Raw genomic sequence first — 57,671 nt, 5'->3', positions numbered from 1 at the left:
TGCAACTCGAAGGTCTCGACGGCACGGCCCGTCAGCAACGCTTGCAGGTGTTGCTGCAACGCAATGCCGGCGCCGCGCAATGGCTGACGATCATCGGCATGCATCTGGAGACCGCACTGTGGATCGGCCTGATGGTGCTGTTCTACATGCTGCTGCCACAGCAGATCGAAACCGACTGGGACTGGCAATCGCTGATCCTCGACGCCGATCACCACTGGCGTTGGCTGGAGCACCTGACCAACGCTTTCTACGCGCTGGTGCTGGTGGTCTGGGAACCGATTTATGTCGCCTGCGGTTTCAGCCTGTATTTGAACCGGCGCACCGCACTGGAGGCGTGGGACATCGAGCTGGTGTTCCGTCGTTTGCGCCAGCGTTTGAACAGCAGCGCTCTGGGCCTGCTGCTGGTTATCTGTCTGTTGCTGCCAGCGGTGCCACCGGCGTGGGCGGATGCGCCGGCAAACGCTCCGGAAGCACCCCGCCTGCTGAATCAGCCGCTGACCAGTCAGGCTGCGCACGACAGCATCAAGGCGCTGCTCGAACAACCACCGTTCAAGAACAAGGAAAGCGTGACCCGTTATCGCTTTAGCGACGATCCGGCAGCCCCGTCCGAAGCCAAACCCGGTGAGGCGCCGCAATGGCTGAAAACCCTGCTCGGCTGGCTGGACAGTCAGCGCTTCAATGCGCTGGCCGGCCTGATTGAAGTGTTGTTGTGGGGAGCGTTGATCGCCGCTGTGGGCTGGCTGATCTGGCGCTATCGCGAGTTCCTGCGCACCTTCGTCAGTCGCCGGGCGAAGTTGCGCGCCCGCGTCAGGCCACCTGCGCCGCAACAAGCATTTGGCCTGGACCTGAGCCCGCTAACCCTGCCTGACGACATCGCCGCCAGTGCCGAACAACTCTGGCAGACCCAGCCGCGCGCGGCGCTGGGCTTGCTCTATCGCGGGTTGCTCAGCCGTCTGCTGCACGATTTCGCCCTGACCTTGAAACCCGCCGACACCGAGCATCAAGTGCTATTGCGGATCGAGCAACTGCAGCGCCCTGAACTGCTGGCGTTCAGTCGCAGCCTGACGCTGCACTGGCAGAACATGGCATACGGGCACCGCGTGCCGGCGGCACACCTGCAACAGGAACTGTGTGACGGCTGGCGTGCCCTGTTCGGCTCGGGAGCGCGCGCTTGAACCGGCGCAACGCGTGGCTGCTCGGCGGGCTGATGGTCGCCCTGCTCGCGGCGTTGAGCGTTTATCTGTACCTCAAGGCGCGGCCCTATCAGGAAGTGATCGATCACGGCCCCTCGCCTCAGGCGCAGGCCAATCCTTATCTGGCGGCAGAACTGTTTTTGCGCGAGCGCGGCCTCAACGTCGGCCAGGCCGAAACGCTGGCGGTGCTGCCGGAAATTGATCCGCGTCGGCACACCCTGCTGTTGTTCGGCGAACGTTCGCGCATGACCCCGCGGCAGGTCGATCAGGTGTTGAACTGGGCCCGCGCCGGTGGGCGCCTGGTGTTCGTGGCCGAAGCGCTGTGGGACAAGCAGGCCAGACAAAGCGATGATCTGTTGCTGGATCGGGTGCAGTTGCACCAGTCCCTGAGCAAGGACCTCAAGGAGCCGCCGGCGGAGCTGGCGGATGATTCGTACCCGAATCTGACCAAGCTCTATCTGGAAGACGAGGACGCGCCGGCCTACGCCGGTTTCGACACCGCGTTTCATCTGGACGATCCGAACAATCTCGCCCAGGCCTGGGCCAACAGCGCCAAGGCCACGCACATGATGCAACTGCCGTACGGCCTCGGCTCGATCACCGTGGTCACCGATGCCGAACTGTGGAAAACCCCGGCCATCAGCAAGCACGACAACGCCTGGCTGCTCTGGTACCTGAGCGCCGACACCGACGTCACGCTGATTTTCAACACCGCACACGATGGTCTGCTGACCTTGCTCTGGCGTTACTTCCCGCAAGCCATCGTCGCCCTGCTGGCACTGATCGGCCTCGGCCTGTGGCACGTTGCTATGCGCCATGGACCACTGCAGGCACCCACCCCGAGTGGCCGCCGGCAGTTGCAGGAACACCTGCGCGCCAGTGCCGATTTCATCCTGCGCCACAACGGTCAGCACACGCTGTTGCAAGCCCTGCAACAGGACGTGCTGCGCCGCGCCCGCCGCCGCTATCCCGGCTTCGACCAATTGAACGTGGCCGAGCAATGGCTGGTGCTGTCGCGCCTGACCCGACAGCCGACCCGCGCCATCAGTCAGGCCCTCAGCCCGGTGCCGAAACAGCGCATGAGCAGCGCCGATTTCAGTCGCCAGGTGGCCCACCTGCAAACCTTGAGGAACACGCTATGAGTGAACAGATCGAGCCCGGTAGCGCCAGCCACGCCGCCCAGCAACGCCAGCGTGCCAGCCAGTTGGCGCAAGCGCTGCGCGGCGAATTGCAGAAGGCCCTGATCGGCCAGAACAGCGTGATCGACGATGTGCTGACCGCGCTGATCGCCGGCGGTCACGTGCTGCTTGAGGGCGTTCCGGGGCTGGGCAAGACCTTGCTGGTGCGGGCGCTGGCGCGCTGCTTCGGCGGCGAGTTCGCGCGCATCCAGTTCACCCCGGACTTGATGCCCAGCGACGTCACCGGCCACGCGGTGTACGACCTACACACCGAGCAGTTCAAGCTGCGCAAGGGGCCGCTGTTCACCAACCTGCTGCTGGCCGACGAGATCAACCGCGCACCGGCGAAAACCCAGGCGGCGTTGCTCGAAGCGATGCAGGAGCGCCAAGTCACCCTCGAAGGTCGGGCGCTGCCGATCGCCCAGCCGTTCATGGTGCTCGCCACCCAGAACCCGATCGAGCAGGAAGGCACTTATCCATTGCCGGAAGCCGAACTCGACCGCTTCATGCTCAAGGTCCGCATGGACTACCCGGAGGCCGAGCAAGAGCTGAACATGGTGCGTCAGGTCAGCCGCTCGACCCGCGCCGACATGCTCGATGTGCAGCCGTTGCGCACGGTCCTGCAGGCCAAGGACGTGCAGGCCTTGCAACGCATCGCCAGTGACCTGCCGATCGACGATCAGGTGCTCGATTACGCCGTGCGGCTGGCGCGCAGCACCCGCTCCTGGCCCGGCCTGACCCTCGGCGCCGGGCCGCGTGCCTCGATTGCGCTGGTGCGATGCGCCCGCGCCCGTGCGTTGCTGCGCGGCGGCGAGTTCGTGATTCCCGATGACATCAAGGGTTGCGCGCTCTCGGTGCTGCGCCATCGGGTGCGGGTGGCGCCGGAGCTGGACATCGAAGGTCTGCAGATCGATCAGGTGCTGCAACAATTGCTCGACCAAGTGCCGGCGCCGCGCCTGTGAAACCGTCACGCCTGCTGCTGATCTGGCTCGCGATTCTGCTGGCCGTCGGCACGCTGCTGGGCACGCTGCAAGCTCTCGACATCGACGTACCCGCCACGCTGTTGTCGATCAACTGGGGCTTGCTCCTGGCTCTGCTGGTGCTGGCGCTCATCGATGCGCTGCGCCTGAACAACCTGCCCTCGCCGCGCATCCAGCGGCAGATGCCCGGCAGCCTGGCACTCGGCCGTTGGAGCGAGGTGCGGCTGCAGCTCAGCCATGACTTCAATGAGCCGGTCGCGGTGGAAATTTTCGACCACGTGCCACAGGGCCTGAGCTTCGAAAACCTGCCGCTGGCGATTGAACTGCAACCCGGGCAATTCAGCGCGGTCGGCTATCGCCTGCGTCCACTCAAGCGCGGGCACTTCAGCTTCGAACAGTGCGAAATCAACCTGCCCAGCCCGTTCGGTCTGTGGACAGGCAAACGCCTGCTCGCCGTGAGCGGCGAGATCCGCGTCTACCCGGACTTCGCAAAGCTCTACGGTGGGCAGTTGTTGGCGGTGGACAACTGGCTCAGCCAGCTCGGTGTGCGCCAGCGCCAGCGTCGCGGGCAGGGTCAGGAATTTCATCAGTTGCGCGAATTTCGCGAGGGCGACAGCCTGCGCCAGATCGACTGGAAAGCCACCGCCCGCCAGCGCACGCCGATTGCCCGCGAGTATGAAGACGAGCGTGATCAACAGATCATGTTCATGCTCGATTGCGGGCGGCAAATGCGCAGCCAGGATGGCGAGCTGTCGCATTTCGACCATGCGCTGAATGCGTGTCTGCTGCTGAGCCATGTCGCGCTGCGTCAGGGCGATGCGGTGGGATTGAGTACATTTGCAGACGATCAACCGCGATATCTAGCTCCGGTAAAAGGCAGCGGGCAACTCAACGTCCTGCTCAACACGGTCTACGATCTGGCGAGTAGCCAACGTCCGGCGGACTATCAGGCAGCCATTCGGCAACTACTAACACGTCAGAAACGACGGGCACTGGTCATCCTTATGACCAACCTGCAGGATGAGGACCATGGCGAACTGACCAACGCAGTCCAACACCTGAGCCGCCAGCATCAAGTGTTAGTGGTCAGCCTGCGCGAAGAAACGCTCGACCAAATGCGCCAAGACTCGGTACAAACCCTTCCTGAAGCATTGGCCTATTGCGGCGCAGTGGATTACCTAAACGCTAGGGCCGAACTGAATGAGCGCCTGATGGCTCATGGCACACCTGTGCTGGATGTCCCTACCAGTAAGCTAAACACTGAACTAGTGTCAATTTACTTAAGCTGGAAGAAAGCTGGAGCCCTATAGACATTGTAGATTTCACGCCGGCGGGGTGTTTCAAATTGGCAAGCGGGTGTAGATTTCTTAATAAGAAATACCGCTGCTAAAAGGGCTTTTCCATTGATCGGTATCTCACTCCACTTATTTAAAGGAGTGCCAGTCCGCTCCTTGAGGCGGCCCATCCCGCGCTATCGGATTGCCCGCTAAATTTTCCCATGCAGCCATGCTCGAAGCCTCTCGAACGGAGTCGAAGAATGCCCACTAAATATTCATTATCTGATGTGTTGGAAAGGATTTATCAGAATCAGCTTGGGCTGGAGGCAGCCCTAATGGAGCTAACACTCCAGGTCGAAGAGAGGGGGTTTACCGAGATCGGAGAAAACGTCCGCTCTGCGCTTTTTGTCATTGGAGAAAATGCCGGCTATATCAAGCAGGGCTTGGCGAAACTCAGAGCAAAGGAAACGGACTAGGCCTCAAAAACTCAATGAATTTTGTCGACCGCTTTGGTGTTATCCACAGGGTGATTATCGAAGCGATTTGACGATTCAAAAACCTTCCAACACCCCACCTAAAATCCCCCCGTCTTATATCGAAATGAAACAGATTGATGCGTTCGGGTACACATATCCGTCATCCGAATGAAGTCTTTCCCCAAACCTAGGAATTTAGGCTACACGACGTGGCGCCTTTGCCTACGAACACACCAGAATGCTCTGTCTTGTACGCATTGGTGAGGCTCCGTAACTTGATCTTGGCCGCTGAATCAGCGGTCGAAATTAATTGTCCGGGGCAATGTCGAGGCAGTAGCTTCAGTCAGGCTAGTAACATTTTAGCTGTTAGCAGGACGTCTCTAGGTGAGCCGAACAGCTCACCTCCCCCCGGCCGAATAACCTCTTCATAGCAGTTTCCGTTCACGTTCACCCGAACTGGAAGCCAAGCAAAAAGGATATAAAGCCATGAACAGTGCAACATCAAATCCTCCAGAATCTGACGCGACTTCCAGCTGTCTCCCCCCTGATTCAGAGAGGTTTCAGGAAGCCGCAGAACGCGCCCTCGACCACTACCTCAAACCAAAATCGCCCTCACGCAATTCCGTGGATCGCGGCATGCAGATGTTCGTTGTCGCCCCCGACCTCAACCCCGAAGCCATCGCCATCCAGACCTACGAAACCTTCTCGTCGGTGAGCATTCTGCTGCTGGATCTGGCGGACAGCCTGGAAGACAAACCACGGCATCTGGCGATGGCGATCTATCAGTTGAGCGAGATGGGTTTGTTGCTGGCGGAGAAGACACTGGACAGTGAGCGGGCGATTGCCTTGAAGGCTTGAAGATCAAAAGATCGCCGCCTGCGGCAGCTCCTGCAGGAAAATTGCATTTCCACTGTAGGAGCTGCCGCAGGCGGCGATCTTTGGTTTTGGCTGTATCAGGCAGACGCCGGCAGGGGCTGAAAACTGAAGTACTGCTTCAACGCCTGCACCAGTTGCGCATATTCCGGCGGCGGGCGTTGCAGGCTGAAGCCGGCGTCGTAGTGCATCGGGGTCGCGTCTTCATGGCACCACAGGCAGCACGCCGTCAGGTCGATGACCTGCTGGCAGCCATCGCCGAGCGGAATTTTGAGACGCAGACTGAAATCGACACCGGTCATCATCGGTAACTGGCTGATGAGCATCAGCCCGTCTTCGGACACATTGCCCAGAAAACCGATGGGTTTGTCGGTGACGCTGTTGAACACCCTGAGGAAGTACGGCAACTGGTGCCGTTCGATTCGTCGGTCGGTAAACATGCGAGGTACGCCACGCAAGGCCCCATCACAGAGCCGCACCTTTGCTTCGGAACACGCCTGTGTCACAGACACGCTCTCCCCGCTTCCGGTGGCATGGTCGCCAATACGCCATCGCCTCAACATCGACCAGTCGCAGGTGTTGCCCCATGTTTAGAGGCCAGACTCTAAACCGGATCACTGGACTATAGCTCAACCTGTACAGTCAGCCAGCGTTTGTATGACATCCGGCATCAGAAGCGTTGCGCACTCGGCACCGCCGCCGCACTGCGAGTCGGGTAATGTCCCAGGCTCTGCAGGGTTTCCAGGCGGGCGCGGGCGCGGAAGGCGTATTCGCTGTTGGGGTACGAGGCGATGATGAACTGGTAGGTCTGCGCAGCGTCGATGTACATTTTTTGCCGTTCCAGGCACTGGCCGCGCATCATCGACACTTCCGGCCACACATACGGACGGGCCCGGCTGGCGCGTTCGACCTTGGACAGTTCGAGCATCACCTGCTCGCAATTGCCCCGGTCGTAGGCGCTGTAGGCGTTGTTCAAATGATGGTTCATCGACCAACGGGTGCAGCCCGTGACGGCGAGGACGCTGAGGGCAAGGGCGGCAATGGGCAACAATCGCATGGGGAGGTTCTCCTGTCTTGAGCTCTGTATCGACCCCTGGTCGTAAATCTTCAGGCGCGTTTGTCCCAAAGTTGCCACGTTCAATAAAGAAAACAATAAGTAGTGCAAACGAACAATGACTACACCCCAAGAGCATAGTAGCCTCTGCTAGCGCTTGAACTCAGGAGTCTTTGCATGTCCGTCCGTCGTACCAAAATCGTCGCTACCCTTGGCCCGGCCAGTAACTCGCCGGAAGTTCTCGAACAGCTGATTCTGGCTGGTCTGGACGTTGCCCGTCTGAACTTCTCCCACGGCACCCCCGACGAGCACAAGGCTCGCGCGAAGCTGGTGCGTGACCTGGCGGCCAAGCACGGCCGTTTCGTCGCCCTGCTGGGTGACCTGCAAGGCCCGAAAATCCGTATCGCCAAATTCGCCAACAAGCGCATCGAGCTGAAGATCGGTGACAAGTTCACCTTCTCCACCAGCCATCCGCTGACCGAAGGCAACCAGCAAGTGGTCGGCATCGACTACCCGGATCTGGTGAAAGACTGCGGCGTGGGCGACGAGCTGCTGCTCGACGACGGCCGCGTAGTGATGCGCGTCGAAACCGCCACTGCTACCGAGCTGCACTGCGTGGTGACCATCGGCGGCCCGCTGTCCGACCACAAAGGCATCAACCGTCGCGGTGGCGGCCTGACCGCACCAGCCCTGACCGAAAAAGACAAGGCCGACATCAAGCTCGCCGCCGAAATGGAAGTCGACTACCTCGCGGTGTCCTTCCCGCGTGACGCGGCTGACATGAACTACGCCCGTCAACTGCGCGACGAAGCCGGCGGCACTGCCTGGCTGGTGGCGAAAATCGAACGCGCCGAAGCCGTGGCCGACGACGAAACCCTCGACGGCCTGATCAAGGCGTCTGACGCAGTGATGGTTGCCCGTGGCGACCTCGGTGTGGAAATCGGCGACGCCGAGCTGGTGGGCATTCAGAAGAAGATCATTCTGCACGCACGCCGCCACAACAAAGCGGTGATCGTTGCGACCCAGATGATGGAGTCGATGATCCAGAACCCGATGCCGACCCGCGCCGAAGTGTCCGACGTGGCCAACGCCGTGCTCGACTACACCGACGCCGTGATGCTCTCGGCCGAATCCGCTGCCGGCCTGTACCCGCTGGAAGCCGTTCAGGCGATGGCGCGCATCTGCGTCGGCGCTGAAAAGCATCCGACCAGCAAGACTTCCAGCCACCGTATCGGCAAGGAATTCGAGCGCTGCGACGAAAGCATCGCCCTGGCAACCATGTACACCGCCAACCACTTCCCGGGCGTGAAAGCGATCATCGCTCTGACCGAGAGTGGCTACACCCCGCTGATCATGTCGCGCATCCGCTCCTCGGTGCCGATCTACGCGTTCACCCCGCACCGCGAAGCCCAGGCTCGCGCAGCGATGTTCCGCGGCGTGTACACCGTGCCGTTCGACCCGGCCTCGCTGGCCCCGAACGAAGTCAGCCAGAAAGCGATCGACGAGCTGGTCAAGCGCGGCGTTGTGGAAAAAGGCGACTGGGTCATCCTGACCAAGGGCGACAGCTACCACACCACCGGTGGCACCAACGGCATGAAGATCCTGCACGTGGGTGACCCGCAGGTCTGAGTGATTCGCTGAAAAAACAAAGCCCCGGCATGTGAGTGCCGGGGCTTTTTGTATTCTGATCCTGAAGATGTGTTGGCTGATCCAATGCTATCGCGAGCAGGCTCACTCCTACATTTGAAGTGCGTTCCCCTGTAGTAGTGAGCCTGCTCGCGATGAGGGCAGTACAGCCACCCGAAGACTCAATGCCGTTTGATAAACCCGGTCAACGCCGTCAACGCCTCCGGCGAGCGCAGTCGCTGAGTGAACAACGCGCCCTCCTCCTCGATTACTTTACGGATCAGCTCGCGATCCGGCGCCTTCATCAATTGCTTGCTGATGCGCACTGCATCTACTGGCAGTTCATCGAAACGCAACGCCATCTCCCGCGCCTTGTTCAGCGCCGCTTCGCCACTGCCCAACGCCTCAGTGGCAATGCCCCACTGCGCCGCCTGCTCACCGCTGAATCCTTCGCCGAGCAGCAACAGCTCCGCCGCTTTCGCGTGTCCGAGCAAACGCGGCAGGATCAGGCTGGAACCGAACTCCGGGCACAGCCCGAGGTTGACGAACGGCATGCGCAACCGGGCATCGCGGCTGACGTAGACCAGATCGCAATGCAGCAACAACGTGGTACCGATGCCCACCGCTGCGCCGGCCACAGCGGCGATCACCGGTTTGCGGCATTCGAGCAGGTTGAGCATGAAGTGGAACACCGGGCTGTCGAGGTCGCTCGGCGGTTGCTGGATGAAGTCGGCGATGTCGTTGCCGGCGGTGAAGCAATCGGCGCTACCGGTGATCAGCACGGCGTTGATGTCAGGATCGTTGTCGGCCAGCCTCAAGGCCTCGGCGAGGTGGCTGTACATCGCGCGGGTCAGGGCGTTTTTCTTGTCCGGGCGATTGAAGCGCAGGGTGAGCAAACCGCGTTCGCGTTCGAGCAGGATGGCTTCGGTCATCAGCGTTACTCAACATTTAAAAGGGCTGACAAAGTTCTTTTGGTGAGGCAAAACTTCTGTGGTGAGGGGATTTATCCCCGATTGAGTGCGCAGCACTCACAAAATCCCGGGGCCGCTGCGCAGCCCATCGGGGATATATCCCCTCGCCACAGGAGTTCACCTTCACACGAGATTCAGCGCTTAACTGCGGGACAGAAACACATCGGCCAGCAGTTGATTGCGCGGCAGTCCGGCCAGGTACAGACGCTTGGCAAACGCATCGACGCTGGCGGTTGAGCCGCAGACTAAGGCCAGGGTTTGCCGGGAAACAAGGCGCAGTTGCGCCAAAGCGGCGGCTGACTCGGCCGCCGTCCACAGCTCGATGCTGAGGTTTTCGCGCTGCGCAGCAAGCGCCGCCAGGGGTTTGGCCAGATAGTGCTCGCGCGCGTCATGGGCCAGGTGAATGACGCGGATGGCGCCCTGATGATCCTGGCGCAAGGCTTCGCGCAGCACGCCGAACAATGGGCCCAGCCCGGTGCCGGCCGCCAGCAGCCACAGCGGGCGCGAGTGCCAGTCCGGATCGTAATGCAGCGCGCCGCCACGCAGTTCGCCGAGGCGGATCGGGTCGCCGATCTGCAGGCGCCGCGCCGCATCGCTGAATTCGCCGGGCTGGCGACAGTCGAGGTGAAATTCGAGAAAACGGTCTTCCTGCGGCAGGCTCGCCAGCGAATACGGTCGGGCGATGTGGTTGATCCACAGCACCAGATGTTGCCCGGCGCTGTAGCGCAGCGGTCGCTGCGGGGTCAGGCGCAAACGCAGGACGTTATCGCTGAGCCAGTCCAGCGCCTCGACCACCGCCGGGCGCCCGTCGGTGACGGGGTCGAAGGTGTGTACCTGCAAATCTTCCGTGACCTGACACTGACAAGCCAGCCGCCAGCCTTGCTGGCGCTGTTCGGCGCTCAAGGCATCCGGGCGACTGTCGGCGGGCAAGCCGCTCACGCACTGCACCAGACAGGCATGGCAACTGCCGGCGCGGCAGCTGTAAGGCACCGCGACGCCGTGCTGATTCAGCGCGTCGAGCAAATTGCTGCCCGCCGCCACCGGCCATTGCCGGTCACCGACGCGAAGTTCAGGCATCCACATTCTCCCATGCCGCTGCACAGCGATTGCGCCCGTCGCGCTTGGCCCGGTACAGCGCCTGATCGGCACGCTGCAAGGCGTCGTCCAGATCATCGCCCAGCTCCAGCAGGGTCATGCCCGCCGACAGGCTAAGGCTGCGCACGTTCAGGCCCACCAGTTCGACGTCGGTGAAAGCAATGCGCAGGCGTTCACAACAGGCCGTCAGGCGTTCGGCATCGCAGTCGGGCAGCAACACCACGAATTCCTCGCCACCGTAACGCGCCAGCACGTCGCCATCACGCAGGCAGGCACCTGCCACGCCGGCGAACGCCTGCAACACCTGATCGCCCGCGGCATGGCCGTGCAGGTCGTTGATACGTTTGAAGTGGTCGAGGTCGATCAGCGCCAGACCATGCACCACGCCCGGTTCCATCTCCGCCAGCTCCCGTGAGGCCAGACGCAGAAAATGCCGGCGATTGAACAGTCCTGTCAGTTCATCGGTGGCCACCAGATCTTCGAGTTGGCGCATCATCCCGCGCAGGGTGTCCTGATGCGCCTGCAAGGCAAACCGGCGCTGGCGCATGCGCTGCCGTGAAACCTGGACGAAGCGTGCGTAAATCACCAGCCACGCCAGCACCATCGCCAGAATGCACACCTGCAACGCCGCCAGCGCCGGATCCGGCAGACGGAAGTGGTAGCCGTCCCAGAGGGTGATCGCACAGAAACTGAAGAACACCAGCAGCGCGCAACGAATGAACGCGCGCCGGGTTAAATGAAACAGGCCGAACAGCAGGATCAGTACGTAGAACACCAGAAACGCGCCGCGTGCTTCATCCAGATGGGCGATCAGCCAGGTCTGCCAGCCGAGCCCGAGCAGCACTTGCGCTTCGGTCAGGCTGGGGTCGGCAAAGCGCTGGTTGCGCCCGGACCAGAACAGCGTAAACAACGTGGCCTGGCAGATGACCACCAGCGCGCTGCCGATGGCCACGCTGTTCAATGATTGCGGGTAATGCCCGGTGAAAAACGCCAGCCACAGCAGCAGCAAAGCCAATCCATAGGTGGCTGCGGCGAGGGCAAAGCGCTTGAGCAAAAGACGTTGAATGGCGTTATGGGTCAATCGTTGACTCACCGTGCGATAGGAGGCTGACCGAGTGTCCTACTCTACAGACCGGATGCCACTTTAGAGGGGCGGTCGATAAATGACCACCGATTTTCGGGCTCGAAAATTGACGTCAAAAGTGTGGCCTCAAATGCCCCTCACCCTAGCCCTCTCCCCGAGGGAGAGGGAACTGACCGCATTGTTTATTTGAGATACGCCGACCTGATACCTCATGCCGAACTCAGGTTTTGAATTCGCCACAAATCGCCTCCCTTCCCCCCCTCGCCCCCTTGGGGGAGAGGGCTGGGGTGAGGGGGGTGGGTATTGAAGTGCAAACCCGATGTTCGATATTCGCCCAACCATGCGACCAACGAATGACTGCCGACGCGTGTATGCCCCGAAGAGGCGCGGTATACTGCCGCGCCTTTTTAGCGTCGCGCCAGCAGCCCCGGCGTGCCTTGAAAGGTGCTTGCGACCGACCGATGTACCCAAGCCGCAGGCACCTTATTGAATGTTCCCGTCTTTTAGAGGAGCGCGACTCATGACCGTGATCAAGCAAGACGACCTGATTCAGAGCGTTGCCGACGCCCTGCAGTTCATTTCCTATTACCACCCCGTGGATTTCATCCAGGCGATGCACGAAGCCTACCTGCGCGAAGAATCGCCAGCGGCCCGTGACTCGATCGCGCAGATCCTGATCAACTCGCGCATGTGCGCCACCGGCCACCGGCCGATCTGCCAGGACACCGGCATTGTCACCGTGTTCGTGCGTGTGGGCATGGACGTGCGCTGGGATGGCGCGACCATGAGCTTGGACGACATGATCAACGAAGGCGTGCGCCGCGCCTACAACCTGCCGGAAAACGTCCTGCGTGCCTCGATCCTTGCCGACCCGGCAGGCGCTCGCAAAAACACCAAGGACAACACCCCGGCGGTCATCCACTACTCCATCGTCCCGGGCAACACCGTGGAAGTGGACGTGGCGGCCAAGGGCGGCGGTTCCGAGAACAAGTCGAAAATGGCCATGCTCAATCCGTCCGACTCGATCGTTGACTGGGTGCTCAAGACCGTTCCGACCATGGGCGCCGGCTGGTGCCCACCGGGCATGCTGGGCATCGGTATCGGCGGTACCGCCGAGAAAGCCGCAGTGATGGCCAAGGAAGTGTTGATGGAATCCATCGACATTCACGAACTGAAAGCCCGTGGCCCGCAGAACCGTATCGAAGAGATCCGTCTGGAGCTGTTCGAGAAGGTCAACCAGCTGGGCATCGGCGCCCAGGGTCTCGGTGGCCTGACCACCGTGCTCGACGTGAAGATCATGGACTACCCGACCCACGCCGCTTCGCTGCCGGTGTGCATGATCCCGAACTGCGCCGCCACCCGTCACGCGCACTTCGTGCTCGACGGTTCTGGCCCGGCCTCGCTGGAAGCGCCATCGCTGGATGCCTACCCGGAAATCGTCTGGGAAGCCGGCCCGTCGGCCCGTCGCGTCAACCTCGACACCCTGACCCCGGAAGAAGTGCAGAGCTGGAAGCCGGGCGAAACCGTCCTGCTCAACGGCAAGATGCTCACCGGTCGCGACGCGGCGCACAAGCGCATGGTCGAGATGCTGAACAAGGGTGAAACCCTGCCGGTGGATCTGAAAGGTCGCTTTATCTACTACGTCGGCCCGGTTGATCCGGTCGGTGACGAAGTGGTTGGCCCGGCTGGCCCGACCACCGCGACGCGGATGGACAAGTTCACCCGTCAGATCCTTGAGCAGACCGGCCTGCTGGGCATGATCGGCAAATCCGAGCGTGGCCCGACCGCGATCGAAGCGATCAAGGACAACAAGGCCGTGTACCTGATGGCCGTGGGCGGCGCCGCTTATCTGGTGGCCCAGGCCATCAAGAAGTCCAAGGTGCTGGCCTTCGCCGAGCTGGGCATGGAAGCGATCTACGAGTTCGAGGTCAAGGACATGCCGGTCACCGTCGCGGTGGACAGCAACGGTGAGTCGGTACACATCACCGGCCCGGCGATCTGGCAACAGAAGATCGCCGAAAGCCTGGCGGTAGAAGTGCAGTAAGCGTTTCGCAGCTGTAAAAAGGCCGGCCCGTCATACGACAGGCCGGCCTTTTTTATGCCTGGGAGAACGACACATACCTTGGGCTTGAGCGCACCTGTCAGATCTGACAGGTGTGCGCTGCCATGATTGTTGTTAGCGTCAATCCATCTGCGTCTTCGCCTGTGCAATGTATGTGACTCATGGCTGATCAAGACCTCAGTATCACCCCGCCCTCCATCGCCAAGAGTTCGACGATTGCCACTTTCAGCAAGCGTTTGGTTTGTTCGAGTGACAGCGTCGAAAGCCTGACACAGGCCACGCAAGCCATCATTGGCGAGCTGGCTTATACCCGCACCATGCTGCTTTCACACTCACACCGGTTCACGGCGGTCTGATCAGGTAACGCGTCAGACGAGAAGGACGGGCAGGCCCATGCTATCGTGCCCGCCCGTCCCTCTATCCATTAGCCCAGCATGCTGCCGACTTCCCGTACCCTGCGTTTGTCGTTGTACACCCTGCTGATCATTGCCGGTGCGGCCATCGCCGCGACCCTTGCCATCCGCCACGCCGAACGCCAGGCGATGGAGGAAGACGCCACCCGCGCCAGCCAGCAATTGGCGCTGTATGCCAACTCGTTGCACACCCTGATCGACCGCTATCGCGCCCTGCCCGCCGTGCTGGCGCTGGACCCGCAATTGCGCAGCGCGCTGGCCGGGCCGGTGGGCGCGGAACAACAGAATGTGCTGAATCTGAAGCTGGAGCAGATCAACGGCGCGGCGCAGTCCTCGACCCTCGAACTGCTCGATCACAGCGGCCTCGCGGTGGCCGCCAGCAACTGGCGCCTGCCGAGCAGTTACGTCGGCCACAACTACGGTTTTCGTCCGTACTTCAGCCAGACCCGCACTCAGGGCAGCGGGCGCTTTTATGCGGTGGGGGTGACCAGCGGCATCCCCGGCTATTTTCTGTCCAGCGCGGTGCTCGGCGACAACGCCGAGTTCCTTGGCGCGATGGTAGTCAAACTGGAGTTCCCCGAGCTTGAGCGCGAATGGAGCCAGGGCAGCGACACGCTGCTGGTCAGCGATGCACGCGGGATCATCTTCATCGCCAACCAGCCCGGCTGGCGCTATCGCTCGTTGCGGCCGCTGGACAGCCGCGACATGGACGAGATCAAGCGCACGCGCCAGTACGACAAACAATCGCTGATCCCGCTGACGCATTTGTCGCTGCGTCACTTCGACGACAACAGCGACCTGCGCCGGGTCGAAGGCCCGGACGGAACGGCGGACTACTTGTGGGAATCGCTGCCGCTGGCCACCGAAGGCTGGACCCTGCACCTGTTGCGCCGCCCGCAAGTGGCTTTCGAAGACTTACGCAACGCCGGGCTGGCCGCCGCAGGTGTATGGCTGGCGCTGGTGTTTTTGCTGCTGTTCCTCAATCAGCGCTGGCGCCTGTCGAAAGTCCGTCAGCGCAACCGCGAAGAACTCGAACAACTGGTCGAAGAACGCACCCGCGATCTGCGCACCGCGCAGGACGGTCTGGTGCAATCGGCCAAGCTCGCGGCGCTGGGGCAGATGTCCGCCGCACTGGCCCACGAGATCAATCAACCGCTGACCGCGCAACGCATGCAGTTGGCGACGCTGCGCCTGCTGCTCGAACATGGCCGCGTCGATGATGCGTACAAGGCGCTCAAACCGGTGGACGACATGCTCACGCGCATGGCTTCGCTCACCGGCCATCTGAAAACCTTCGCCCGCAAGAGCCCCAGCGGCCTGCGCGAACGGCTGGATCTGGCGACCGTGGTCGATCAGTCGCTGCAACTGCTCGACGCGCGCCTGCGTGATGAACAGGTCAGTCTGGTGCTGCACCTGACGCGTCCGGCCTGGGTGCGTGGTGATGCAATACGCCTCGAACAGGTGCTGATCAATCTGCTGCGCAATGCCCTCGATGCAATGCAGGGCAAACCGTGCAAGCGCCTGGAAATTCGCCTGGAGGTGGACGAACAACTGTGGCGCCTGAGCGTGATCGACAATGGCGGCGGGATTGCCGAACAGCACCTGAATCAGGTGTTCGACCCGTTCTTCACCACCAAACCGGTGGGCGACGGTCTGGGCCTGGGGCTGGCAGTATCGTTCGCAATCGTGCATGAATCCGGCGGGCGTCTGAGCGTTGAAAATGGCGAGGCCGGCGCGGTGTTCAGCCTGACCCTGCCGATCGATCTGGAGGCACACATCTGATGCTCAACTCGGTGATGGTGGTCGATGACGAAAGCAGCATTCGCAGCGCTGTGGAGCAATGGCTGAGCCTGTCGGGGTTCGCGGTGCAGCTGTTCAGCCGCGCCGAGGATTGCCTCGCCGCACTGCCCAGCCACTTCCCCGGGGTGATCCTCAGCGATGTGCGCATGCCCGGGCTCAGTGGGCTGCAGTTGCTGGCCGAAGTGCAGCGCCGTGACAGCGATTTGCCGGTGATACTGCTGACCGGTCACGGCGATGTGCCGATGGCGGTCGAAGCCATGCGTGACGGCGCCTACGACTTTCTGGAAAAGCCGTTCAGCCCGGAAACCCTGCTCGGCAGCCTGCGCCGGGCACTCGACAAGCGGCGACTGGTATTGGAAAACCGCGCCCTGCACGAGCAGGCCGACCACCGCGCCAGACTCGATGCGACGCTGCTCGGCGTGTCCCGTGGCATGCAGACTTTGCGCCGGCAAGTGCTGGATCTGGCGGCGCTGCCGGTCAACGTGTTGATCCGCGGTGAAACCGGCAGCGGCAAGGAACTGATCGCCCGCTGCCTGCATGATTTCGGCCCGCGCGCCGACAAGCCCTTCGTGGCGCTGAACTGCGCGGCGATCCCCGAGCAGTTGTTCGAAGCCGAGCTGTTCGGTCATGAAAGTGGCGCGTTCACCGGCGCGTCCGGCAAGCGCATCGGCAAACTGGAATATGCCGATGGCGGCACGTTGTTCCTCGATGAAATCGAAAGCATGCCGCTGGCTCAGCAAGTGAAATTGCTGCGGGTGTTGCAGGAGCAGAAGCTGGAGCGCCTTGGCTCGAACCAGAGCATTCGTGTCGATCTGCGGATCGTCGCCGCGACCAAACCTGATCTGCTGGATGAGGCCCGCGCCGGACGTTTTCGCGAAGACCTGGCGTATCGCCTGAACGTCGCCGAGCTGCGCCTGCCGCCGTTGCGCGATCGTCGCGAAGACATTCCGCTGCTGTTCGAATCGTTCGCCTTCAGCGCCGCCCAGCGTCTGGGCCGCACTTTCCCACCGTTGAGCGGGGCGCAATTGAGTCACCTGCTCAGCCACGACTGGCCGGGCAACGTGCGGGAACTGGCGAATGTCGCCGAGCGCCAGGTGCTGGGGCTGGATGAGCCGGTGCAGGGCATCGATCCGGGCCAGTCTCTCGCCGCGCAGCAGGAAGCCTTTGAAGCGCAATGCCTGCGCGCGGCGCTGACCCGGCACAAGGGCGATGTGAAAGCGGTGCTGGAAGAGTTGCAACTGCCGCGCCGGACCTTCAATGAAAAGCTGCAGCGGCATGGGTTGAGTCGGGAGATGTTTGTTCCGGGCAGCTGATTTATTGATTGCCGCTAGTGGCCACTTCGCGAGCAGGCTCGCTCCCACATGGGATTTGTGCTCGCCGCGTCTTCCTCTGTGGGAGCGAGCCTGCTCGCGAAGGGGCCCGTTGAGCCGCAGCAAATATCCACTCTAATGAGCGATTTTCCGCTCAATCAAATCAGGCAATAAGCGGATTTCCGCTCATAAAATCCTGCCGCCCCCTCTAAACCGGCCCTTCCCCCGTTGGCACAGCTCCTGCTATAGCCCCAGCAGGCTGCGTTCCAACGCGCTCCACAAAAACAATTAAACGAAGGATCCTTCAATGGATAACTCCAACGCCCTGCCCCTTGGGTCGGCTGCCGCGCCCGCCAAAGAAAGAACCACCGCCAGCCGGATCAAATCGATCTTCAGCGGCTCGGTCGGCAACATGGTCGAGTGGTACGACTGGTACGTCTACGCCGCTTTCTCGCTGTACTTCGCCAAGACCTTCTTCCCCGCCGGTTCCACCACCGCGCAACTGATGAACACCGCCGCGATCTTCGCCGTGGGCTTCCTGATGCGTCCGATCGGTGGCTGGCTGATGGGTCTCTATGCCGACAAGGTCGGTCGCAAGAAAGCCTTGATGGCTTCGGTCTACCTGATGTGCTTCGGCTCGCTGCTGATCGCCCTCAGCCCCAACTATGAAACCATCGGCATCGGCGCGCCGATCCTGCTGGTCTTCGCCCGTTTGCTGCAGGGCCTGTCGGTCGGCGGTGAATACGGCACCTCCGCCACCTATCTGTCGGAGATGGCGACCAAGGAACGTCGCGGCTTCTTCTCCAGCTTCCAGTACGTGACCCTGATCTCTGGTCAGCTCATCGCCCTGGGCGTGCTGATCGTTTTGCAGAACATGCTGACCACCGAACAGCTGTACGCGTGGGGCTGGCGTATTCCGTTCGCCATCGGCGCGCTGTGCGCGGTCGTCGCGCTGTACCTGCGTCGCGGCATGGAAGAAACCGAGTCGTTCACCAAGAAAGAGAAGTCCAAGGAAAGCGCGATGCGCACCTTGCTGCGGCACCCGAAAGAACTGCTGACCGTGGTCGGCCTGACCATGGGCGGGACGCTGGCGTTCTACACCTACACCACCTACATGCAGAAATACCTGGTGAATACCGTCGGCATGAGCATCTCCGACTCGACCACCATTTCCGCCGCCACGCTGTTCCTGTTCATGTGCCTGCAACCGATCATCGGTGGCCTGTCGGACAAGATCGGTCGGCGTCCGATCCTGATCGCTTTCGGCGTACTCGGGACGATCTTCACCGTGCCGATCCTGATGACCCTGCACACCATCCAGACCTGGTGGGGCGCGTTCTTCCTGATCATGGCGGCACTGATCATCGTCAGCGGCTACACCTCGATCAACGCCGTGGTGAAAGCCGAACTGTTCCCGACCGAAATCCGCGCGCTGGGCGTCGGCCTGCCGTACGCACTGACCGTGTCGATCTTCGGCGGCACCGCCGAATACATCGCGCTGTGGTTCAAGAGCATCGGCATGGAAACCGGTTACTACTGGTACGTGACCGCGTGCATCGCGGTGTCGCTGCTGGTGTACATCACCATGAAAGACACGCAGAAACATTCGCGGATCGTGACTGACTGATCGGGTTTTCACAGCCACTGCAACGGTGGCTGTGATGGCCCCTTCGCGAGCAGGCTCGCTCCCACATTGGATCGTGATCGACACAAGTCCCCTGTGGGAGCGAGCCTGCTCGCGAATGAGGCGACTCGGTATCAAGTCAACTCGGCAACCGGCGGCTTGCCATAACGCTTCTGCGCATACGACGCGCCGACAATCATCACCAGCAGAATCCCCGCCAACACCGCCGACGAGCCGATGGTGCCGAAGTCCAGGCCGCCCTTTTCATGGGACTTGGTCATCAGGTCGCCCAGGGTCGCACCGAACGGCCGGGTCAGCACGAACGCCACCCAGAACAACAGCACCGACGAAATCTTCGTGAAGTATTTGAGTGCCACGACCACGGCAATGGTCGAGCCGATCAGCAGCGCGCCACCGGCAAAACCCAGGCCCGAATCATCGGCCAGGTAGTCACCGAGCGCCGTGCCCAGGGTGTTGGAAAACAGAATCGCCATCCAGTAGAACATCTCGCCGCGGAAAGTCTGCACCTTGCTGACGTTCAGCGAATCGCCGCTCAGGCGCCAGGCGGTAAAGATCGCCAACAGAATCGCAATCAGGATCATCGACCCGGTGGCGTAGCCCAGTTCAAGGGTGCGATCCATGAAGTCGGACATGGTGGTGCCGGCGGTGCTGGTCGACAGAATCACGATCCAGTACAGCAGCGGCTTGTAGGTCTTGGCCATCAGTTGGCTGATCAGGGTCAGCACGAACACGCTGATCAGGATCAGCGAGCTGAGGGCGTACCCGACGTTGAGCGTCATCGACAGCAAGTCCCCCGCGGTTTCCCCCAGGGTCGTCGCGCAGATTTTCATGACCCAGAACGCCAGGGTGATTTGAGGCAGTTTGTTCATCGCAAGCAAAGCTCCAGTGTGGGACGGCCGGTTCTTGGTTTTCTGGCCGTGGGCAGACTGGCGTCGCACCGGTGAAAAACCGGTCGGCAACAGATGAAAAATCCGTCATATCGCGAAAAACAGCGATTAATCCCCCATTAATGCTGCCCCGGCATCCTGCCACTACCTGATCGATGACCCGCGCGGCGTTCGCTCCCGACAGTGGAAGCCCATTCAATGCGCCGCCCTTAATATCAAGTTAATCGATTGTTTTTAGCATTTATTTGCGCTTTTTTATCAATTTAGTTGGCGTAGCATTAAACCCATGCAAGACACACCCGCCAACGAATCTGGAGTCACTCACATGAAAACCAAACTGATCCTCGCTTTCGCCTTGTCCGTAATGGCCGCCAACACCTTTGCTGCCGACGGTTTTGACCGCACTGGCTCGGCCGTCGCTGCCGATGGTTACGAACGCACTGGCTCGGCCGTCGCTGCCGATGGTTACGACCGCACTGGCTCGGCAACCGTCGCCGAGGATGGCTACGACCGCACCGGTTCGGCGACCTTTGCTGAAGACGGCTACGACCGCACCGGTTCGGCTGCCTTCGCCGCTGACGGCTACGACCGCACCCAATCCGCTTCGATCAGCTGATTGCAGTCGTAAAGCGCACAGCCCGGCTTCGGCCGGGCTTAGTCATTTCTGGGGCATGGCAAATATCCCCTGTGGGAGCGGGCTTGCTCGCGAAAGCGCCGGGTCAGTCAACCACTGTGGCAACTGAAAGATTGCATTCGCGAGCAACCCGCTGCCACAAAGGGGATTGCATCAACTGGAATATCTTTGTGTGACTGGAAAATGCTGTTTCAGACTTGCACTATTGCCTCCTACAAACGCCCTCCAGGAACCTCCAGCCATGTCCGATGACATCCACTTCTACGAACCCGCCAACGGCCACGGCCTGCCCCACGATCCGTTCAACGCCATCGTCGGCCCGCGTCCCATCGGCTGGATTTCTTCGCAGGATGCCGACGGCCAGCTGAATCTTGCGCCTTACAGTTTCTTCAACGCGTTCAACTACATTCCGCCGATCATTGGTTTCTCCAGCATCGGGCGCAAAGACAGCCTGAACAACATCGAGCAGACCGGCGAGTTCGCCTGGAACCTCGCCACCCGGCCGCTGGCCGAGCAGATGAACCAGAGCTGCGCGATGGTCGCGCCTGAGGTCAACGAGTTTGAATTGGCCGGGCTGACGTCAGTGGCGTCGAAGGTGATTGCGGTACCACGGGTAGCCGAAAGCCCGGTGTCCTTCGAGTGCAAGGTCACGCAGATCATCCAGTTGCAGCGCGCCGATGGCGAAACCGTGCCGAGCTGGCTGATTCTCGGCGAAGTGGTCGCCGTGCATATCGCCAAATGGCTGTTGAAGGACGGGATCTACGACACCGCCGCGGCAGAACCGATTCTGCGCGGCGGCGGGCCGGCGGATTATTTCCAGTTGGGGCCTGAAGCCCTGTTCAAGATGTGGCGCCCGGGGGCGGACAAGTAAGCGCAGTTACCAGATCAGCTCGGCGTCATCAGTGACGCCCTTGAGGCGGTCCAGCTCATTGATGGCAGCCTCATCGGCAGCGATGGCGCCGGGGAAAACCTGATCACCCAGCAGTTTGTGGAAGCGTGGCGCACCGCCATCGACCAGGGCCTTGACCGCGATTGCCGCGTGGTAACCCTTGTTGCCGCCCAACTCGACAGGGACGACTGCGGAGACTGCTTCGAAGTGTTCAAACTCTTTACGTGCCATGGCACACATCCTGGCTCAGATGAATAAGCCGGACATTAAACCCTCAACCGGCGAGTTTGTGTATCGGTGCCGGACATTGTCCGAGCGCCTGCGCTGCCGACACCTCTTTGAAGGTGTGGAAATCCAGGCTGTTGACCACCAGGTCCTGGACCAGTTCGGCAAAGATCTGCATCGACGGGCTGTTGAAATACGCGGTCATTGCCTGTTGATGGCTCCAGAAACCGGAGACCAGCCACAGCTCCGGATCGCATTGCGAATGCTGCAGGGCGAAGTTCAGGCAACCGGGGGCGTTGCGTGACGGTTCGATCAAGGCACTGAGGCGTACACCCAGTTCGGCGGAGCGTCCGGCGCGCGCTCGAACGAAGGCCATATGACTGACGGGAATCTGCTTGGACATGTTCAACCCTCCCAGGGAGTCGCGTGGCAGCCGGGGGACGGGCTGCGACAGGATCAAAGGTTAAGGGCCGGGCGCAAGGTGCCGTTAGTCGATTCCTGCCGCTGCGTTGCACAATCCTGCGAGACTGCACAAACGCCCCGCATCGATGGGTAGAAACCTGTCACACCGCTGTCACAACGCTTTTGTGTAGGAGCTGCCGAAGGCTGCGATCTTTTGACTTTTGTTTTTAAAATCAAAAGATCGCAGCCTTCGGCAGCTCCTACAGGGGTCTTCGACCCAAGGGGTAAGGTGGCGGTCGCGGGCTGATGGCCGGCACGCAAAAGCAGCCCATGCAGAATCAGGCAAGCATTTGACAGGATGTGTCTACCGCTGGCGCTTGCACAAACATATGCTCTGCCCCATTCCAGATTCCTTGCCGAGGATGCCGTGCATGACGTCATTCGATCGTTTCCAGTCTCCGCCCGATGCCGACATGGAAAAACAGCGTGCAGAACTCGCGGCGATCATCCGCCGCAACACCACGGACGACGGCAGTTATCAGACCGCCATCGGCTCGCTGTTCATGTCGCGCCATACCCAGTCCCATGACTTCGCCCCGGTGCTGGCGCAACCGGCGCTGTGCATCATGGCCCAGGGCCGCAAAGAGGTGCGCCTGGCCGATGAGTTCTTCAATTACGACCCGCTGAATTACCTGGTGGTCTCGGTCTCGATGCCGCTCAGCGGACGGGTAGTGAATGTCTCGCCGGAGGATCCGATTCTCGCCGTGCGCCTGGACATCGACCCGGCGGAAATCACCGCACTGATTGCCGACGCCGGCCCCATGGGCGTGCCGACCCGACCGACCGGGCGCGGCCTGTATGTGGAAAAGATCGACAGCGCGATGCTCGACGCGGTGTTGCGTCTGGCGCGACTGCTGGATGCGCCGAAAGACATCGCCATGCTCGCGCCGCTGATTCGCCGGGAGATTCTTTATCGCCTGCTGCGCAGTCCGCAGGGCCATCGCTTGTATGAAATCGCGATTGCCAACAGCCAGAGCCACCGCATCAGCCAGGCGATCAAATGGCTCAACGGCAACTTCGAACAGCCGCTGCGCATTGATGATCTGGCGAAAGAAGTCAACCTCAGCGTTTCAACCCTGCATCACCGCTTCAAGGCGATGACCGCGATGAGTCCGTTGCAGTACCAGAAGCAATTGCGCCTGCAGGAAGCGCGGCGCCTGATGCTGGCCGAAGGGCTGGAAGCGTCGGCGGCGGGCTATCGCGTGGGCTATGAAAGCCCGTCGCAGTTCAGCCGCGAGTACAGCCGCTTGTTTGGTGCGCCGCCGTTAAGGGATCTGGCGCGGTTGCGGCAGTCGGTCTGATCCGGACTTGGCGTTGCTGCATCTGGCGCTTTCGCGAGCAGGCTCGCTCCCACAGAGGAACGCATTTCCAAATGTGGGAGCGAGCCTGCTCGCGAAGAGGCCAGCGAGGCCAACATCAAATCCGGATCAAGCCCCCAACACTCGACACGCCTCGCTCGGCAACGTCACCGACACCGGATGCCCGACCCCCAAACCGATCCCCTGACACGGCGTACTCAACGCGGTGAACGTCACCCCGGAACACTCCACCGTGGTCTCGATGGTCGCGCCGATATCGCGCACGAACGTCACCTTGCCGAGCAAGCGATTGCCCGCCGTGGCTTGTGGCGCGGACAGTTGCAGATCCTCCGGACGAATCAGCATCTTCACCTTCTGCCCCGCTTCGATGCTGCTGCAGATCGGCACTTGCAGCGCATCACCGCCCGGCAAACTGACCTTGCCGTCACCCAGCGCCGTGGCCGGAAAAATGTTGCCCGAACCGATGAAGTCGGCGACGAACTCGTTGGCCGGGTGCCGGTAGATTTCGATCGGTGTGCCCACCTGCTGCACCTTGTGCTCGCCCAGCACCACGACGATGTCGGCCATGGTCATGGCTTCGCGCTGATCGTGGGTGACCATGATCGTGGTGATGTTCAAGCGCTGTTGCAGCTGACGTATTTCCACCTGCATCGACTCGCGCAGCTTGGCGTCCAGCGCCGACAGCGGTTCGTCGAGTAAAAGAATTTTCGGCCGCGAGGCGATGGCCCGGGCAATCGCCACCCGCTGCCGTTGCCCGCCTGAAAGCTTCGCCACCGGCCGATCGATCATTGCTTGCAGCTGAATCAACTCCAGCAACTCCACCACCCGCGCCTGCTGCTCGGCCTTGCTCACGCCGCGCAGTTTCAGCGGGTAGGCGATGTTCTCGCCGACGGTCATGTGCGGGAACAGCGCCAGCGACTGGAACACCATGCCGAAGTTGCGCAGGTGCGCCGGGGTGTGACCGATGTTCTCGCCATCGAGGCGAATCTCGCCGCCGGTAAGGGTCTCCAGCCCGGCGATCATCCGCAGCAAGGTGGTTTTGCCGCAGCCCGACGGGCCGAGAAAACACACCAGTTGGCCTTCCGGCAAATGCAGATTGACGTCCTGTACCGCGCAAGCCGAGCCGTAGAATTTCTCGACGTTTTCCAGAATCAGACCAGTCATGTTGCACCTCAAATCAAAAGGAAACGCCGCCCTCGCCCACCAGCTTCTCCAGCGCCCAGATCAGGACGAAGTCGATCAGCACGATCAGCACGGCAAACGAGAACACGGTAGGGTCGAGCGATGACACGGTGCGGCTGTACATCCAGATCGGCACGGTCATGACGTCGATGGTGTAGAGGAAATAGGTCACGGTGAATTCGTTGAACGAGACGATGAACGCCAGCAGCATCCCCGCCAGAATCCCCGACTTCATCAACGGCACCACCACGTCGACAATCGCCCGCAGCGGTGAAGCGCCGAGCATCCGCGCCGCCTCTTCGACTTCGCTGCCGATGGAGAGCATGGCGGCGGTGCAGTTTTTCACCACGAACGGCAGCGCCAGAATCACGTGGGCAATCACCAACCGCGAGGTGGTCAGGTGAAACGGCAGGCTGTCGAACACCAGCAGCAACGCCAGCCCCAACACCACCATCGGAAACACCAGCGGAAGCGACATCAGTTGCAGCGCCACGGCTTTACCACGGAACTCGCAACGGGTCAGCGCATAGGCGGCGGGCACCGCGATCAACGTGGCGAAAACCATGGTCAGACACGACACCAGCAGGCTGGTGGCCATGGCCTGACCGAGGCTCAGCACGTCGCTGGCGTCTGGCGAGACGAAGGTGTGCCAGGCCGCCTTGTACCACTGCAGGCTGTAGCTGCTCGGCGGGAAGTCGAGGTTCGACGCACCGCTGAACGACATGACGATCATGGTCAGGATCGGCAACACCGCCAGCAGCAGAATGAACCCGGAGAGGATTCCGGCGAGCTTGCCGGTGTCGCCGGGCAGCAGCGCCATGCGCTTGTTGGTCAGGGTACTCATTGCGAAGCCTCCAGCAGACGCCGACGACGGCCGGTGATGTATTCAGACAGGGTCATGATCGCCAGCGTGGTGACGATCAGCACCACCCCGGCAGCGGATGCCGCGGGCCAGTTCATCAGCGGCGCGATCTGGTCATGCACCATCACCGCGAGCATCGGCACACGGCGGCCACCGAGCAGCAACGGCACGACAAAACTGCTGGCGTTGTAGGCGAACACCAGCGTCGCCCCGGTGATGATCCCCGGCAGACTCATCGGCAACACCACCTGACGGAACACCTGAAAACGACTGGCGCCCAGTGTCGCCGCCGCCTCTTCGTAGGTACGCGCAACACCACGCATGGCGCTGGCAATCGGCAGCACGGCCAAAGGAAACGCGGTCTGCACCAGGCCCATCAGCACGCCGTTCTGGTTGTACAGCAGCATGATCGGACGCTTGATCAGGCCCAGGCCCATCAGCGTCTGGTTGAGCATCCCGCCCGGGCCGAGAATCACCAGCCAGCCGTAGCTTTGCAGCAGCAGGTTGACCAGCAGCGGCAGCAACACTGCGGCAAGGAAAATCCGCCGCACGAACGGCGAGGTCAGCCGTGACATGGTGTACGCCACCGGGATCGCCAGCAGCACCGCGATCACTGCGCTGATCAGCGCCAGACGCAGGGTCAGCAGCAGGGATTTGAGGTAATAGGGTTCGAGCAATTGCGCGTAGCTGGCGAGGCTGAACCCGCTCCATTCCGCGCCTTTAGTGCCGACGCTCATGCGCAGCACCAGCAGGCTGGCGGCGATCAGCACACCGAGAAACAGCATCGACGGCGTGAGGAAAAACCACGCCCGCGCCGTCGGCGAAATACCGCGCGCCGGGCGCAAATCAGCGGCGCCGACGGGTTGGGTCAGGGATTGATGTTCCATAGCAATGATCTCGTCAATGGAAAGCTAATCTCGCAAACACCTCAATCTCCTGTGGGAGTCATTTTTTGTGGTGAGGGGATTTATCCCCGACCGGCTGCGAAGCAGTCGCAAAACCATCGTGCGCGGTACATTTGATGCACCGTATTTGCTGATCTTGGGGCAGCTACGCTGCCCATCGGGGATAAATCCCCTCACCACAGGACTCGCTCCCACAGGGGGCCCGTGGTGTTCGGGAGGCCGGCGTCAGGAAGAAAAAATTTCCGTATAGCGACGAATCCATTGGTCATGCACGGTCGCCAGGAAGGCGTTGTCGTGCATGATCGCCTTCTCGGCAATCTGCTCCGGTGTGAGGATGTACGGGCTCTTGCGCGCTTCGGCGGAGATGATCGCCTTGGCGTTGACCGGGCCGTTGAAGATGTCTTCGGCCATCTTGCCCTGCACCAGCGGGTCGAGAGAGTGGTCGATGAAGGCGTAGGCCAGGTCGGTGTCGCCCGGACGGTTCTTCGGCATCACCGAGAGCATCAGGTCGGTGTAGAAACCTTCCTTCATGCCGAACGTGGCACCGAGGCCATAGTTCGGATCGCGGATCTGCTTGGGGAAAAATGCCGGGGCGTACAAGCCGCCCATGTCCAGGGAACCGGTGCGGAACAGCTCGGCGATCTGGTTCGGGTTCTCGCCGAGGGTGACCACGCGATCCTTCAGCTCGGCGAGTTTCTTGAAGCCCGGTTCGATGTTGTGTTCGTCACCGCCGGCCAGTTTCGCGGCGATGATGATCAGGTCCATGGCCTCGGTCCAGTTCGGCGGCGGCAGGAAAATGTTCGGCGCCAGATCGGCATCCCACAGCGCGGCATAACTGTCCGGTGCCTGTTTGAGGGTGCGGGTGCTGTAGACCAGACTGTTGCACCACAGCAGGTAACCGATGCCGTGCCCGTTGGCGCCTGTGCGGTATTTTTCCGGTACGTCGATCAGGTTTGGAATCCGGTTGAGGTCGGGTTTTTCCAGCAGCCCGGCGGCGGCCAGACCTTCGGCGCCAACCCCGGCCAGGGTGATGATGTCGTACTGCGGACGGTCACCGCCGGCCTTGAGTTTGGCGACCATTTCCGAGGTGCTGCCGGTGCGGTCGGCGATGACCTTGGCGCCGGTCTTGGCCTCGAAGGTGGCGGCAATGTTGCGCAGTGCGGCGAGGCCGGTGTCATCCGACCAGGTCAACAAGCGCAGGGTCTTGCCGGCGAACCGCGTGTCGCTGGCGCTGGCCCGGATGAAGGGCATGCTCAGGGCCGCCGCCGCTACCGAGGCGACGCCGACGGTTTTAATGAATTGACGCCTGTTCAGATCATGCTCGCCCATGAAGGACTCCCTTTGTTCTTTTAAGTATGAGGTTGGTCGCAACCGTTGCATCCGCGCGGCCGGAACCGCTGCAGGCCTTGTATTAAAAGGCCTGCAGCGCTGCCGACGGGTTCATCCTGAGGTCGTGCAATACACCTGACTATCGATAAAAACTCATCGAAGCCATGACACCGACGCATGCCTCGTTGCGAGGCATGCGCTCACCTTTTTCGGGCGCTCAGAGCGCGCGGATCACGTGTTTGATTTCCTGAAACGCAGCCAGGCCCCACGGCCCCAATTCACGGCCGATGCTGCTCTGCTTGTAGCCGCCCCACGCCGTCTGCGGGAAGATCACTTGCGGCGCGTTGAGCCATACAAGCCCCGCCTGCAGGGCGTTGGCGACGCGGTCGGCGGTCTCGGCGTTACGCGTCACCACACTGGCGACCAGCCCGAACTGGCTGTCGTTGGCCAAGGCAATCGCCTCGGCTTCGCTGCTGAAACTGCGCACGCAGAGCACCGGGCCGAAAATCTCTTCACACCACAACGCACTGTCGAGGGGCACATCGGTGAACACCGTCGGCTGCAAAAAATAGCCGCGCGGCAGATGCGCCGGACGATTGCCGCCGCACACCAGCTTCGCCCCGGCACTCAAACCGCGGTCGATGTGGCCGAGCACACGCTGGTATTGCGCCTGATTGACCAGCGCGCCCATCTCCACGTCCGGGTCGAACGGATCGGACACGCGAATCGCTTGCGCGCGCTTTTGCAGACGCTCAAGAAACTCATCGGCCAGCTCATCGGCGACCAGCACCCGGCTGGTGGCCGAGCACATCTGCCCGGCGTTGAAGAAACCGCCGCCGCAGGCCAGTTCCACCGCCAGTTCCAAATCGGCATCTTCAAGCACCAACAGCGAAGATTTGCCGCCCAGTTCCAGGCTCACGCCCTTCACCGTTTCGGCGGCGCGCTGCATCACCTGCACGCCGACGGCGTTGCTGCCTGTGAAAGAGATCTTGGCGATGCGCGGGTCCGCCGACAGCGGTGCACCGACCGCCAGACCGGTGCCGCAAACCAGGTTGAACACACCGTCGGGCAAGCCGGACTCGGCAATGATCGCCGCCAGTTCCAGCTCCGGCAGCGGCGTGACTTCCGACGGTTTGAGCACCACGCAGCAACCGGCGGCCAAGGCAGGCGCAAGTTTCCACGCGGTGGTGACCATCGGGAAATTCCACGGCACGATCAGCCCGACCACACCGCACGGTTCACGACGCAGACGCGCGCTGAAGTCATCGCTGGGCAGCGCCACGTTGCTGTCGAGTTGTGCGTCGAGGCCTTCGGCCAATTCGGCGTAATACTCGAAAGTGGCGATCACATCATCGACATCGATCGCCGCTTCGAATTGCGGTTTGCCGTTGTTGCTCGACTGCAACTTCATCAAGTGGTCACGACCGTTGCGCACGCCGTTGGCGATGTTGCGCAGAATCGCGCCACGCTCGGCGCCAGTGGTTTTCGACCAGCGCTTGAACGCTTCAGTGGCGGCGCTGACGGCCAGATCAACCGCGCGTTCATCGCCGCCATTGACCGTGGTCAGCAGCGCTTCGGTGGCCGGGTTGATCACCCGCAGATGCTCACGCCCGGCCGACCAATGACCGGTGATGTACAGGCCATCGAGGGTGGTTGGGAAATTGATCATTGGGCCACCGCCTGCATCCATTGGCTCTGGTCGATTTCGATCAGGGTCGGGCCCTGACGATCGATGGCAGCACGCAGCGCGCCGCGCAATTGTTCAACCGTGCTGATCGCTTCGGCGGCGCAGCCAAGGGCCTTGGCCACACCGATGAAATCCGGGGTGTAGATATCGACGCCGACCGGTTCGATGGCGCGGTTGACCATGTACTTCTTGATCTCTTCGTAGCCCTGGTTATTCCACAGCAGGACGATTACCGGCGTGTGCGCTTCAACCGCGCTGGCCAGTTCCGGCAAGGTGAACTGCAAGCCGCCGTCGCCGATCAGGCACACCACTGGCGGACGAGCGCCACCCTCAATGCCGCCACCGAGCCACGCGCCAATAGCCGCCGGCAGGGCATAACCGAGGGTGCCGTAACCAGTGGACGAGTTGAACCAGCGCCGTGGTCGCTCCGGGTTGAAGGTGAGGTTGCCGGTGTACACCGGTTGTGTGGAATCGCCAACGAACACTGCGTCCGGCAATTCGTGCAGCACGGTTTCCAGAAAACGGGTCTGGGCCAGGGTTGGCGCATCCCAGGTCGCGGCCAGTTCATCGCGCAGACGCGCTGCCCGCACCTGGCCCCAATCGTTACGCCGCTCGGCCAGCGCCTGCTGCGACAGTGCGCCGAGCAGTGCATGCGCAGCGTTGCGCGAGTCGGCGACCAAGGCCACGTGCGGCGGATAGTTGCGCACGGTCTGATCGGCGTCGATGTCGATGCGCAGCAACTTGCCGGGGATTTCAAAGCCGCCGGCGAAGGTCACGTCGTAATCGGTTTCGGCCAGTTCGGTACCGATCGCCAGCACCACGTCGGCATCGGCCACCAGTGCGCGAGTGGCGACCAGGCTTTGCGTCGAGCCGATCAGCAACGGATGGCTGGAGGGCAACATGCCTTTGGCGTTGATGGTCAGCGCCACCGGGGCGTCGAGCAGCTCGGCCAGTTCGGTGAGTTCGGCGGCGGCATCGATCGCGCCGCCACCGGCGAGGATCAACGGACGCTGAGCGCCGGCCAGCAAGTCAGTCATGCGCCGTACGGCAGCCGGTGCGGCCCCGGCGCGGTCGATGTGCACCGGAATGCTGGCGAGCAGTTCATCGGCTTCTTCCACCAGCACGTCCAGCGGAATCTCGATGTGCACCGGACGCGGACGCCCGGCCTGAAACAGTGCGAAAGCACGGGCCAGCACGCCGGGCAATTCCGCCGCCGACATCAGGGTGTGGGAGAACGCAGCGACGCCACCGACCAGCGCGCTCTGGTTCGGCAACTCATGGAGTTTGCCGCGACCGCCACCCAACTGGCTGCGGGTCTGCACGCTGGAGATCACCAGCATCGGGATCGAGTCGGCGTAGGCCTGGCCCATCGCGGTGGTGATGTTGGTCATGCCTGGGCCGGTAATAATGAAGCACACACCCGGTTTGCCGCTGGTGCGCGCATAGCCGTCAGCCATGAATCCGGCGCCCTGCTCGTGCCGTGGAGTGACGTGGTTGATGCTCGAACGGGCCAGCCCGCGATACAGTTCCACGGTGTGCACCCCGGGAATGCCGAACACCTGCTCGACCCCGTAATCCTCGAGTAACTTGACCAGTACTTCGCCACACGTCGCCATGTCGATTGCCCTTTTGTCAGCTGAAAACACAGATCCCGTGTAGGAGTGAGCCTGCTCGCGATGACTTCGGTGCATTCAACATCGCAGTGACTGACACATCGCAATCGCGAGCAGGCTCACTCCTACAAAGAGCCCTTGAATGGGCTCATTGAACGGGCGGCAGGTAGCGGCAACAATCGATTAAAAGTCATACTAGCCATGTCCTCACGTCATACCTTGGATCCACATGAAACGACTGCCTCCCCTGCCCGCCCTGCACACATTTCTGATTACTGCGCAGTGCTGCAACTTCACCCGGGCGGCCGAGCAGTTGCACATCACTCAGGGCGCGGTGAGCCGGCAGATTGCCGGGCTGGAAGCTCATCTGGGGTATGAGTTGTTCATCCGTCTGGCCCGAGGCCTGGAGCTGACCGCCGAAGGACGTGAATGGCTGCCCCGGGTGGAGAAGATCTTCGGCTTGATCAGCGAGGCCACCGAGCAGATCGGGCGCAAGCGGCAAACCCTGCAACTCAAGGCGCCAAGTTGCGTGATGCGCTGGCTGGTGCCGCGCCTGCTGCAATGGCAAAAGGAACGCCCGGACGTGCCGGTCAAACTGACCACTACACTGGCCCATGGCGTCGACTTTCAGCGTGAGCAATTCGATGCGGCGGTGATATACGGCACGCCGCCGGACAACTCCTCGACCGCGCTGCATCTGTTCGATGAGCAACTGACACCGGTCTGCTCGCCAGCATTATTGAAAGGCCCACCGGCGCTGAGCGAACCGGCCGACCTGCAACAGCATCTGCTGCTGCATCCGACCCGCGACACCCAAGACTGGACGGTGTGGCTGACCGCCGCCGAATTGCAGTTGAGCAACGTCAACATGGGGCAGCATTTCGAGACGCTGGATCAGGCGATGTCGATGGCGTCGCATGGGACGGGTGTGGCGATTGGCGACTGGTCGCTGATCGGCGATGACCTGCGCGCCGGACGGCTGGTGATGCCGTTTGATCTGAAGGTGAAGACGGGGCTGGGCTACTACGTGGTGATGCCACAAGGCGGCGAGGCGTCGCCGCAATTGGAGGAATTGATGATCTGGCTGGTGGAACAGGCGCATACCCGCTGAAGTATACAGATCCCCCTGTGGGAGCGGGCTTGCTCGCGAATGCAGTGTGTCAATCACTTCAAATGTCGCTGACACACCGCCTTCGCGAGCAAGCCCGCTCCCACATTGGGTCTGCGTCGTTGCTTAATACCCGACGGTAAACCGCTGACGCGAATGCTTCGGCGTTTCCACTTCGTCAATCAGCGCAATCGCGTAATCGGCGAAGGTGATCCAGCTGCGACCTTCAGCACTGAACAGCAAATGATCCTTGCCAACGCGGAAGGTACCGGTGCGCTCACCTTCGACGAACTCTGCCGATGGCGAGAGGAAAGTCCAGTCCAGATCCTTCTCCTGACGCAAGGCATCAAGAAACGCCGCGCCCGCGCTGGCCTCGGTTTTGTACTCAGCGGGGAAACCGGCGCTGTCGATCACTCGGGTGTCGTCCGGCAGCAACAGCGAACCGGCACCGCCAACCACCAGCAGACGCTTCACACCCGCCTGCTTCACCGGGCCGACCAAGGCACTGGCCGGTACCGTGGCGAAATGCGCGGCGCTGATCACCACGTCGTGACCGGCCACTGCCGCTTGCAGCGCCGTCGAATCCAGCACATCGACATTCTTGCTGACCACACCGCCACGCGCGCCGATCTTCGAGGTGTCGCGGGCGATGGCAGTGACGCTATGCCCGCGACGCAGGGCTTCTTCCAGCAGTTGGCTACCGGCACGGCCGGTGGCACCAATGATTGCGATCTTGCTCATGACATTCTCCAGTTGGCTTGAGAGTGCTGCGTTTTCAGAATCGGGTTACCACTTCATCTCGCCCTTGGCGACTTTGGCGCTCAGCTCCAGCGAGCTTTCTTCGCCGAGTTTCGGGTAGCGCTTGTGCATGGCCTTGATCAGTGCGGCGGAATCCTTGGCCTTGGCGGTTTCTTCGTCGAAAGCCTTAATGTAGTCGGCGGTGAATTTCACGCTGGCCAGCGAGCGGCTGCTCTCGCCCAGGTAGTGACCCGGCACCACGGTTTTCGGCTTCAGGGTTTCGATCGAGTGCAGGGTTTGCAGCCAGTCGGCGTGGGATTGCGCGGTCTGGGTATCAGCCATCCACACATGAATGTTCTCGGCGACCACGACGCCACCGACCACAGCCTTGAGCGACGGAATCCACACGAAGCTGCGATCCGGTTGTTTGCCTTCAAGACCGACCACCTGCAACTTCTGCCCTTCGAGCATCAGGCTGTCGCCCTTGAGCACGCCCGGCACGATGGTTTTGGCCGGTACGTCGGCGCCCATTTTCGGGCCCCAGAAGGCGAGTTTGCCGGCGACGGTTTTGTTGATGTGATCCACGGTCGGCTGCGAGGCCAGCACTTCAGCGTCGGGGAAGGCCTGGGTCAGGGTGTCGAGGCCGAAGTAGTAATCCGGGTCACCGTGGCTGATGTAAATGGTGGTCAGATGCTTGCCGCTGGCGCGGATCTTCTCCACCACCTGCTCGGCCTGGGCCTTGCCGAATTGTGCATCGACCAGAATCGCGTCTTTCTCGCCGCTGACCAGCACCGAAGTCACCGGGAAAATCGCGTTGGTGCCTGGGTTGTAGACATCCAGGGTCAGATTGGCGGCAGCGGCGTGGGCCGCGAAACCGAGGGTGGCGGTGGCCAGTAAAACGCGCTTGAGGGTAGTGAAGCCGATCATCTGTTGCTCCGTGGTCCGAATGCCGTGTTTGGCGATGGGACAGAGCTTAGTTGCCTGACTCGGTACAAAAAATGCGATGCTTGGACATAGTTTGTTTCTGAAAGCGGGCAAATCATGGATCGTCTTCAAGCAATGCGGGTGTTTGTCACAGTGGTCGATCTGGGCAGCCAGTCGGCGGCAGCCGATCATCTGGACCTGTCACGGCCAGTGGTGTCGCGCTATCTGGCGGAGCTGGAAGACTGGGTCGGTGCGCGCCTGATGCACCGCACCACGCGCAAATTGAGCCTGACTGCCGCTGGCAGCGAAATCCTGCCGCGCTGTCGGCAGATGCTCGAACTCTCGACCGACATGCAGGCGGCAGTCAGTGAACCACACGATGCACCGCGAGGATTGCTGCGTATCAGCGTCAGTACTTCGTTCGGCCAGGCGCAACTGGCCGATGCCATGGCGGCGTACGTCAAACGTTACCCCGGGGTCAGCATCGACCTGCAGATGCTCGACCGCACGGTGAATCTGGTGGATGAACGCATCGATCTGGCGATCCGCACCAGCAATGACCTCGATCCGAACCTGATCGCCCGGCGCCTGACCGTGTGCCGCTCGGTGGTCTGCGCCGCACCGACTTATTTGCGCGACAACCCGCCACCGCAACGGGTCGAGGACCTGAGCCGACACAACTGCCTGACCCACTCCTACTTCGGCAAGAGCCTGTGGCATTTCGAGGAGGACGGCGAGCCCGTGTCGGTCCCGGTGCAGGGCAACATCAGCGCCAATGAGGCCAGCACCCTGTTGCGCGCGACCCTGGCCGGCGCGGGGGTGGCGATGCTGCCGACCTATCAGGCCGGGGTGCATGTGCATGCCGGTGAACTGGTGCGCCTGCTGCCGAATGCCGAGCCGCGGCAGATGAACATCTACGCGGTGTACGCCTCGCGCAAGCACATGCCGGCGGCGCTGCGCAGCATGCTGGATTTTCTCGTCGAACGATTCCCGGAAAATCCCGAATGGGATATGGGCCTGTAAATCCGATGCCCCTGTGGGAGCGGGCTTGCTCGCGAAGGCGGTGTATCAGTCTGGATCGTCATCGACTGACACCACGCCTTCGCGAGCAAGCCCGCTCCCACAGGGGGGATGTCACATAGGCCGGGTTTGTGGCTGGCAACTCTATGCCGCTGACCTATGCTGAAAGTAATACCGCAGGGTATGCGTTCAGAGGTCTACGCCATGAACATCAGAACAAGAAGGTACTTCGCGATTTTCATCACCTGCGCCGCCACGCTGGCGCTGTACGGCACCGCGGCCTGGCGGGTCGAGCAACTGCGACAACTGCCGCGCGAATACGCCAGCTGCAATTTCGAGCGCTGTATTCCGCACAATGCGACGCTGAATGCATTGCGCTGATTGACCTGAGCTGGAATGCGATCCTGTGGGAGGGGGCTTGCTCCCGAATGCGGTGTGCCATTCAGCATTGATGCACACTGATACACCGCTTTCGGGAGCAAGCCCCCTCCCACAGGATATCGCCAGGTTTACAGGATCACTGCTCGGCCTTCAGCCGGTCGCGGAAGGCCTTTGGCGAAATGCCCACCCTGCGCCGGAACAGGCGCGTGAAGTTGGTCGGATCGGAAAACCCCAACAACTCCGACATCTCGTAAATGGTCATGCTGGTGTAGGTCAGCAAACGTTTGGCTTCCAGTAACTGGCGTTCGTGCATGATCTGCAGCGCTGGCTGCCCTGCCAGTTCGCGGCAGGTGCCGTTGAGGTGTGATACCGAAATCCCCAGACGATGGGCCAGGTCTTCGACCTTCACATGCTGGCGGTACGTCTCCTCCACCAATTGAATGAACCCGTTGAGGTATTCGCGCTGGCGTTGCGGCCGCTGGCTGGCGTTATGGCGCACGAGCGCCTGACGGCTGACCCAGACCATGATCACGCTGACCAGCGAATGCATGAGCATTTCCCGCGCGGGTTGATGGCCGTTGTACTCGGCCTGCAACGCTGAAAACAGACTGTTCAGGTACTCCGCGTCCTTGCCCGCCGGGTAGTGCTCGGCCTGGGCCAGTGCGTGCACCGAACTGCCCAGTTGCGCCTGCAGGTGATTGATCAGCGGATTGGCGAGGGTGACGACGAATCCTTCGACGTCCTCGGAAAAGCGAAAGCCATGCACCGACAACGGTGGCAGGACTTGAATCGCGGGTTGGTTGAGCTGCGTGCGTTGACCTTCGATTTCAAGCTCTGCCTGACCTTTGAAGACGAAGAGCAACTGGCACAAATCGGCGTGGCGGTGGGGTTTGATTTCCCATTGATGTTCGCGGCTGCGTTTGGAAATGGTTTCACAGTGCAGCAAGTCAGGGGTCGGCCAGTCCAGGCTTTCACCGTAGAGCTTGAACACCGGAATCGAAGGCAGGTCAGGCTTGTTCATCACTTCAATCCAGGCCTCGAGGTTGCGGGCGATAATCGCACCGATTGGCAGAATGTACAGGTATCGGCTCAGTTTTCACCTTCAATTGACAGACCCGCAAGGGAAAAATGCAAGCACTCGATCCATAAAAATCATTCACCGGCTCCTGTCGCGTGAAGCTTGCGAGTCATAAAAACAATGAAAACGCTGAAAACCCAAGTCGCCATCATTGGCGCCGGTCCGTCCGGATTGCTCCTCGGTCAGTTGCTGTACAACGCCGGCATCGACACCCTGATTCTCGAACGCCAGACACCCGACTATGTCCTCGGACGAATTCGCGCCGGCGTGCTTGAACAAGGCATGGTAGAGCTGTTGCGCCAGGCCGGTGTAGGCGCGCGCATGGATGCCGAAGGGCTGGTGCACGCCGGCTTCGATCTGGCACTGGATGGGCGTCTGGCACACATCGATCTGCAGGCTTTGACCGGCGGCAAAACCGTCATGGTTTACGGTCAGACCGAAGTCACGCGCGACCTGATGGCCGCTCGTCGGGAGGCTGGCGCACTGTCGTTTTATGAAGTGAGCCATGTCGTTCCACACGGCATGAAAAGCGACGAGGCCTTTGTCACCTTCGAAAAGGATGGCGAAACCTGGCGCGTCGATTGCGATTACATCGCCGGTTGCGATGGTTTTCATGGCGTGGCCCGGCAGTCGATTCCCGAGGCCTGCCTGAAGATCTTCGAGCGGGTCTATCCGTTCGGCTGGCTGGGGATTCTCGCTGACACCCCGCCAGTGCACGAAGAGCTGGTCTACGCCCGGCACGAACGCGGCTTCGCCCTGTGCAGCATGCGTTCGGCCACCCGCACCCGTTATTACCTGCAAGTACCGGCCGAGGAGAACGTTGCCGACTGGTCCGACGAGCGCTTTTGGGCTGAGCTGAAAACACGTCTGCCCGCCGCGCTTGCCGAGAAACTGGTGACTGGCCCGTCGATTGAAAAAAGCATCGCGCCGCTGCGCAGTTTTGTCGTCGAGCCGATGCAGTACGGACGGATGTTTCTGCTCGGCGATGCCGCGCACATTGTGCCGCCCACCGGCGCCAAGGGCCTGAACCTGGCCGCCAGCGATGTCAGTACGCTGTTCAACATTCTGCTGAAGGTTTATCGCGAAGGGCGCACCGATCTGCTGGAGAAATACTCGGAAATCTGCCTGCGCCGGGTATGGAAAGCCGAACGTTTCTCCTGGTGGATGACCTCAATGCTGCACCGCTTCGACGAGCATGATGATTTCAGCCAACGGATCAGCGCCTCGGAACTGGACTACTTTGTCAGTTCAGAAGCGGGTCGAAAAACCATTGCAGAAAATTACGTCGGACTTCCGTACGAGGCTATCGAATAGCCTGCTACCGACTTACACTGGCGAGCATCCACCCGCGCGCAATGGCCGTGCGGGTCCATCACTGCCCGCAGGCTCGCCCGTGACCAATCTCAATCACCCTGAAACGCCCAAACCGGCCATTCGCAGCGTGCTGGTCGCGTTGATGATGGCGATTTTTCTCGGCGCGCTGGACCAGACCATCGTCGCCGTCTCGATGCCCGCCATCTCCGCACAGTTCAAGGACGTCAGCCTGCTGGCCTGGGTGATTTCCGGGTACATGGTGGCAATGACCGTGGCGGTGCCGATCTACGGCAAGCTCGGCGATCTGTACGGACGGCGCAAACTGATGCTGTTCGGCATGGGCCTGTTCACCCTCGCCTCGCTGTTCTGCGGCATGGCGCAAAGCATGGAACAACTGGTGCTGGCGCGGATTCTCCAGGGCATCGGCGCCGGCGGGATGATTTCGGTCAGTCAGGCAATCATCGGCGACATCGTTCCGCCGCGCGAACGCGGACGTTATCAGGGTTATTTCAGCAGCATGTACGCGGTGGCCAGCGTCGCCGGGCCGGTGCTCGGCGGCTACATGACCGAATACCTGTCGTGGCGCTGGGTGTTTCTGATCAATCTGCCACTGGGGCTGGGCGCCTGGTGGGTTGCCAATCGCAATCTGCGCGGCCTGCCGATTCCGCAGCGCAAACCGATCATCGACTACCTCGGCACGCTGTTGATGATCATCGGTTTGACCGCCTTGCTGCTGGCCATCACTCAGGTCGGTCAGGGCCATTCGTGGCGCAGCAGCGAAGTGCTCGGTTTGTTCGCCTGCGCGGTGCTGGTGCTGGCGGTGTTCGTGTGGCATGAACGCCGGGCGCGTGAGCCGCTGCTGCCGATGCACTTGTTCACCAACCGCAACGCGTTGCTGTGCTGGTGCACGATTTTCTTCACCAGTTTTCAGGCGATCTCGCTGATCGTGCTGATGCCGCTGCGCTTTCAGAGCGTCACCGGTGCCGGGGCCGATGCGGCGGCGTTGCACTTGCTGCCGCTGGCGATGGGCCTGCCGGTCGGCGCTTATTTCGCCGGACGTCGGACGTCGGTGACCGGTCGCTACAAACCGCAGATTCTGACGGGCGCACTGTTGATGCCGATCTCGATTCTCGGCATGGCGTTCAGCCCACCCGATGCGACGCTGGTCAGCAGCCTGTTCATGCTGCTCAGCGGGATTGCCGGCGGCATGCAGTTCCCGACTTCACTGGTGGGTACGCAGAACTCGGTGGAGCAACGCGACATCGGCGTCGCCACCAGCACCACCAACCTGTTCCGCTCGCTGGGCGGCGCAGTGGGTGTGGCGTTGATGTCGGCGCTGTTGCTGGCGTTGTTGCAGGATTCGAGTTTCGCCCATCTGGCGAGCAACTCGCTGCTCAGCGAGGAGCATTCGGGCAATGTGCTGCTCGACGGTTTGAACGCCGCACCGGGCGATGCGCAGAACGCCTTGCGCGCCGAACTTTCGGTGACGTTCCGGCATCTGCTGTGGGTGAGTACGGCGGTATCGCTGCTGGGGCTGGCGGCGGCGATTGCGATGCCAAACAACCTGCTGCGCGGGCGCGAGCACGGCGCCAAATAGGCACAGGTGCCATGAAAACCTGTGGGAGCGAGCCTGCTCGCGAAAGCGGTGTGTCATTCAACTGTGATGTCAGCTGACACTATGCCTTCGCGAGCAGGCTCGCTCCCACAGGGGGGCAAAGGTGTTTTCAAGGACTGTAGTAACCCACCGCCACAAGAAAATGGCCGACCTTCTTCAGGTAGGCATGCTTGTCCTCGACCTTGCCGGTCACCGGGTTTTTCCAGCGGTATTCGTATTCACCGTCATCCTGTTTGGCGATCAGCGCCAGAATCGGCTCGCCCACCGGTTTGCCTTCCGGGTCCTTGATCTTGCTGAAATCGGTGTTGATCAAGCGCAGGTTGGTGCCGTGGGCAACGTAGCGTTGGGTGTCCAGATCGACCACGAACACGTACAGGTCATCCTGCAGATACCCGCCCTTGAGCGAGTTGATGGCCGTCAGCGTGTCCTTCTCGTTTTTCCCCAGATCGGTTGCAGCCTTGTCGAGAAGTGCCTTGGCCTGCTCGGCTGAAGCACGCGGCAGGTAATAACCGACGGCCAGAATGCGCTGACCGATGCGCTGGTAATACACATGTTTGCGCTCGACCTTGCCGTCCGCCCAGTTCTGCCAGCGGTATTCGGCCTGTTGAATGCCGTTGCCTTCCGGCACCAGCAAGGCGTCCTTGAAGGCTTTCTGCAAATCCGGCGCAAGCACTTCGCTGACGTCACGGCCGATCAAGGCTGAGGACGGCCCGCCGCTGGCGAGCATCACGCCTTTGGTGTCGACCACGAACACGTAGCGATCCTTGTCGACGAACTCGCCCTGACGGCTGAACGCGGCGAAGGCCTTGTCGCCATTGTCGTGGTAATAGGCCAGAGCCTTTTCCAGCAAAGCAATGGCAGCCTTGCTGTCGTCCTTCTGCGCGGTGGCGGCGTTGACCTGCCCTGCCCCTACAAAAAGCATCACCCCGAGCCACGCCACTTTATGCAAAAACCCCATAACGCATCCCTCGTTCTTGTTGGTGTTTCAAGAGCGTAGACGGCTTGGGGTCGGACGGAGCGCCGAATCCTGTAGCGAGGGGATTTATCCCCGATGGGCTGCGCAGCAGCCCTGATGGAGAGAACACATATTTTCTGACACACCGAGCTGATGGTTTGGGCGCTGCTGCGCAGCCCCATCGGGGATGAATCCCCTCACCACAAAGGTCCCTGGCTACAGTTCATCAGGCCCTATGGCCGGGCATTGATCTGCTGCTGCAGGTTCTGGATCTGCGCCTGCAGGGTGTTGAGGTTGCGGGTCATCTGCCCGCGGAATGCGTCGAACTCGGCGGTATTGCCGCCACCCTGCGCAGCGGCCGGGCGGTTGTCCTGCTCACTCTTGAGAACGACGATTTCCTGCTCCAGACGCTCGATCGCCGCGCTCGGATTGCCTTGCTTTTTCAGCGCGGTGATATCAGCGCCGAGGCTTTTCAGCTGCGCGTCATAACTCTTGAGCTGAGCGTCGACCTTACCGGTGTCGGCCGGGGCGCTTTTCAAGGTCGCCAGTTCGGCGCTCAAGGCTTTGACCTGAGCCTGCAACTGACTATTGGCGTTCTGTTGCTCGGTGGTCTGCGCGGTCATCTGTGCCAGACGCTTGTCCAGATCACTGGTCTGACCGACCACGCCTTGCTGCTGTTTGCTCTGATCCAGCAACTGGGTTTCCAGCTGTTTGATCTGCAGCTTCAACGCTTCGCTGTCGCTGTTGACGTTGCTCTGGCTGGCGACGACCTTGCCGGAAATGTCCTGCAGGCGCCCCGCCGCTTCCTCGCTGATGCGCGCAAAGCTTTCCTGGGTCGCGACCAATTGCTGCTCCATCAGCGAAATCTGCTGGAAGCTCCACCAGGCCAGACCGATGAAGGCGAAGAACAACGCGCCGACCAGTGCCCACAGCGGCCCGGTACTCGCAGCCTTGACCTTGACCACCGGCGGCGTGCGCGAGTGCACCGAGGTGCGAGCGGAGGGCGGAATGTCATCGTCGTCAAAGGTGTCGGCCCGCAGGCTCGGTACATCGTCGAAATCGTCGTTGGCATCGTTACGCATGGACATTGAGGCAACCTTTGTGGAACGCGGTGATGGCTAAATGCTGCGAAGTATAACCGCCGCAGCCGCAGGGATTGACCCTCAAGCGGCAGTGCGGTTCATTGCCGGCCGGGCGACTTGTATCAACGGATGTCCTGAGCTTTCCACCAGCCACAGAACTCGTCGAGGGCCGACCACAGGCTGACTTTCGGATCGTAGTCCAGATAATGCCGGGCGCGGCTGATGTCGAGGGTGAAATTTTTCTTCATGACTTGCATGCCCAACCGCGACAGGGTCGGCTCCGGGCGTCCCGGCCAGAGTTTGCACACGCCTTCGTTGAGCGCCGCGACGCTGTAGGCCAGGCCGTACGAACGGTATTTGCTGACCTGCGGCACTTCCATCTTGCGCATCACATAATTGACCACATCCCACAGCGGCACCGGCGCGCCATTGCTGATGTTGTAGGCCTTGCCCAACGCGGAACCGGCTGCCAGCAGACTACTGAGCAGCGCTTCGTTGAGGTTCTGCACGCTGGTGAAGTCGACCTTGTTCAGACCGTCGCCGATGATCGCCAGACGGCCCTTACGCTGCATGTTCAGCAGGCGCGGGAAAATGCTCATGTCGCCGGCGCCAGTGACGAAACGCGGGCGCAGGGCGATGGTTTCCAGACCGAATTCCTGTGCGCCAAAGACCTTTTGCTCGGCCAGGTATTTGGTCGCCGCGTAGTGATGTTTGAAGCGCTTGGGCACTTGCTCTTCGGTCAAGCCGAGGTGATCGCGGCCATCGAAATAGATCGACGGCGACGACAGATGCACCAGCCGCCGCACGCGCTGCTTGAGGCAGGCTTCGACGACGTTTTCGGTGACCTGCACGTTGCCCTGATGAAAGTCCTGATAGCGCCCCCACAAGCCGACGGCGCCGGCGCAGTGCACCACGGCTTCGACGTCGGCACAGAGCTCGCGCACCAGATCCGCATCGGTGAGATCGCCCGGGACGAACTCGGCGCCACGGCGCACCAGATGCTCGACGCTTTCGGCCCGGCGACCGTTGACCCGCACGTCCAGGCCCTGCTCCAAAGCGAAACGCGCAAAGCGTCCGCCAATGAAGCCGCTTGCGCCGGTGACCAGAATTTTCATGTAACGCTCCGATGTCTTTCGTTTACCTGATACGTCTGTCTTGACGCTGACCGTCAGCCCAAGGGCACCAGCCAGCGCGGTGAAGAACGTAGCAATTGCTCGGTCAGCAAGGCCAGCAGCTGACCGCCATTGCGCCAATGATGCCAGTACAACGGCACATCGATCGGTTTATCTGGCAACAGTTCGCGCAATACGCCGCGTTGCAGTTGATCGCGCACTTGCAGTTCCGGCACCAGGCCCCAACCAAACCCGGCTTCGGTCAGACGCACAAAACCTTCGGAGGACGGGCACAAATGATGCTCGAAACCACCATCGACACCGAGCGATGCGAGGTAGCGATGCTGGAGAAAATCGTCCGGGCCGAACACCAGCGCCGGGGTGCGCGGCAACTGCTCGGCGCACACGCCGTCGGGGAAATGCCGTTCGATAAACGCCGGACTGGCTAGCGCCCGGTAACGCATGGCCCCGAGCAACACGCTGCGCGCCCCGGCCACCGGGCGCTCGCTGGCACAGACACACGCCGCCACCTCCCCGGCACGCATGCGCTTGAGGCCGACGGTCTGATCTTCCACCACCAGATCCAGCAATAAATGCTGCTCGGCGCAGAAATCGCCCACGGCCTCGGCCCACCAGGTGGCGAGGCTGTCGGCGTTGATGGCGATGCGCAGACGCTCCGGCAGGCCTTCTTCGTCGAGCGCCGGCACCAGGGTCTGCAAGTCACGTTCGAGCAGGCGCACCTGCTGCACATGGTTGAGCAGCCGCCGGCCAATCTCGGTCGGCGATGGCGGCGTGCCGCGTACCAGCACCGGTTGGCCGACCCGCGCTTCCAGCAGTTTGATCCGCTGGGAGATCGCCGATTGCGACAAGCCCAGCACCTGCGCGGCGCGCTCGAATCCAGCCTGCTCGACCACGGCGGCCAGAGCGGAAAGCAATTTGTAGTCGAACATCAGTTTTCCTAATGAGCGATCAGCACTATTGGTTTTTCTTATACCGCTTTCGACCGGAGAATAGCCAGCAAGCTCTCTTTATCAAGGAACACGGCAATGGCTGGCGAAACCTCACTCACAACTCTGCTGCGCAGCATGAGCCCGCAGCTCAACGCCGGCGAATATGTGTTTTGCACCCTGCGTGACGGCCAGTTGCCGAGCGGTGTGGAGATTGTCGGCAGCTTCCGCGAGCAGGAAGGCCTGACCGTGATTCTGGAGCGCTCCCAGGCTGAACGTGCCGGGTTCGCTTTTGATTATGTGGCGGCGTGGATCACCCTCAATGTGCATTCGGCGCTCGAAGCCGTTGGCCTGACCGCCGCGTTCGCCAGCGCGCTGGGCAAGGCCGGAATCAGTTGCAACGTGATCGCCGGTTATTACCACGACCATTTGTTTGTCGGTCAGGCCGACGCCGAGCGCGCCATGCACGTGCTGCGCGATCTGGCAGCCAACGCGGAGTAAATCTTATGTGGCAAAGCTATGTGAACGGCCTGCTGGTGGCCTTAGGGCTGATCATGGCGATCGGTACGCAGAACGCTTTTGTGCTGGCGCAGAGTCTGCGCCGCGAACATCACCTGCCGGTGGCGGCGCTGTGTGTGGCGTGCGATGCGCTGCTGGTGGCGGCCGGGGTGTTTGGCTTGGCCACCGTGTTGGCGCAGAACCCGACATTGCTCGCGGTGGCACGCTGGGGCGGCGCGGTCTTTCTGATCTGGTATGGCAGCCAGGCGCTGCGAAGGGCGTTCTCGAAACAGAGTCTGGATCAGGGTGAAAACCACACCGTACGCTCGTTGCGCGCGGTGATGCTCAGCGCGCTGGCGGTAACGTTGCTCAACCCGCACGTTTATCTCGATACGGTATTGCTGATCGGTTCACTTGGCGCGCAGCAATCAGTGCCGGGCGCTTATGTCGTGGGAGCGGCAAGTGCTTCGCTGCTGTGGTTTTTCACCCTCGCCCTTGGTGCGGCATGGCTTGCACCGTGGCTGGCGCGGCCGAGTACCTGGCGGATTCTTGATCTTCTGGTGGCAGTGATGATGTTCACGGTGGCGGGCCAATTGATTATCGCAAACTGATTTATTCCAAAAGGCTCTGGAACCTCTATCCCACACAGTTGTTGCGTGGTTAAGCCTTGACCCCGGTGCTATGATCCGAACCCTGCGCCGCAAAGAGTAAAAACTCGTCGGTGCATTTCTGGCCGCCCGTGATCGGCCTTGCGCTCACCGCAACAGACCTGATTAGGAGAATCATCATGGCTTTCGAATTGCCGCCGCTGCCTTACGCACACGATGCCCTGCAGCCGCACATTTCCAAGGAAACCCTGGAATTTCACCACGACAAGCACCACAACACCTATGTCGTGAACCTGAACAACCTGGTGCCAGACACCGAGTTCGAAGGCAAGACCCTGGAAGAGATCGTCAAGACTTCCTCGGGCGGCATCTTCAACAACGCCGCTCAGGTCTGGAACCACACTTTCTACTGGAACTGCCTGGCGCCAAACGCCGGCGGTCAACCAACCGGCGCGCTGGCTGAAGCCATCAACGCGGCTTTCGGTTCGTTCGACAAGTTCAAGGAAGAGTTCAGCAAAACCTCGATCGGCACCTTCGGTTCCGGCTGGGGCTGGCTGGTGAAAAAGGCTGACGGTTCCCTGGCTCTGGCCAGCACCATCGGCGCCGGCAACCCGCTGACCAGCGGCGACACCCCGCTGCTGACCTGCGACGTCTGGGAACACGCTTACTACATCGACTACCGCAACCTGCGTCCGAAGTACGTTGAAGCGTTCTGGAACCTGGTCAACTGGAAGTTCGTCGCTGAGCAGTTCGAAGGCAAAACCTTCACCGCTTAAGCTGCGCGCCAGATAAAAAACCCGGCTACGGCCGGGTTTTTTTATGCCTGCTTTTTTTCACGATGAACGCTGGCTCCGGCCACTTGCCGGTGCAGCACAGCGGGCTACCATCAAATCAGCGAAAATTTGTTCCAGACTGCTCAAGTTGAGGGCCGAAACTACCGACACAGTACAAATAGAGCTGAGACTCCAGACAGCAGTATTTCGGCTAAGGCCACGGGCAAATGTTCCGAGGCTTGATTGTCCCTTTGACTGCCAACACGGGATTGCCAATACTCATGGCAACTTGACGCTACCCGCACGGAACAAGGAATAACCCTTTGAAGCTGGAACTCAAGAACAGCTTGTCGGTGAAGTTGCTCCGGGTCGTGCTCCTTTCGGCATTGATCGTCGGCGTGGTCTTGAGCTGTGCCCAGATTGTTTTCGATGCCTATAAAACCCGCCAGGCGGTGGCCGGCGACGCTCAGCGCATCCTCGACATGTTCCGTGATCCCTCGACTCAGGCGGTCTACAGCCTGGACCGGGAAATGGGCATGCAGGTGATCGAAGGCCTGTTTCAGGACGACGCGGTGCGCCAGGCCTCCATCGGCCATCCCAACGAAGCGATGCTCGCGCAAAAGTCCCGTGAATTGCAGCACTCCAACAGCCGCTGGCTGACTGACCTGATTCTCGGTCAGGAACGCACCTTCACCACTCAATTGGTCGGTCGCGGTCCCTATAGCGAGTATTACGGCGACCTGAGCATCACCCTCGACACCGCCACCTATGGCGAGAGTTTCATCGTCAGTTCGGTGATTATTTTCATTTCCGGCGTCTTGCGCGCCCTGGCCATGGGCCTGGTGTTGTATCTGGTTTATCACTGGCTGCTGACCAAACCGTTGTCGCGGATCATCGAGCATCTGACCGAAATCAATCCCGATCGCCCCAGCGAGCACAAGATTCCGCAGCTCAAAGGTCACGAAAAAAATGAACTCGGCATCTGGATCAACACCGCCAACCAGTTGCTCGAATCGATAGAACGCAACACCCATCTGCGCCACGAAGCGGAAAACAGCCTGCTGCGCATGGCCCAGTACGACTTCCTCACCGGCCTGCCGAACCGCCAGCAATTGCAGCAGCAACTGGACAAGATTCTGGTCGACGCCGGCAAGCTGCAACGCCGGGTCGCGGTGTTGTGCGTAGGGCTGGATGATTTCAAAGGAATCAACGAGCAGTTCAGCTACCAGACAGGCGACCAGTTGCTGCTGGCGCTGGCCGACCGCCTGCGCGCCCACAGCGGTCGCCTCGGCGCCCTCGCCCGTTTGGGTGGCGACCAGTTCGCGCTGGTGCAGGCCGATATCGAACAACCTTATGAAGCGGCAGAGCTGGCGCAGAGCATCCTCGATGATCTGGAAGCGGCGTTCGCCCTCGACCATCAGGAAATCCGCCTGCGCGCGACCATCGGCATCACCTTGTTCCCCGAGGACGGCGACAGCACCGAGAAGCTGCTGCAGAAGGCCGAGCAGACCATGACGCTGGCCAAGACCCGCTCACGCAACCGTTATCAGTTCTACATCGCCAGTGTCGACAGCGAGATGCGTCGCCGTCGCGAACTGGAAAAAGACCTGCGCGACGCACTGATTCGCGACCAGTTCTACCTCGTCTATCAGCCGCAGATCAGCTACCGCGATCACCGCGTGGTCGGGGTCGAAGCGCTGATTCGCTGGCAGCATCCGGAACACGGTCTGGTGCCGCCCGACCTGTTCATTCCGCTGGCCGAACAGAACGGCACGATCATCGCCATCGGCGAATGGGTGCTGGATCAGGCCTGCAAGCAATTGCGCGAATGGCACGATCAGGGCTTTGTCGATCTGCGCATGGCGGTCAATCTGTCCACCGTGCAACTGCACCACGCCGAGTTGCCGCGAGTGGTCAACAACCTGCTGCAGATCTACCGCCTGCCGCCGCGCAGCCTGGAGCTGGAAGTCACCGAAACCGGCCTGATGGAAGACATCAGCACCGCCGCCCAACATCTGCTGAGCCTGCGCCGCTCCGGGGCGCTGATCGCCATCGACGACTTCGGCACCGGCTACTCATCGCTGAGTTATCTGAAAAGCCTGCCGCTGGACAAGATCAAGATCGACAAGAGCTTCGTTCAGGATCTGCTGGATGACGACGATGATGCGACCATCGTTCGCGCGATCATCCAGCTGGGCAAGAGCCTGGGCATGCAGGTGATCGCCGAAGGCGTGGAAACCGCCGAGCAAGAGTCCTACATCATCTCCGAAGGCTGCCACGAAGGTCAGGGCTACCACTACAGCAAGCCGCTGCCGGCCCGGGAGCTGACGGCCTACCTCAAGCAAGCCCAACGCACCAATGCTGCCATTCTCTAGAAGATCAAAAGATCGCAGCCTGCGGCAGCTCCTACAGGGATCGCATTCCCCTGTAGGAGCTGTCGAGTGAAACGAGGCTGCGATCTTTTGATCTGCGCCATCACACCGGCGTAAACAAGAAATATTTCCAGCCACAGCCCTTTACACATAATGCGAAAGATTTGCATTATGTCGCAGCTTTGCGCACCCCCGCGCCCTGTCCATTCCATTACCGAAGCAGGATGTTCGCCATGATTCGTATGCCTCTGGCTACCGCCAGTCTGCTGGCCATCGCTATTTCCCTCGCCGGTTGCGGCGAAGGCAAAGACAAGGCTGCCGCCCCGGCCGCGCCGACGCCGGCCGCCAGCACCGCCGCCGCTCCAGCACCTGCCGCTGCGGGTAAAGTCGATGAAGCCGCCGCCAAGGCTGTGGTCGCGCACTACGCCGACATGGTCTTCGCCGTCTACAGCGATGCCGAATCCACTGCGAAAACCCTGCAAACGGCGGTCGACGCGTTCCTCGCCAAGCCGAACGCCGACACCCTGAAAGCCGCCAAGGCTGCCTGGGTCGCCGCGCGCGTGCCTTACCTGCAGAGCGAAGTGTTCCGCTTCGGCAACACCATCATCGACGACTGGGAAGGTCAGGTGAACGCCTGGCCGCTGGACGAAGGCCTGATCGACTACGTCGACAAATCCTACGAGCACGCGCTGGGCAACCCGGGCGCCACCGCCAACATCATCGCCAACACTGAAGTGCAGGTCGGCGAAGACAAGGTCGATGTGAAAGACATCACCCCGGAAAAACTTGCCAGCCTCAACGAGCTGGGCGGTTCCGAAGCCAACGTCGCCACCGGCTACCACGCCATCGAATTCCTGCTCTGGGGCCAGGACCTGAACGGCACCGGCCCGGGCGCCGGCAACCGTCCAGCCTCGGACTACCTGGAAGGCGCAGGCGCCACTGGCGGTCACAACGATCGTCGCCGTGCGTACCTCAAAGCCGTGACCCAACTGCTGGTCAGCGACCTGGAAGAAATGGTCGGCAACTGGAAGCCGAACGTGGCTGACAACTACCGCGCCACCCTGGAAGCCGAACCGGCTGAAAGCGGCCTGCGCAAAATGCTGTTCGGCATGGGCAGCCTGTCCCTGGGCGAATTGGCGGGCGAGCGCATGAAGGTTTCCCTGGAGGCCAACTCCCCGGAAGACGAACAGGATTGCTTCAGCGACAACACCCACAACTCGCACTTCTACGATGCCAAAGGCATTCGTAACGTGTACCTGGGCGAGTACACCCGGGTTGATGGCACCAAGATGACCGGTGCCAGCCTGTCGTCGCTGGTGGCCAAGGCCGACCCGGCTGCCGACACCGCGCTGAAAGCCGATCTGGCCGCTACCGAAGCTAAAATCCAGGTCATGGTCGATCACGCCAACAAGGGTGAGCACTACGACCAGTTGATCGCTGCGGGCAACACCGCCGGCAACCAGATCGTGCGTGACGCCATCGCCGCACTGGTCAAGCAGACCGGCTCGATCGAAGCCGCTGCCGGCAAGCTGGGCATCAGCGACCTGAACCCGGACAACGCTGATCACGAGTTCTGATCACGCGCGTTCGACTGAAAAAGGCGACCTGCGGGTCGCCTTTTTCATGCCTGCCGTACACAAAACCCTGCTCCATGGTGTGTTCGATATCAGGTACACCACCAAATCCTGTGGGAGCGAGCCTGCTCGCGAAGGCGTCATCTGGCGCAACATCGTCAGCGCGGCGGACACCGCTTTCGCGAGCAGGCTCGCTCCCACAGGGTTTGCATGAGTTTCAAGGCTTGCGCCATATCAAGCAAACGATAATTCCTCTTATTCAAACTCTCTCGCCCTGTTAGACTTTGCGCCTTTGTTTTCGCCCGTCCGCAGGATGTCTGATGCCCTCGCTGCCGCTTCGCTTGTCCGCACTGTTTCTGGCCCTGGGCCTGAGTGCCTGCGATGACGCCCCGCGTTTTACCAAGGCTGAGCCGGGTGAAGCGCGTTCGGGCGGGGCGGCGACTGTGCGCAAGACCGATCAGAATGCGTTCTCGCTACCTTCGGCCAATCTGCCGCCGTCGCGCCGGGTCGACTTCAGCGTCGGCAACAGCTTCTTCCGCAGTCCGTGGGTGATCGCCCCTTCAACCACCACCGCCCGCGATGGCCTCGGCCCGTTGTTCAATACCAACGCCTGCCAGAACTGCCACATCAAGGACGGTCGCGGACATCCGCCAACGCCGGATGCGGCGAACGCGGTGTCGATGCTGGTGCGTCTGTCGATCCCTGATTCACCGGCCTATGCCAAAGTCATCGAGCAAGTCGGCGTGGTGCCCGAGCCGGTCTACGGCGGCCAGTTCCAGGACATGGCCGTGCCCGGGGTCACCCCGGAAGGCAAGGTGCGCGTCGAGTACACCCCGGTGCCGATTCGTTTCAAGGACGGCACCGAAGTGGAGCTGCGCAAACCGGTTCTGCAATTCACCCAGTTGGGCTACGGCCCGATGCACCCGGACACGCGTTTCTCGGCCCGCGTCGCACCGCCGATGATCGGCCTCGGCCTGCTCGAAGCCATTCCCGAAGAAGCGATCCTCGCCAACGCCGCCGCGCAGGCCAAAGAGAAAAACGGCATTAAGGGTCGCGTAAATCGGGTCTGGGACGATGAGTTACAGAAAACCGTGGCCGGCCGTTTTGGCTGGAAAGCCGGGCAACCGAATCTCAATCAGCAGAATGTCCACGCGTTTTCCGGAGACATGGGCCTGACCACCAGCCTCAGACCCTTCGATGACTGCACCGACGCACAAACTGCGTGCAAACAGGCGCCGAACGGCAATGGCCCGGACGGCGAGCCGGAAGTCAGCGACAACATCCTGCGTCTGGTGCTGTTCTATACGCGCAACCTCGCAGTGCCGGCACGTCGCGGCGTCAACGACGAACAAGTACTGGCCGGCAAGAATCTGTTCTTCCAGGCTGGCTGCCAGTCCTGTCACACGCCCAAATACACCACCGCCGCCAACGCCGCCGAACCTGAACTGGCCAATCAAGTGATTCGCCCGTACAGCGATCTGCTGCTGCATGACATGGGCGATGGTCTGGCCGACAACCGCACCGAATTCCAGGCCTCCGGCCGCGACTGGCGCACCCCGCCGTTGTGGGGGATCGGTCTGACGCAGGCAGTCAGTGGTCACACCCAGTTCTTGCATGACGGTCGCGCCCGCAATCTGCTCGAAGCCGTGCTCTGGCATGGCGGCGAAGCGCAGCAGGCGCAGCAACAGGTTTTGTCTTTCAACGCCGAGCAGCGTGCTGCGCTGCTGGCGTTCTTGAACTCACTTTAAACACTTAAAAGAATCGGGAGCCCGACATGTTCCGTCCCAAGTTGTTGTTCACCAGCCTTGCCGCACTCGCCCTCGGCGCCTGCTCGCCGCAGGATCCGCAAGCGGTCACGTCGGCGGCCATCGCCAAATCGGTGATCCTGCCGACCTACACCCGTTGGGTCGAAGCCGACAAGCAACTGGCGGTCAGCGCCCTCGCCTACTGCCAGGGCAAGGAAACCCTGGAAACCGCCCGCGCCGACTTCCTGCACGCGCAGAAAGCCTGGGCCGAGCTGCAACCGCTGCTGATCGGCCCATTGGCCGAGGGCAACCGTTCGTGGCAGGTGCAGTTCTGGCCGGACAAGAAAAACCTCGTCGGCCGTCAGGTCGAGCAACTGGTGATCGCCCAGCCGCAGATCGACGCCGCCGCACTGGCTAAATCCAGCGTGGTGGTGCAGGGCCTGTCGGCTTACGAATACATCCTGTTCGATGAAAAACCGGACGTCGCCAACGCCGAGCAGAAAGCCAAATACTGCCCACTGTTGATCGCCATCGGCGAGCGCCAGAAGCAACTGGCCGAAGAGATTCTGCAGAGCTGGAACAACACCGACGGCATGCTCGCGCAAATGAGCAAGTTCCCCAACCAGCGCTACGCCGACTCCCACGAAGCGATCGCCGATCTGCTGCGTGTGCAGGTCACCGCCCTCGACACCCTGAAGAAAAAACTCGGCACACCGATGGGCCGTCAGAGCAAAGGCGTGCCGCAGCCGTTCCAGGCCGATGCGTGGCGCAGCCAGTCGTCGCTGACCGCGCTGGAAGCCAGCCTCGCTGCAGCCAAAACCGTCTGGGAAGGCGTCGACAACAAAGGCCTGCGCGGTCTGCTGCCGGCCGAGCAGAAACCGTTGGCGGACAAGATCGACGCTGCCTACGCCGCGTCGCTGAAACTGTTCGACAGCAGCCAGCGCTCGCTGACCGAAATGCTCCAGGACGACGCCGGTCGTCAACAACTCAACGATCTCTACGACAGCCTCAACGTCGTCCATCGCCTGCACGAAGGCGAACTGGCCAAGGCGCTGGGTATCCAACTGGGCTTCAACGCCAACGACGGTGACTGATGAGGGCAAGTGCCATGCTGCGACGCCAGGCTCTGACTTTAGGTAGTTTGCTGCTGGGAGCAGTGACACTGGGCGGCTGGACGCTGTTCAAGCGCAAGGATCAGAGCCCGTTGTTGCTCTCGGCGCGCGACGACACCGACGGCAAGCATTACGCCGTCGGTTATCGGCTGGACGGTACGCAGGTGTTCGCCACCGAGGTCGGCCAGCGCTGTCACGACATCATCAACCACCCGACGCTGCCGATCGCGCTGTTCGTCGCCCGCCGCCCGGGCACAGAGAGCTACCTGATCGATCTGCGCGACGGGACGTTGCTGCAAACCGTGACTTCGCAGCCGAACCGGCATTTCTACGGCCACGCCGTGGTGCACAAGGACGGCGAATACCTGTACGCCACCGAGAACGACACCACGGATCCGGGGCGTGGCCTGCTCGGGGTGTACAAGTTCGAAGGCGAGCGGCTGGTGCACAGCGGTGAGATTTCCACCCATGGCCTCGGCCCGCATCAGGTCTCGTGGATGCCCGATGGCGAAACCCTGGTGGTGGCCAACGGCGGGATCCGCACCGAGGCCGAAAGCCGCGTCGACATGAACCTCAACGCCATGGAACCGAGCCTGGTGCTGATGCAGCGCGACGGCACCCTGCTGAGCAAGGAAACCCTTTCCCAGCAGATGAACAGCGTGCGTCATCTGGGCATTGCCAGCGACGGCACCATCGTCGCCGGCCAGCAGTTCATGGGCGCCTCGCATGAGCGCTCCGAGCTGTTGGCGATCAAGCGTCCGGGCCAACCCTTCGTGGCATTCCCGGTGCCAGAGCATCAGTTGCAGTCGATGGGGCATTACACCGCCAGCGTCGCAGTGCACAGCGATCTGCGTCTGGTGGCGCTGACCGCGCCGCGTGGCAATCGCTTCTTCATCTGGGATCTGGACAGCGGCGAAGTGCGTCTCGACGCGCCGCTGCCCGATTGCGCCGGCGTCGGTGCGGTCAAGGACGGCTTCGTCGTCACTTCGGGTCAAGGCCGTTGCCGCTACTACGATTGCCGCCAGGATCAACTGCTGGCCAAACCGCTGGAATTGCCGGCGGGGCTCTGGGATAACCATCTGCATTTGATCGCATGACCCACCTGTTCTGAGTACGACTCATAACCTGTGGCGAGGGGATTTATCCCCGATCGGCTGCGCAGCAGTCGCAAAACCATCGCACACGGTTCAATTGACAGACCGCGGTTTCAGGTTTTGGGGCGGCTTCGCCACCCATCGGGGATGAATCCCCTCACCACAGGTTCAGTGTTTAGACTTCCTCACTCCGTCCTCCCCTGTAATAACTGCCAGTTGGAATCCCCACCTGACTCGGAGTAATGTGCCCGCCTGTCTCACCTGATTTATCCAAGGAACTGGAAATATGCTGCGTCGCCGCATGCTGATCATGTTGGGTGTTGTCTTGCTGGTCGTCCTGGTATTGGGCGGGTACAAAGCCTTTTCGATCTACACCATGATCCAGGGCTTCTCCAAACCAAAACCGCCGATCAGCGTCGCCGTGGCCCACGCCAGCGAACAGCCGTGGCAGATGCGTTTGCCCACCGTCGGCTCGCTGAAAGCCTTGCAAGGCGTCGAGCTGAGTCTGGAAGTCGCCGGCACCGTCACCGAACTCAAATTCGAATCCGGACAGAAGGTCAAGGCCGGGCAACCGCTGCTGCAACTCGACAGCGCGGTCGAGACCGCCCTGCTGGAAACCGCCAAGGCTGACCTGGGACTGGCACAACTGGACTTCGGCCGTGGCAGCCAACTGGTCGACAGCCGCGCGATCTCCAAAGGCGAGTACGACCGTCTCTCCGCCGTGTTGCAAAAGAACAAGGCCACGGTCAATCAGCTCAATGCCTCGCTGGCGAAAAAACGCATCCTCGCGCCATTCAGCGGCACCATCGGCATCCGTCAGGTGGATGTCGGCGACTACCTCGCCAGCGGCACCAAAATCGCCACCCTGCAGGATCTGAGCAGCCTCTACGCCGACTTCTATGTGCCGGAGCAATCGGTGCCGAAACTGGCCATCGGGCAACCGGTGCAGATCGGTGTCGCAGCCTATCCAGGGCAGAACTTCCCCGGCGCCATCAGCGCGATCAACCCGATTGTCGAGAGCACCACGCGCAATATTCTGGTGCGCGCGACCCTGGCCAATCCCGACGGCAAATTGCTGCCGGGCATGTTCGCCAGCCTCAACGTGTTGCTGCCCGATCCGCAGAAACACATCGTGGTGCCGGAAAGCGCGATTACCTACACCCTCTACGGCAACTCACTGTACGTGGTCGGGCAGAAAAAGGCCGAGGACGGCAGCGTCGAAAAAGACGACAAGGGCCAACCGGTACTGATCGCCGAACGTCGCTTCATCGAGACCGGTGAGCGCCGCGATGGCCTGGTGATGATCAACAAGGGCGTACAGAGCGGCGAACAAGTGGTGACTGCCGGCCAGATCAAACTGGACAACGGCGCACACATTGCCATCAGCGACGACAAGACCCTCGGCGAGCAGAACAGTCCGCCTCGCGCCGACTGATCAAGGAATCCCCATGGCTTTTACCGATCCGTTCATCCGCCGCCCGGTGCTCGCCACCGTGGTCAGCCTGCTGATTGTGCTGCTGGGTTTCCAGGCCTGGAGCAAGCTGCCGCTGCGCCAGTACCCGCAAATGGAAAACGCCCTGATCACGGTGACCACCGCCTACCCCGGGGCCAACGCCGAGACCATTCAGGGCTACATCACCCAGCCAATGCAACAGAGCCTGGCCAGCGCCGAAGGCATCGACTACATGACCTCGGTCAGCCGGCAGAACTTCTCGGTGATCTCGATCTACGCGCGCATCGGTTCCAACACCGACCGTTTGTTCACCGAACTGCTGGCCAAAGCCAACGAGGTCAAGAACAAACTGCCGCAGGACGCCGAAGACCCGGTACTGAGCAAGGAATCGGCCGACGCCTCGGCGCTGATGTACATCAGTTTCTTCAGCAAGGACTTGAGCAACCCGCAGATCACCGACTACCTGTCGCGGGTGATCCAGCCGAAACTGGCGACCCTGCCGGGCATGGCCGAGGCGGAGATTCTCGGTAATCAGGTATTCGCCATGCGCCTGTGGCTCGACCCGGTGAAGCTCGCCGGTTTCGGCCTCAGCGCCAGCGACGTGACCAACGCGGTGCGCCAGTACAACTTCCTCTCCGCCGCCGGCGAGGTGAAGGGCGAATACGTGGTCACCAGCATCAACGCCAACACCGAACTGAAATCCGCCGAAGCCTTCGCGGCGATTCCGCTCAAGGTCAATGGCGACAGCCGCGTGCTGCTCAGCGATGTCGCGCGGGTCGAGATGGGCGCGGAAAACTACGACTCGATCAGCTCGTTCGGCGGCACGCCGTCGGTGTACATCGGCATCAAGGCCACACCCGGGGCCAACCCGCTGGACGTGATCAAGGAAGTACGCAAGCTGATGCCGGAGCTGGAAGCGCAATTGCCGCCCAACCTCAAGAGCGAGATTGCCTACGACGCCACCCAGTTCATTCAGGCCTCGATCGACGAAGTGGTGAAAACCCTGTTCGAAGCGGTGCTGATCGTGATCGTGGTGGTGTTCCTGTTCCTCGGCGCGTTGCGCTCGGTGGTGATCCCGGTGGTGACCATCCCGCTGTCGATGATCGGCGTGATGTTCTTCATGCAGATGATGGGCTACTCGATCAACCTCCTGACCCTGCTGGCGATGGTGCTGGCCATCGGTCTGGTGGTAGATGACGCGATTGTGGTGGTGGAGAACATTCACCGACACATCGAGGAAGGCAAGACGCCGCTGGAGGCCGCACTGGAAGGTGCGCGGGAAATCGCCATGCCGGTGGTGTCGATGACCATCACCCTGGCGGCGGTGTATGCGCCGATCGGTTTCCTCACCGGTCTGACCGGGGCCTTGTTCAAGGAGTTCGCCCTGACTCTGGCCGGCGCCGTGGTGATCTCCGGGATCGTTGCCCTGACCCTGTCGCCGATGATGTGCGCCCTGCTGTTGCGCCACGAAGAAAACCCCAGTGGTCTGGCGCACCGCCTCGACCGCATCTTCGACGGCCTCAAACGCCGTTACCAGAGCCTGCTCCATGGCACGCTGAATACGCGGCCGGTGGTGTTGGTGTTCGCAGTGATCGTGCTGTGCCTGATCCCGGTGTTTCTCAAGTTCACCAAGTCGGAACTGGCGCCGGACGAGGATCAGGGCATCATCTTCATGATGGCCACGGCCCCCCAGCCGACCAACCTCGATTACCTGAGCACTTACACCGACGAATTCATCAAGATCTTCAAGGAGTTTCCGGAGTACTACTCCTCGTTCCAGATCAACGGCTACAACGGCGTGCAGGCGGGCATCGGTGGCTTCCTGCTCAAGCCGTGGAACGAGCGCAGCCGCACGCAGATGCAGATCCTGCCCGAGGTGCAAGGCAAACTGGCGAGTATCCCCGGCCTGCAGATTTTCGGTTTCAACCTGCCCTCCTTGCCCGGCACCGGTGAAGGTTTGCCGTTCGAATTCGTGGTCAATACCGCCAACGACTACGAATTGCTGCTGCAAGTGGCCGACCGGATCAAGAAACGTGCGATGGAGTCGGGCAAGTTCGCCTTCGTCGACCTCGACCTGGCGTTCGACAAGCCGGAAGTGGTGGTCGATATCGACCGTGCCAAAGCCGCGCAGATGGGCGTGTCGATGCAGGATCTGGGCGGCACCCTGGCGACGCTGCTGGGCGAGGCGGAAATCAACCGTTTCACCATCGAAGGCCGCAGCTACAAGGTGATTGCCCAGGTCGAGCGACCGTACCGCGAAAACCCCGGCTGGCTGAACAACTACTACGTGAAGAACACCCAGGGTGAGCTGCTGCCGCTGTCGACCCTGATCAAGGTCAGCGACCGGGCGCGACCGCGCCAGCTCAACCAGTTCCAGCAACTCAACGCGGCGAAGATTTCCGGATTCCCGCTGGTCAGCATGGGCGAGGCCATCGACACCGTGCTGCAGATCGCCCGGGAAGAAGCGCCAGCCGGGTTTGCCTTCGACTATGGCGGCGCCTCGCGCCAGTACGTGCAGGAAGGCAGCGCTCTGTGGGTAACCTTCGCCCTGGCGCTGGCGATCATTTTCCTGGTGCTGGCGGCGCAGTTCGAGAGCTTCCGTGATCCGCTGGTGATTCTGGTGACGGTGCCGCTGTCAATCTGTGGTGCGTTGATTCCGCTGTTCCTTGGCTGGTCGAGCATGAACATCTACACCCAGGTCGGACTGGTGACCCTGATCGGGCTGATCAGCAAGCACGGGATCCTGATCGTCGAGTTCGCCAACCAACTGCGCAAGGACAAGGGCCTGACCGCGCGCGAAGCGGTCGAGGAAGCGGCGGCAATCCGCTTGCGCCCGGTGTTGATGACCACGGCGGCGATGGTGTTCGGCATGGTGCCGTTGATTCTGGCGACCGGTGCGGGCGCCGTGAGCCGGTTCGATATCGGCACCGTGATTGCAACGGGGATGTCGATCGGGACGTTGTTTACGCTGTTTGTGCTGCCGTGCATCTACACCCTATTGGCGAAACCCGATCCGAAATAACAGCGATTTACCTTTGTGGCAGCGGGCTTGCTCGCGAAAGCGTCGGGTCAGTCAACAGCAATGCTGAATGTGCCGGCCCCTTCGTGAGCAAGCCCACTCCCACCCTTGATCGCGG

The 57,671-nt window shown here is 61.3% G+C and carries 51 protein-coding genes (1 of these 51 running past the window's edge); 30 read left to right on the top strand and 21 right to left on the bottom strand.

Going from position 1 to position 57,671, the window contains the following annotated elements:
• The 6 genes from H043_RS30425 to H043_RS0114790 form a co-directional block, all read left to right on the top strand.
• Positions 1-1,175 carry the 3' portion of a membrane protein gene (locus H043_RS30425; protein ID WP_027612512.1) on the top strand. 370 nt of this gene lie to the left of the window's left edge, so 1,175 of the gene's 1,545 nt are visible here — the last part of the coding sequence; its start codon lies beyond the left edge, outside the window; it ends in the stop codon at positions 1,173-1,175.
• Complete coding sequence (locus tag H043_RS0114810) at positions 1,172-2,335, top strand: DUF4350 domain-containing protein (protein WP_027612511.1); 1,164 nt, start codon at positions 1,172-1,174, stop codon at positions 2,333-2,335. Before H043_RS30425 ends, H043_RS0114810 begins: the two co-directional genes overlap by 4 nt.
• Positions 2,332-3,333 carry a MoxR family ATPase gene (locus tag H043_RS0114805; RefSeq protein WP_027612510.1) on the top strand — a complete coding sequence of 334 codons (1,002 nt, stop codon included), beginning with the start codon at positions 2,332-2,334 and terminating at the stop codon, positions 3,331-3,333. The genes H043_RS0114810 and H043_RS0114805 overlap by 4 nt, the downstream gene beginning before the upstream one ends.
• Positions 3,330-4,661: a DUF58 domain-containing protein gene (locus H043_RS0114800; protein WP_027612509.1), complete on the top strand. Its 1,332-nt coding sequence runs from the start codon at positions 3,330-3,332 to the stop codon at positions 4,659-4,661. Before H043_RS0114805 ends, H043_RS0114800 begins: the two co-directional genes overlap by 4 nt.
• Positions 4,662-4,888: 227 nt before the next feature.
• The gene (locus H043_RS0114795) at positions 4,889-5,104 is read left to right on the top strand and encodes a hypothetical protein (protein ID WP_007965898.1); all 216 of its coding nucleotides are present in this window, start codon (positions 4,889-4,891) and stop codon (positions 5,102-5,104) included.
• A 486-nt stretch (positions 5,105-5,590) separates the two neighbouring features.
• Positions 5,591-5,962, top strand: a complete 372-nt coding sequence (locus H043_RS0114790) for a DUF6124 family protein (RefSeq protein ID WP_007965896.1) — start codon at positions 5,591-5,593, stop codon at positions 5,960-5,962.
• A 95-nt stretch (positions 5,963-6,057) separates the two neighbouring features.
• On the opposite strand, the gene H043_RS0114785 is transcribed toward H043_RS0114790, so the two are convergent.
• Complete coding sequence (locus tag H043_RS0114785; protein WP_027612508.1) at positions 6,058-6,417, bottom strand: PilZ domain-containing protein; 360 nt, start codon at positions 6,415-6,417, stop codon at positions 6,058-6,060.
• Positions 6,418-6,647: 230 nt separating this feature from the next.
• Positions 6,648-7,034: a tol-pal system YbgF family protein gene (locus tag H043_RS0114780; RefSeq protein WP_007965893.1), complete on the bottom strand. Its 387-nt coding sequence runs from the start codon at positions 7,032-7,034 to the stop codon at positions 6,648-6,650.
• A 174-nt stretch (positions 7,035-7,208) separates the two neighbouring features.
• On the opposite strand from H043_RS0114780, the gene pyk reads away from it, so the two are divergent.
• Positions 7,209-8,660, top strand: a complete 1,452-nt coding sequence (gene pyk / locus H043_RS0114775; protein WP_003227610.1) for a pyruvate kinase — start codon at positions 7,209-7,211, stop codon at positions 8,658-8,660.
• A 179-nt stretch (positions 8,661-8,839) separates the two neighbouring features.
• Here the strand turns inward: pyk and H043_RS0114770 are convergent, their stop codons facing one another.
• From H043_RS0114770 to H043_RS0114760, 3 genes are all read right to left on the bottom strand, one after another.
• Positions 8,840-9,589 carry an enoyl-CoA hydratase-related protein gene (locus H043_RS0114770; protein WP_027612507.1) on the bottom strand — a complete coding sequence of 250 codons (750 nt, stop codon included), beginning with the start codon at positions 9,587-9,589 and terminating at the stop codon, positions 8,840-8,842.
• Positions 9,590-9,769: 180 nt separating this feature from the next.
• Positions 9,770-10,705, bottom strand: a complete 936-nt coding sequence (locus H043_RS0114765) for an iron-sulfur-binding ferredoxin reductase (protein WP_027612506.1) — start codon at positions 10,703-10,705, stop codon at positions 9,770-9,772.
• On the bottom strand, positions 10,698-11,804 hold the full coding sequence (locus H043_RS0114760; protein WP_027612505.1) for a GGDEF domain-containing protein: 1,107 nt from the start codon (positions 11,802-11,804) through the stop codon (positions 10,698-10,700). Before H043_RS0114760 ends, H043_RS0114765 begins: the two co-directional genes overlap by 8 nt.
• 523 nt (positions 11,805-12,327) lie before the next feature.
• Between H043_RS0114760 and H043_RS0114755 the strand changes: the two genes are divergently transcribed.
• The 5 genes from H043_RS0114755 (at position 12,328) to H043_RS0114735 (ending at position 19,019) form a co-directional block, all read left to right on the top strand.
• Positions 12,328-13,851: a fumarate hydratase gene (locus tag H043_RS0114755; RefSeq protein WP_027612504.1), complete on the top strand. Its 1,524-nt coding sequence runs from the start codon at positions 12,328-12,330 to the stop codon at positions 13,849-13,851.
• Between the two features lie 179 nt (positions 13,852-14,030).
• The gene (locus tag H043_RS0114750) at positions 14,031-14,225 is read left to right on the top strand and encodes a hypothetical protein (RefSeq protein ID WP_027612503.1); all 195 of its coding nucleotides are present in this window, start codon (positions 14,031-14,033) and stop codon (positions 14,223-14,225) included.
• 78 nt (positions 14,226-14,303) lie between these two features.
• Positions 14,304-16,064 carry an ATP-binding protein gene (locus tag H043_RS0114745; protein WP_027612502.1) on the top strand — a complete coding sequence of 587 codons (1,761 nt, stop codon included), beginning with the start codon at positions 14,304-14,306 and terminating at the stop codon, positions 16,062-16,064.
• Positions 16,064-17,395 carry a sigma-54 dependent transcriptional regulator gene (locus tag H043_RS0114740; protein ID WP_027612501.1) on the top strand — a complete coding sequence of 444 codons (1,332 nt, stop codon included), beginning with the start codon at positions 16,064-16,066 and terminating at the stop codon, positions 17,393-17,395. Before H043_RS0114745 ends, H043_RS0114740 begins: the two co-directional genes overlap by 1 nt.
• 304 nt (positions 17,396-17,699) lie before the next feature.
• Positions 17,700-19,019, top strand: a complete 1,320-nt coding sequence (locus tag H043_RS0114735) for an MFS transporter (RefSeq protein WP_027612500.1) — start codon at positions 17,700-17,702, stop codon at positions 19,017-19,019.
• A gap of 131 nt (positions 19,020-19,150) precedes the next feature.
• Here H043_RS0114735 and H043_RS0114730 read toward each other — a convergent pair whose 3' ends face one another.
• A complete protein-coding gene (locus H043_RS0114730) occupies positions 19,151-19,906 on the bottom strand; it encodes a membrane protein (protein ID WP_027612499.1) in 756 nt (251 codons plus the stop codon).
• Positions 19,907-20,249: 343 nt separating this feature from the next.
• On the opposite strand from H043_RS0114730, the gene H043_RS0114725 reads away from it, so the two are divergent.
• Entirely contained in the window at positions 20,250-20,540 is a 291-nt protein-coding gene (locus H043_RS0114725; RefSeq protein WP_027612498.1) for a hypothetical protein, read from the top strand.
• Positions 20,541-20,799: 259 nt separating this feature from the next.
• On the top strand, positions 20,800-21,429 hold the full coding sequence (locus H043_RS0114720; protein WP_027612497.1) for a flavin reductase family protein: 630 nt from the start codon (positions 20,800-20,802) through the stop codon (positions 21,427-21,429).
• A 6-nt stretch (positions 21,430-21,435) separates the two neighbouring features.
• Here the strand turns inward: H043_RS0114720 and H043_RS0114715 are convergent, their stop codons facing one another.
• Complete coding sequence (locus tag H043_RS0114715) at positions 21,436-21,678, bottom strand: hypothetical protein (RefSeq protein WP_007965872.1); 243 nt, start codon at positions 21,676-21,678, stop codon at positions 21,436-21,438.
• 43 nt (positions 21,679-21,721) lie between these two features.
• A complete protein-coding gene (locus H043_RS0114710; RefSeq protein ID WP_027612495.1) occupies positions 21,722-22,075 on the bottom strand; it encodes an antibiotic biosynthesis monooxygenase family protein in 354 nt (117 codons plus the stop codon).
• A 430-nt stretch (positions 22,076-22,505) separates the two neighbouring features.
• Here H043_RS0114710 and H043_RS0114705 point away from each other — a divergent pair, with 430 nt between their 5' ends.
• Positions 22,506-23,435: an AraC family transcriptional regulator gene (locus H043_RS0114705; RefSeq protein ID WP_027612494.1), complete on the top strand. Its 930-nt coding sequence runs from the start codon at positions 22,506-22,508 to the stop codon at positions 23,433-23,435.
• Positions 23,436-23,561: 126 nt separating this feature from the next.
• Here H043_RS0114705 and H043_RS0114700 read toward each other — a convergent pair whose 3' ends face one another.
• The 6 genes from H043_RS0114700 to H043_RS0114675 all read right to left on the bottom strand — a co-directional run bounded on the left by H043_RS0114700 (position 23,562) and on the right by H043_RS0114675 (position 31,034).
• Complete coding sequence (locus tag H043_RS0114700) at positions 23,562-24,617, bottom strand: ABC transporter ATP-binding protein (RefSeq protein WP_027612493.1); 1,056 nt, start codon at positions 24,615-24,617, stop codon at positions 23,562-23,564.
• A 13-nt stretch (positions 24,618-24,630) separates the two neighbouring features.
• On the bottom strand, positions 24,631-25,479 hold the full coding sequence (locus tag H043_RS0114695) for an ABC transporter permease (protein WP_027612492.1): 849 nt from the start codon (positions 25,477-25,479) through the stop codon (positions 24,631-24,633).
• On the bottom strand, positions 25,476-26,384 hold the full coding sequence (locus tag H043_RS0114690; protein ID WP_027612491.1) for an ABC transporter permease: 909 nt from the start codon (positions 26,382-26,384) through the stop codon (positions 25,476-25,478). The genes H043_RS0114695 and H043_RS0114690 overlap by 4 nt, the downstream gene beginning before the upstream one ends.
• 243 nt (positions 26,385-26,627) lie before the next feature.
• Positions 26,628-27,731, bottom strand: coding sequence for an ABC transporter substrate-binding protein (locus H043_RS0114685; protein ID WP_027612490.1), 1,104 nt, complete (start codon positions 27,729-27,731; stop codon positions 26,628-26,630).
• Between the two features lie 217 nt (positions 27,732-27,948).
• Positions 27,949-29,400, bottom strand: a complete 1,452-nt coding sequence (locus H043_RS0114680) for an aldehyde dehydrogenase family protein (RefSeq protein ID WP_049827889.1) — start codon at positions 29,398-29,400, stop codon at positions 27,949-27,951.
• On the bottom strand, positions 29,397-31,034 hold the full coding sequence (locus tag H043_RS0114675) for a 5-guanidino-2-oxopentanoate decarboxylase (protein ID WP_027612488.1): 1,638 nt from the start codon (positions 31,032-31,034) through the stop codon (positions 29,397-29,399). Before H043_RS0114675 ends, H043_RS0114680 begins: the two co-directional genes overlap by 4 nt.
• 226 nt (positions 31,035-31,260) lie before the next feature.
• Here H043_RS0114675 and H043_RS0114670 point away from each other — a divergent pair, with 226 nt between their 5' ends.
• Positions 31,261-32,142 (top strand): LysR substrate-binding domain-containing protein, encoded by an 882-nt coding sequence (locus tag H043_RS0114670; RefSeq protein ID WP_027612487.1) that lies wholly within the window; start codon positions 31,261-31,263, stop codon positions 32,140-32,142.
• 123 nt (positions 32,143-32,265) lie between these two features.
• Here H043_RS0114670 and H043_RS0114665 read toward each other — a convergent pair whose 3' ends face one another.
• Positions 32,266-32,880, bottom strand: a complete 615-nt coding sequence (locus H043_RS0114665; RefSeq protein ID WP_027612486.1) for an NAD(P)-dependent oxidoreductase — start codon at positions 32,878-32,880, stop codon at positions 32,266-32,268.
• 45 nt (positions 32,881-32,925) lie between these two features.
• A complete protein-coding gene (locus H043_RS0114660; RefSeq protein WP_027612485.1) occupies positions 32,926-33,804 on the bottom strand; it encodes an MBL fold metallo-hydrolase in 879 nt (292 codons plus the stop codon).
• Between the two features lie 114 nt (positions 33,805-33,918).
• On the opposite strand from H043_RS0114660, the gene H043_RS0114655 reads away from it, so the two are divergent.
• Both H043_RS0114655 and H043_RS30420 read left to right on the top strand, forming a co-directional pair.
• Positions 33,919-34,824: a LysR family transcriptional regulator gene (locus H043_RS0114655; RefSeq protein ID WP_218187165.1), complete on the top strand. Its 906-nt coding sequence runs from the start codon at positions 33,919-33,921 to the stop codon at positions 34,822-34,824.
• 201 nt (positions 34,825-35,025) lie between these two features.
• Positions 35,026-35,202, top strand: coding sequence for a hypothetical protein (locus tag H043_RS30420; RefSeq protein WP_007964044.1), 177 nt, complete (start codon positions 35,026-35,028; stop codon positions 35,200-35,202).
• Between the two features lie 136 nt (positions 35,203-35,338).
• Here H043_RS30420 and H043_RS0114645 read toward each other — a convergent pair whose 3' ends face one another.
• Entirely contained in the window at positions 35,339-36,223 is an 885-nt protein-coding gene (locus H043_RS0114645; protein ID WP_007964041.1) for a helix-turn-helix domain-containing protein, read from the bottom strand.
• 177 nt (positions 36,224-36,400) lie between these two features.
• On the opposite strand from H043_RS0114645, the gene pobA reads away from it, so the two are divergent.
• Both pobA and H043_RS0114635 read left to right on the top strand, forming a co-directional pair.
• On the top strand, positions 36,401-37,594 hold the full coding sequence (gene pobA / locus H043_RS0114640; RefSeq protein ID WP_027612483.1) for a 4-hydroxybenzoate 3-monooxygenase: 1,194 nt from the start codon (positions 36,401-36,403) through the stop codon (positions 37,592-37,594).
• Positions 37,595-37,673: 79 nt separating this feature from the next.
• Entirely contained in the window at positions 37,674-39,191 is a 1,518-nt protein-coding gene (locus H043_RS0114635) for an MDR family MFS transporter (RefSeq protein ID WP_027612482.1), read from the top strand.
• Between the two features lie 127 nt (positions 39,192-39,318).
• Here the strand turns inward: H043_RS0114635 and H043_RS0114630 are convergent, their stop codons facing one another.
• From H043_RS0114630 to H043_RS0114615, 4 genes are all read right to left on the bottom strand, one after another.
• On the bottom strand, positions 39,319-40,167 hold the full coding sequence (locus tag H043_RS0114630) for a cache domain-containing protein (RefSeq protein ID WP_027612481.1): 849 nt from the start codon (positions 40,165-40,167) through the stop codon (positions 39,319-39,321).
• Between the two features lie 230 nt (positions 40,168-40,397).
• Positions 40,398-41,252, bottom strand: a complete 855-nt coding sequence (locus H043_RS0114625) for an ATPase (protein WP_027612480.1) — start codon at positions 41,250-41,252, stop codon at positions 40,398-40,400.
• Between the two features lie 116 nt (positions 41,253-41,368).
• Positions 41,369-42,361 (bottom strand): NAD(P)-dependent oxidoreductase, encoded by a 993-nt coding sequence (locus H043_RS0114620; protein WP_027612479.1) that lies wholly within the window; start codon positions 42,359-42,361, stop codon positions 41,369-41,371.
• Positions 42,362-42,414: 53 nt separating this feature from the next.
• The gene (locus H043_RS0114615; protein ID WP_027612478.1) at positions 42,415-43,308 is read right to left on the bottom strand and encodes a LysR family transcriptional regulator ArgP; all 894 of its coding nucleotides are present in this window, start codon (positions 43,306-43,308) and stop codon (positions 42,415-42,417) included.
• A gap of 96 nt (positions 43,309-43,404) precedes the next feature.
• On the opposite strand from H043_RS0114615, the gene H043_RS0114610 reads away from it, so the two are divergent.
• The 10 genes from H043_RS0114610 (at position 43,405) to H043_RS0114555 (ending at position 57,556) form a co-directional block, all read left to right on the top strand.
• Positions 43,405-43,806, top strand: a complete 402-nt coding sequence (locus tag H043_RS0114610) for an ACT domain-containing protein (RefSeq protein ID WP_027612477.1) — start codon at positions 43,405-43,407, stop codon at positions 43,804-43,806.
• A gap of 5 nt (positions 43,807-43,811) precedes the next feature.
• On the top strand, positions 43,812-44,414 hold the full coding sequence (locus H043_RS0114605) for a LysE/ArgO family amino acid transporter (RefSeq protein ID WP_027612476.1): 603 nt from the start codon (positions 43,812-43,814) through the stop codon (positions 44,412-44,414).
• Positions 44,415-44,590: 176 nt separating this feature from the next.
• The gene (locus H043_RS0114595; RefSeq protein WP_027612475.1) at positions 44,591-45,187 is read left to right on the top strand and encodes a superoxide dismutase; all 597 of its coding nucleotides are present in this window, start codon (positions 44,591-44,593) and stop codon (positions 45,185-45,187) included.
• A gap of 320 nt (positions 45,188-45,507) precedes the next feature.
• Positions 45,508-47,559: a bifunctional diguanylate cyclase/phosphodiesterase gene (locus tag H043_RS0114590; RefSeq protein ID WP_027612474.1), complete on the top strand. Its 2,052-nt coding sequence runs from the start codon at positions 45,508-45,510 to the stop codon at positions 47,557-47,559.
• Between the two features lie 230 nt (positions 47,560-47,789).
• Positions 47,790-49,133, top strand: coding sequence for an imelysin family protein (locus H043_RS0114580; RefSeq protein WP_027612472.1), 1,344 nt, complete (start codon positions 47,790-47,792; stop codon positions 49,131-49,133).
• Between the two features lie 317 nt (positions 49,134-49,450).
• Entirely contained in the window at positions 49,451-50,878 is a 1,428-nt protein-coding gene (locus H043_RS0114575; protein WP_027612471.1) for a di-heme oxidoredictase family protein, read from the top strand.
• Between the two features lie 26 nt (positions 50,879-50,904).
• Positions 50,905-51,969, top strand: a complete 1,065-nt coding sequence (locus H043_RS0114570; protein WP_027612470.1) for an imelysin family protein — start codon at positions 50,905-50,907, stop codon at positions 51,967-51,969.
• A gap of 14 nt (positions 51,970-51,983) precedes the next feature.
• Positions 51,984-53,084 (top strand): DUF1513 domain-containing protein, encoded by a 1,101-nt coding sequence (locus tag H043_RS0114565; protein ID WP_027612469.1) that lies wholly within the window; start codon positions 51,984-51,986, stop codon positions 53,082-53,084.
• 283 nt (positions 53,085-53,367) lie between these two features.
• Entirely contained in the window at positions 53,368-54,516 is a 1,149-nt protein-coding gene (locus tag H043_RS0114560; RefSeq protein ID WP_027612468.1) for an efflux RND transporter periplasmic adaptor subunit, read from the top strand.
• A gap of 13 nt (positions 54,517-54,529) precedes the next feature.
• Positions 54,530-57,556 (top strand): multidrug efflux RND transporter permease subunit, encoded by a 3,027-nt coding sequence (locus tag H043_RS0114555; RefSeq protein ID WP_027612467.1) that lies wholly within the window; start codon positions 54,530-54,532, stop codon positions 57,554-57,556.
• Positions 57,557-57,671: the final 115 nt, after the last annotated feature.

This window comes from Pseudomonas sp. URIL14HWK12:I6 (assembly GCF_000514195.1).
GTDB classification, from domain to species: Bacteria; Pseudomonadota; Gammaproteobacteria; order Pseudomonadales; family Pseudomonadaceae; genus Aquipseudomonas; species Aquipseudomonas putida_A.
This window is presented reverse-complemented; position numbering and strand designations above follow the sequence as displayed.

Bases quoted from the DNA above. Each gene is read 5' to 3' on its own strand.
- H043_RS0114660 (WP_027612485.1), bottom strand. From the start codon at position 33,804: ATGATCGGCTTCACTACCCTCAAGCGCGTTTTACTGGCCACCGCCACC.
- H043_RS30420 (WP_007964044.1), top strand. From the start codon at position 35,026: ATGAACATCAGAACAAGAAGGTACTTCGCGATTTTCATCACCTGCGCC.
- H043_RS0114785 (WP_027612508.1), bottom strand. From the start codon at position 6,417: ATGTTTACCGACCGACGAATCGAACGGCACCAGTTGCCGTACTTCCTC.
- H043_RS0114745 (WP_027612502.1), top strand. From the start codon at position 14,304: ATGCTGCCGACTTCCCGTACCCTGCGTTTGTCGTTGTACACCCTGCTG.
- H043_RS0114795 (WP_007965898.1), top strand. From the start codon at position 4,889: ATGCCCACTAAATATTCATTATCTGATGTGTTGGAAAGGATTTATCAG.
- H043_RS0114570 (WP_027612470.1), top strand. From the start codon at position 50,905: ATGTTCCGTCCCAAGTTGTTGTTCACCAGCCTTGCCGCACTCGCCCTC.
- H043_RS0114580 (WP_027612472.1), top strand. From the start codon at position 47,790: ATGATTCGTATGCCTCTGGCTACCGCCAGTCTGCTGGCCATCGCTATT.
- H043_RS0114610 (WP_027612477.1), top strand. From the start codon at position 43,405: ATGGCTGGCGAAACCTCACTCACAACTCTGCTGCGCAGCATGAGCCCG.
- H043_RS0114715 (WP_007965872.1), bottom strand. From the start codon at position 21,678: ATGGCACGTAAAGAGTTTGAACACTTCGAAGCAGTCTCCGCAGTCGTC.
- H043_RS0114630 (WP_027612481.1), bottom strand. From the start codon at position 40,167: ATGGGGTTTTTGCATAAAGTGGCGTGGCTCGGGGTGATGCTTTTTGTA.
- H043_RS0114670 (WP_027612487.1), top strand. From the start codon at position 31,261: ATGAAACGACTGCCTCCCCTGCCCGCCCTGCACACATTTCTGATTACT.
- H043_RS0114765 (WP_027612506.1), bottom strand. From the start codon at position 10,705: ATGCCTGAACTTCGCGTCGGTGACCGGCAATGGCCGGTGGCGGCGGGC.
- H043_RS0114725 (WP_027612498.1), top strand. From the start codon at position 20,250: ATGAAAACCAAACTGATCCTCGCTTTCGCCTTGTCCGTAATGGCCGCC.
- H043_RS0114565 (WP_027612469.1), top strand. From the start codon at position 51,984: ATGCTGCGACGCCAGGCTCTGACTTTAGGTAGTTTGCTGCTGGGAGCA.
- H043_RS0114685 (WP_027612490.1), bottom strand. From the start codon at position 27,731: ATGGGCGAGCATGATCTGAACAGGCGTCAATTCATTAAAACCGTCGGC.
- H043_RS0114710 (WP_027612495.1), bottom strand. From the start codon at position 22,075: ATGTCCAAGCAGATTCCCGTCAGTCATATGGCCTTCGTTCGAGCGCGC.
- H043_RS0114675 (WP_027612488.1), bottom strand. From the start codon at position 31,034: ATGGCGACGTGTGGCGAAGTACTGGTCAAGTTACTCGAGGATTACGGG.
- H043_RS0114625 (WP_027612480.1), bottom strand. From the start codon at position 41,252: ATGTCCATGCGTAACGATGCCAACGACGATTTCGACGATGTACCGAGC.
- H043_RS0114700 (WP_027612493.1), bottom strand. From the start codon at position 24,617: ATGACTGGTCTGATTCTGGAAAACGTCGAGAAATTCTACGGCTCGGCT.
- H043_RS0114655 (WP_218187165.1), top strand. From the start codon at position 33,919: ATGGATCGTCTTCAAGCAATGCGGGTGTTTGTCACAGTGGTCGATCTG.
- H043_RS0114790 (WP_007965896.1), top strand. From the start codon at position 5,591: ATGAACAGTGCAACATCAAATCCTCCAGAATCTGACGCGACTTCCAGC.
- H043_RS0114740 (WP_027612501.1), top strand. From the start codon at position 16,064: ATGCTCAACTCGGTGATGGTGGTCGATGACGAAAGCAGCATTCGCAGC.
- H043_RS0114695 (WP_027612492.1), bottom strand. From the start codon at position 25,479: ATGAGTACCCTGACCAACAAGCGCATGGCGCTGCTGCCCGGCGACACC.
- pobA (WP_027612483.1), top strand. From the start codon at position 36,401: ATGAAAACGCTGAAAACCCAAGTCGCCATCATTGGCGCCGGTCCGTCC.
- H043_RS0114605 (WP_027612476.1), top strand. From the start codon at position 43,812: ATGTGGCAAAGCTATGTGAACGGCCTGCTGGTGGCCTTAGGGCTGATC.
- H043_RS0114665 (WP_027612486.1), bottom strand. From the start codon at position 32,880: ATGAGCAAGATCGCAATCATTGGTGCCACCGGCCGTGCCGGTAGCCAA.
- H043_RS0114730 (WP_027612499.1), bottom strand. From the start codon at position 19,906: ATGAACAAACTGCCTCAAATCACCCTGGCGTTCTGGGTCATGAAAATC.
- H043_RS0114690 (WP_027612491.1), bottom strand. From the start codon at position 26,384: ATGGAACATCAATCCCTGACCCAACCCGTCGGCGCCGCTGATTTGCGC.
- H043_RS0114755 (WP_027612504.1), top strand. From the start codon at position 12,328: ATGACCGTGATCAAGCAAGACGACCTGATTCAGAGCGTTGCCGACGCC.
- H043_RS0114720 (WP_027612497.1), top strand. From the start codon at position 20,800: ATGTCCGATGACATCCACTTCTACGAACCCGCCAACGGCCACGGCCTG.
- H043_RS0114620 (WP_027612479.1), bottom strand. From the start codon at position 42,361: ATGAAAATTCTGGTCACCGGCGCAAGCGGCTTCATTGGCGGACGCTTT.
- H043_RS0114750 (WP_027612503.1), top strand. From the start codon at position 14,031: ATGGCTGATCAAGACCTCAGTATCACCCCGCCCTCCATCGCCAAGAGT.
- H043_RS0114705 (WP_027612494.1), top strand. From the start codon at position 22,506: ATGACGTCATTCGATCGTTTCCAGTCTCCGCCCGATGCCGACATGGAA.
- H043_RS0114645 (WP_007964041.1), bottom strand. From the start codon at position 36,223: ATGAACAAGCCTGACCTGCCTTCGATTCCGGTGTTCAAGCTCTACGGT.
- H043_RS0114780 (WP_007965893.1), bottom strand. From the start codon at position 7,034: ATGCGATTGTTGCCCATTGCCGCCCTTGCCCTCAGCGTCCTCGCCGTC.
- H043_RS0114805 (WP_027612510.1), top strand. From the start codon at position 2,332: ATGAGTGAACAGATCGAGCCCGGTAGCGCCAGCCACGCCGCCCAGCAA.
- H043_RS0114615 (WP_027612478.1), bottom strand. From the start codon at position 43,308: ATGTTCGACTACAAATTGCTTTCCGCTCTGGCCGCCGTGGTCGAGCAG.
- H043_RS0114560 (WP_027612468.1), top strand. From the start codon at position 53,368: ATGCTGCGTCGCCGCATGCTGATCATGTTGGGTGTTGTCTTGCTGGTC.
- H043_RS0114680 (WP_049827889.1), bottom strand. From the start codon at position 29,400: ATGATCAATTTCCCAACCACCCTCGATGGCCTGTACATCACCGGTCAT.
- H043_RS0114735 (WP_027612500.1), top strand. From the start codon at position 17,700: ATGGATAACTCCAACGCCCTGCCCCTTGGGTCGGCTGCCGCGCCCGCC.
- H043_RS0114555 (WP_027612467.1), top strand. From the start codon at position 54,530: ATGGCTTTTACCGATCCGTTCATCCGCCGCCCGGTGCTCGCCACCGTG.
- H043_RS0114575 (WP_027612471.1), top strand. From the start codon at position 49,451: ATGCCCTCGCTGCCGCTTCGCTTGTCCGCACTGTTTCTGGCCCTGGGC.
- H043_RS0114595 (WP_027612475.1), top strand. From the start codon at position 44,591: ATGGCTTTCGAATTGCCGCCGCTGCCTTACGCACACGATGCCCTGCAG.
- H043_RS0114770 (WP_027612507.1), bottom strand. From the start codon at position 9,589: ATGACCGAAGCCATCCTGCTCGAACGCGAACGCGGTTTGCTCACCCTG.
- pyk (WP_003227610.1), top strand. From the start codon at position 7,209: ATGTCCGTCCGTCGTACCAAAATCGTCGCTACCCTTGGCCCGGCCAGT.